This is a genomic window from Streptomyces sp. NPDC017520, from assembly GCF_044329855.1.
Lineage (GTDB): Bacteria > Actinomycetota > Actinomycetes > Streptomycetales > Streptomycetaceae > Streptomyces.
The window spans coordinates 344,311-400,318 of record NZ_JBIRKB010000006.1 but is presented as its reverse complement, the minus strand read 5'-3'; the positions used below and the strand labels follow the sequence as shown (position 1 = coordinate 400,318).

Below are 56,008 nucleotides of genomic sequence, written 5' to 3'. Positions count from 1 at the left end.
GACCGACGACGAAGCCCTGATCGCCTACGCCCGCCGGCACGGCTACGAGGTGACGCCGAAGCGGAAGCCCGCGGCGAAGACCGAGACGCCGAAGGAGTAAGCCGGTGCCCCGGATCTACGCGACGCCCGAGCAACTGGCCGCGTGGACCGGGGAACCGGCCCCGGCCGACGCCGAGCGTCTTCTCGCCCGCGCGTCGTCGGACATCGACGCCGCCCTGCTGTGCGCGCTCTACTGCACGAACGCCGCCGGTATGCCGACCGAGCCGCACGTCGTGCAGGCCCTCGTCGACGCGACGTGCGCTCAGGTCGAGTACCAGGTCGCCACGGGCGACGACGGGACCGGCGCCGCCGGCAGGTGGGGCAGCGTCTCAATCGGGTCCGTATCTCTCGGCGACCGCCGCGACAGCCCACGGGCACCGGGCGACGTCGACCTCGCCCCCCGCGCACACCGCGCCCTCATGCTGGCTGGCCTGCTTCCGGGGGTGATCTTCTGAGAGTCCCCCGGTACCTGCTCCGGCACCGCGTCACCGTCGAGCCGTACGACGGCGACAGCGCGTACGGCCCGACCTACCGGCCCCCGGTCGAGGTGCGCGCCCTGGTCGCCGAGGCAACCAAGCTCACCCGCAACCGCGAGGGCGTCGAGGTCACGTCGACCGCTCAGGTCATCACCGAGCCCGACCTCGACTGTCCGGCCGAGTCCCTCCTCACCCTCCCGTCGGGCCGGATCACGAAGGCGCTCAGCGTCGCCAACCACACCGCGCCCGGCCTACCGGTGCCGCAGTCCACGGAGGTGATGTGCGAGTGACGCAGCGAACCCGACTCCGCTTCAACGGGGCCGCCGTACTCCGCGGCACCAAGAGCGGCGCCGCCCGCGGCCTACGCCTCGCCGGCGAGCACGTGCTCGCCGAGTCCCGACGGATCGTCCCCATTGAAGAGGCCACCCTCGAACGGTCCGGCGTGGCGACCGTCGACGAGTCGTCCCTGACGGCCGCCGTCAGCTACGACACCCCGTACGCGATCAGGCAACACGAGGAGATGACCTATCGGCACGACGCCGGCAGATCGGCAAAGTACCTCGAAAAGCCCCTGACCACCGAGGCCCCCGTCGTCGCCGAGATCGTCGCCGCCGCCGTACGGAGGTCGCTTCGTGGCTGACGTCACCGACGGCGCCGCCCGGTACCTCGACGGCCTCGACCTGCTCGACTACGACCCCGCCGGGAAGACCGGCGACACGTTCGTTGAGCGCATGCCCGCGACCCCGGACGCCGCCGTATGCCTGTCGCTGTACGACGGCGGCACCCCCGACGCCCGCAACGCCTACGACACCGTACGGCTCCAGTTGCGCGTTCGCGGGGGCCCGGACCCCCGAACCTCACGCGACCGCGCGTGGGCGCTGTACAGCGCCCTGCACGGCCTTGCCGGGGTCGAACTCCCCGACGGGACGTGGCTCATCCTCGCCGCCGCCCGCGGCACCCCCGGACCGATGGGCGCAGATACCCAAGGCCGCCACGAGCACGTCGTGAATTTCGACCTCGACGTGTCGTCCCCCAGCACTCACCGCACCGAATAGGAGGCCCCCATGGGACGCCCCATTGACGCCCGCGGGTGGTGGTTCGAGGTCGAGGACATCACGACCCCGGCCACGCCCGTATGGCACCGCATAGGCAACGTCAACAGTTGGTCGTACAGCCCGTCGGAGAACGAGGAGACGGCCGACACCACGACCAACGACTCTGAGGGCGCGTACGAGCAGGACGTCATGCAGCGCGGCGCGACGCTGGAAGTCACCGGCCTGTGGTCGCAGACCGCCACCGTTCGCGACCCCGGACAGGAGTACATCGACGACGTCTGGACGTACCGCCTGGGCAGCGAGTCCCGCAACCGGGTGCGCTACCGCCACAAGTCGCAGACCCGATGGACCGTGTGGGAAGCCACCGTCACGCCCGGCGAGCAGGGCGGCGAGCACAACGCCAAGACGTCGTGGGGTGCGACCTTCACCCGGTGCGGACTCCCGACGACCGAGGACGTCACACCCCCGGCGGAGGGATGAGCATGATCGAGCAGCACGACCAGGACCTCGACGACGACCAGGCGCTCGACGCCGCCGACCTCGACGCCGCCGACTTCGACCAGTTCTTCGCCGAACAGGCGGCCCCGCCCCGCGGGTTGACGCTGCGCCTGTTCGGCCGCACGTACACCCTGCCGCCGACCCTGCCCACCCTGTACGTGCTCCAGCTCCACCGGGTCCAGCACAGTGCGAACCCGGACGATGTGGCGCGGATGCTCGCCGCCCTGTTCGGCCCCGACGCCGTCAACCACTGGACCGAGAACGGCATGGACGACCGCCAGCTCGGCATTGTCCTCATGTGGTCGACAGCCAATGTCGCCCGCGCGGGCGCCATGTCCATGGAGCAGGCCGCCGCCGAGTACGACCGTCGCGAGGCCAAGAAGGCGGGAAAAGCCCTACGGCCGGCGGAGACGGCGAGGCCGAAGGCCCGCCCGCAGGGCAAGGGAAAGGGGAAGGGGAAGGGGCAGCGTCCGAACTCTGGCCGGCGGTAGTCCGCCACTGGGCTGTGGTCGAGGCCGACCTACGCCGCGAGTACCAGCTGACCGCCGCCGACGTCGCACAGCTCAGCGTGCGCGAATTCCTGGTCTGTCTCGGTGGCCTATCTGCCGAGTCCCGGTTCGCCCGCGTGTGGCGAGCAACGCCGCGCGTTGTGTCGGACCCCGATGAAATCGCACGACTCACCAGCGGGTGAGCAGCACCACGACAACTGAATAGCGGGCGCCTGACCGGCGCCGGGCTGGGGGTGACTTATGGCCACCCTCACCATCGGCGAGCTGGTGGGCTACATCGACCTGGACGCGTCCGGGGCCGATGAGGGGGTCGCCCGCGCCGGGGCCGCGATGGAGGGTTTCCAGCGGGACGCCGACGGCCGGTTGCGCGACATGCGCGGCCGGTTCATCGCGGCCGGCGCGGAGATGGGCGGGGCGCTCGGCGACGGGATCGGCGGGGGCGCGGAGAAGGCCGAACGTAGTCTCTCCGGTGTCGGGGGGCTGCTCGGCGCGGCGAAGACGTCGACTCTCGCCCTGTCGGGGGCGTCGCTGATCGCGGCCGGTTCCCTGGCTGCGGTTCCGTTGGCCGTAATCGGTCTCGGTGCAAAGGTTCTTGCCGAAAACGCGCAGGTCAAGAGCGCTTTTTCCGACCTTGGCGATCACGTCAAGGGGGAAATGGCGGACCTCGCCGAGCCGTTGGTCGAGCCGTTCGTCGACGCGGCCGGACAGCTCAAGGGGATCTTTGACGACCTCGCCCCGCAGATAGGGCAGCTTTTCGAGGGCGTCGCTCCGCTGGTCGAGCCGCTGGTCGAGGGCATCGGGGACCTGGCCAAGGGTGCCCTGCCCGGGCTGGTGACCGCGGTCGAGGCCGCGGGCCCCGTGATCGACGCCCTGTCGGGCGGACTCGGTGCGCTCGGCGAAGGGCTGGGCGGCTTCTTCGAGGGCGTTTCGGGCGGGGCCGATGGTGCCGCTGAGGGGCTGGGCGCACTGTTCGGCGCGGTGGGCGAGATCCTGCCCGCGCTGGGTGAACTGATCGGAACGCTGGCCGAAGTCGGCGGGCCCGTCCTGGCCGCTGTCGCCAAGGCGCTGGTACCGGTCGTCAAGGGCCTGGCTGGTGCGCTGGGCCCCGCGCTCGCCGCGCTCGGTCCGCCGCTCCAGACGTTCATCGGAGCGCTGGGCAAGGCCCTGTTGCCGATCGTCGGCGAGCTGGGCCCGCTGCTGGCCATCGTTGCGGAAACGTTCGGCCTGGTCCTGGAGGGCGTTTCGCCCATACTGCCCATACTGGGGCAATTGATCGGGGCGGTTCTGCCCGTCCTGACCAAGCTGCTGGCCGCCGTTCAGCCGCTTCTCGTCACGCTCGGCGGCGCGTTCGCGCAGGTCGCGGAAGCGCTGGCCCCGCTGGTGCCAGTCATCGGCGAGCTGCTCATGTCCGCACTCGACGCGCTCATGCCGATCTTGATTCCCCTAATCGGGCTGCTCGGCAAGCTCTCTCAGGTCATGGCCGCTGGTCTCGCTCAGGTGATCACGTCCGTCGTCCTGCCGATCCTGCAAGCCCTGGTCGCCCTGTTGCAGGGTGACTTCGACAAGGCGTGGCAGCTCGCCAAAACAGCCGTGCAGAGCGCCGCGAAACTGATCGGCAAGGCCGCCGACATGATCGCCGAAATGGTCGGCCGGGGTATCCGCCTCGCCGTCGACTGGATCAAGCGCCTGCCCGGATTCGCGTACGCCGCCCTGGCGCCGCTCGCCGGACAGCTTGCCGCACGCGCACGCTCCGCCCTGGGGTCCTTCAAGGCCGCCGTGGTCAGCAAGGCGGGCGAGGCCATCGCGTGGATGCGCGGTCTGCCCGGGCGGATCTCCTCGGCGATCGGGTCTCTTGGCTCACTGCTCGTCGGCAAGGGCCGCGACGTCGTGCGCGGCCTGTGGAACGGCATCAAGGGCATGGGCGGCTGGCTCAAGTCGCAACTGATCAGTTTCGCCAAGAACAGCATCCCGGGCCCCATCGCCAAGGCGTTGGGGATCTCGTCGCCGTCCAAGTTGATGGCTCGTGCGGTCGGCCGGTGGATTCCCGCCGGCGTCGTCGAGGGCATCAAGGGCGGCGCGGGCGCGGTCGTCCGCACCATGCGCAACCTGGTTCCCACGCCGTCCGTCCCGTCCTTCGCGCCCGCCAACGCGGGCGCGGGCGCCGGCGGCTTCGGCTCGCCGTTCGCCCCGGCCTCCGCCGGGGGCGCGACGGTGCACGTCGAGCACTGGCACGCCGCCGAAAACGGCTCGCCGGATGACAACGCGCGGGCCCTCGACTGGCTGTCCAAGGGGAGGGGTTGACGTGAAGGGAGAGGCAGGCGACCGCCTGACGTCGGTCGGACAGATCCAGTACGGCGATCTCCTTATCGGCCTGGGCACCCCGTACACGTACAAGCGGCTGACCGGGTGGGGCGACCTGCCCGCGCTCGACTCCGGCACGGTCCCGCGCGCGGGATCGCACGGGGCCTACCCCGGGCAGCTCCTCGCGCAGTCCCGCACCATCGGCCTCGACGGGCTGATGGTGCGAGCGCCACGCGCTCATATCGGCGCGGTAGTCGAGGAGTTGGAGACCGCGACGGTACCCGTCGACGTCGAGCTGCCCCTCGCCGTGTGGACGGATGAGCGGGGCCCGCGCCTGGTCTGGGCACGGTGCCTGCGTCGCATGCTGCCGGTCGACGTCGGGTACCGCGTCGGAACGCTGCTGGGCGGCGCGGTCGAGTGGGAGGCCACCGACCCCCGCCGGTACGGCCTCCTGGAACGCACGGCGACGGCGTCCCTTCCCACACCCGAACCAGGGCTCGACTGGCAGACCGACCCCGGCCCCGAACGCGCCGACTGGCCGCTCGACTTCGGCGCGGTCGGTTCAGCCGGCGGCATGTCCGCCACCAACACCGGCAACGCGTCCACGCATCCTTTGGTCGAGTTCCGGGGGCCCGTGCTGCGCCCCTCGCTCACCAACCTGCGCACCGGGGACGTCCTCGAATACGACCTCCCCCTCGCGGCCGGTGACGTCCTGACCGTGGACACCCGCGCGGGCACGGTGACGCTCAACGGGACCGCGTCGCGCCTGTACACCGCGACCTCACGGTCGGTGCCCGAGGAAACGTTCGCGCTGGCCCCGGGCACTACCGATCTCACATTCCGGGCTGCCCCGGACTCCGACCCTGCTGGAACCGTCCTGGTGCGGTACCGGCCGGCCTACTGGTAAGGACCCTTCATGCCTGTGCGCTCTGCCTGGCTTCTCCCCGGTGGCCTTGAGCCCGGCCAGACCCGCGAGGACACCCGCCTCTCACCGGTCGGCACGATGACGCCGACCGGTGAACTCGCCACCCGCCCCGGCGTGATTCCCGGCGGCGACCCGTTCGCCGCGTCCGGGGCCGGAGCGATGGCACTACAGATCGGCATCGGGCGCGCGACGGTCCAGGGCACCACCGCACAGGGCGCGTACCCGATCGCCCTCGATGCCCCCGCCGTCGTGTCCTTCATCGACGGCGACGCCCTGCACGACCGGATCGACACCGTCGTCGTCCGCGTCCTGGACCAACTCTTCGACGTCCACGGGCAGAACGTCGCCCTGATCGAAGTTGTCCAGGGCGAACCGAACGCGACGCCCGTCCCGCCGACCCTGGAACCCGCCTGTACGCGCCTGTGGGATGTCACCGTGCCCGCCGGAACGTCTGCGGGGGTGGGCGGCATCGACTGGGGCAGTGCCCTGGTCGACCGCCGCCGCTACACGGTGGCGGTGGGTGGGATCGCGCCCGGCGTCGACCCGGAATCAGCCGGCGCCTACGTCGGGCAGTACCGGGACACCACGGGCGTTCTGGAGCGATGGAACGGCAGCACATGGGCCCCGTACCGGGCGCCGGAGCTGCCGGTCCAGACGACCACCGCCGGAGCGACGGCCCCCAGCGGATTTGCCCTGGTCTCCTTCCACGCCCGGCGCAGGCACGGGATGTGCTCCTGGACGCTGGAGGTCACCCGCACCGGAGCGAAGATCACCACCACCGCGGCGGGGAACATCGACGACACCCTTCTCGCGACGATCCCCGCCGGTTGGCGGCCCGCGCCGCCGGCCGACGTCGAGGGGTCCGCGTGCGACGGATACGGCGGCGGCGTGGTGCGCGTCAGCCCGTCCGGATCGGTCACCCTTCGCGTGTGGTCCGGCGGCGGTTCCGTCGAGTCCCCGCGCATCATCCGCGTGTCCGCCGCCTACGTGCTGTGACGGGGGAATCGTGGCCACCCCGTACCGCATCCTCCTGTGCGACCTCCGGTCGGACACCCTGCTCGACGCCCTGCCCGTCGACGGCGTCCAGATCGACGACTACATAGGCAAAACCGGCCGCCTCACCGGAACCGTGCCCATCCCGAACCGTCAGCTCGCCGAACGCGCACGCCGCGCACTCGTCCCCGGCCGAACCGGGGTGTGGGTGGAGCGGGGCCGCGAAATCTGGTGGGGCGGGATCCTGTGGACGATGACGCCCGCGTCCGACGCCCGCGGCTTCCTGACCGTTCAGATCCAGTGCGGCGGATGGGAGTCCTACCTCTACCGGCGCCGCCTGTTCGACACGCTCACCGCCACGCAGGTCGACCAGCTCGACATCGTGCGCGAGCTGGTCGACTACGTCCAGGCCACCCCCGGCGGGAACCTGAACATCAGCTACGACGACGACGTGTCCGGCGTGGTGCGCGACCGCGCCTTTCTGCGCTACGACCAGCCAACCATCGGCGACCTGATCGACCAGCTCGCCGCCGTCGAGCGCGGTTTCGAGTGGCGCATCGGCTCCTACCGCGACGGCGACGGCCGCCGCGTCAAGCGCCTGCACCTAGGACACCCGATCATCCGTGGCGCCGCGTCCGACATCGTCCTCACCCACCCCGGCCCGATCCTCGCCTACGCCCTGCCGACCGACGCCACGGTCAAGGCCAACGGATGGCAGTCCCGGGGCGCGAGCGTCAACACCAACCAGGCCGCCGACTCCTTCCCGCTCACCTCGCCCGTGCTGGTCGCCGACGACGACATCGCCGCCGGGTGGCCACGCCTCGACGGCACATCCGACTACACCACCGTGGAGCAACAGAGCACCCTCGACGCGCACGCCCGCGCCGACTGGTCGGCCGCCCGTGACCCCGTGCAGATCCCCGAAGTCACGGTCCGGCTCGACAACACCGTCACGCCCGCGCTCCTCGGCTCGACCGTGCGCCTACGCATCCGCGACCTATGGCACCCCGACGGCCTCGACGCCCGGTACCGCGTCGTCGGCATGTCCATCACCCCGCCCGCACGCGGACAGCCCGAGACGGCCCGCCTGTACCTGGAGGTACCCGAGTAATGGCCCACGTCCCGCAAGACCTCCTCGACCGCGTCGCCTCCCTCGAACGCGAGGTGCGACAGCTGAGGGGACGCGCGCAGATCCGCCCCGCGCTCAACCAGATTCTGAACGGCGACGTCACGGTCGGCGAGGGAGGCCGGCTGATCGCCGAAGCCCCGAACGGCAACCGCGTCTTCACGACCGGCCAGGACCCCGAGGGCGATTGGGCCGTCGGCATGGCCCGGTCGGTGTCAGGTACGGCCGCCTTGACCGTCGGCGACGAGTACAACGGCAGCGGAGCCGGTCAGATGATCCGCACGTGGTCGCGGTCCGGCGAGGTGATCGTCATGGATGACGCGTGGTGCGATTGGATGCTCGGCCGCCCGTGGGCGCCTTTCCCGATGTACCCGACGGCGCTCCAGGGTTATGAGGGCGACAGCACGGGGTGGTCCTACGCGTGGGTTGGCCGTGGCCCGGCACAGAACGCAGTCCTAGTCCTCAAGCTCTCGACGATCAGCTCGAACGGCGGACAGGTCCGCGTGAACTACGTGCAGGGCGACACCACGCGAACCCTAGGCACGTGGACAATCCCCAGCGGCGCAACGTGGGTCGACCGGACGATCGTGCAGCCGCTCGACGGCGCCGACTTCGGCGAGGAAGTCACGATCCAGATCGAGCACCGCAACAGCACCGCGGGCGCGATCGAGACGCGCGTGTTCGCCAGCTACACCCGCAACACCTTCAACGCCGACGAGGTCCCCGACCCGCCCGCCAGCCTCGCCGCCGCGGCGACCGCCGAGGACCGCGCCGTGCCCGGCGACCCCAACAAGCCCGATCAGGAGGCGTAGTGCTGCCCGAGGCAATCCCGACCGTCCGAGTCACCGGGCGATTCCTCACCCCCGAAGGAAAGCCCCTTGCTGGGCAAGTCATCTTCCGCGCCCCCGGCATGGTCACCTTCCCCGATTCCGACGTGATCCTCGGCGGACCCGTCGCCGCGCCGCTCGATTCGACCGGCGCTTTCGAGATCGTGCTACCGGCCACCGACGCGCCCGACATGAACCCGAGCGGCTGGTCGTACTCCGTCGCCGAACAGCTCGCTGGCGTGCCCATGAACCGCACGTATCAGGTGCTCTTGCCCGCCGAGACCCCGGCCGTCGACCTCGCCGACATCGCACCGACCGACCCCACCACCCCTACCTACGTCGCCGTACGCGGCGACAGCGCGTACGAAATCGCGGTCGAGAACGGGTACGCCGGCACCGTCGAGCAGTGGCTCGCCTCTCTCGTGGGCCCGGTCGGTCCAGCCGGATCGGTCGACACCGTCAACGGCCAGGCGGGCCCCGACGTCACGCTCACCGCCGTCGACGTCGGCGCAGCACCCACGGTCCACACGCACACGCCCGCCCAGGTCGGATCGATCGCCGTCGCGGAGAAGGGCGCCCCGTCCGGAGTGGCCACCCTCGACCCGACCGGGAAACTCACGGCCGCACAACGCCCGGCACGGTCCGCATCCCGGTCCGTGGTCATCACCGCCGCCACACCAGGCACCTGGACCGTATGGCAGGCGCCGCGCCCTGTCACGGTGACTGGGGTCCGCGCGTACCGCACGGGCGGTACCGCCGCCACCGTCAACGCCCGCCGCGGGAGCGTGGATCTCCTGACCGCCGACCTGTCGCTGACGACCGTCGACACGTGGCTGACCGGACCGTCCATGCAGAACACCGCCATCAGCGCGGGCGATTCGCTCGCCGTGTCCGTCCGGTCCGCGACCGGCGGGCCCACGGTTACGATCCAGCTCGACTACCAGGAGGCGTGACCCGGTGGCCCTGTATCTCGTCTCGGACGAGTCCACACAGCAGGACACAGCACTCCGCCCGCTCACCACCGCGCCCGTGCCTGGCACCCCCGCACGCCTACAGGTTCTCGACGCGCACGGAGTCCTCGCCACCCTCACCACGGGCGCAAGGACAGTGACCGTGCGCGGGCAGTCCCGCACGTTCACCGAGCAGAAGCGCCCGTTCGCCGACGAGTTCGACCGCATACTCACCGCCGGGTGGGGCACGTCGCCAGGCGGCGGGTCCTGGTCCAACGTCAACGGAACTGCGGCCAACTACTCAGTGAGCAACCGGGCCGGCCGTATCGCCGTCACCGCGACCGGCGTAGACCGCATCGTCAACCTGGTGGATGACCTGACGACCGCGAACATCACCGCGTCATTCACGTTCGATACCGCGCCGAGCGGTGACGCAGCGAGTTTCGCGCTCATGCTGGCCTACCAGAACACCAGCAACCAGTACCGCGCCCGCGTCTCCATCCTGAGCACAGGCACCGTATCCCTCATCCTCGAAAAGGAAGTCGCGGGCACAACAACAACGCTGGGCCCACTAACCGACGTTGGCACCGGATGGGTACCGGGCACCGTGTGGCACATCCGCGCCGAGCAGGCTGGCTCGACGCTACGCTGCCGTGCATGGCCGGACGGGTCGACCGAACCCGCAACGTGGCTGCACGAGGTCACCGACACGTCCCTGACCGTGGGCCGGGTAGGCGTGCGGGTCCTCGCCAACAACGGCAACACCGCGATCCCGTTCAACGTGCTGTGTGAGCGGTTCGAACTCACGTCGGGCACATGGCCGACCGCCCCGACGGTTACTCACGACACGTGGGTGCGTGTCCTGCCCGAGCCGTATGACGGAACGTGGACACCCGAACTCGCCGACCAGATCCGCGCATGGGCCGTCGACTCGACGCCGGACGTCCTCGCCTACGCCATGGGTTACATCACCGGAGCCCCCACGGTCACCGCACCAGCCCTCGCGGGCGCACGGATCATGGGACAGGCCCTCTACGGCCCACTCGACACCGACGGAACCTTGATCGAAGGCGCGGACTTTCACGACTACATGGGCCTCGCTTGGACATTCCCGAACGGCGAGACACGAACAGCAGGCGCAGACGAGGCCGGATGCCTGGACTGCTCGGGATTCGTCCGGATGATCTATGGCTACCACATGGGACTCCCCATGGTCCGGCAGCAGAACATCGACGGTGTCAATCTGCCGCGCATCACCCGCGACATCGGCCCGAACGGGCCCGGCGTCATCGTCGCCCAGGCCGCCGACGCGGCACCGCCCTTGAGCGACATGCAGATCGGCGACGTCCCCCATTTCGACGCAACCACGGACGCCGTCGCGGGCCAGCTCGACCACAACGGCATCTACCTCGGCCCCGACACTTCCGGGCACCCCCGCTTCATCAATTCCAGAAAAACGCCGCACGGCCCCACCTTCGGCGACCTCGGAGGGCCATCCACCCTCGACGGGACGGGGCTCTACGCCGCCACCCTGCGGATCATCCGCCGGTTCTGACGCTCGCCCACCCCGCACGCCCCGCGCACCGCGCCGGGCGTCTCTTCATGTCTGGAGACACCATGCCCCTGCCCATCATCAGCCGCGCCACGTGGGGCGCCCGGCCCTGGAACGGCACCCCGAACGCCGTCCCCCTGTCCAAGCGAACGTCCTTCTTCGTCCACTACGACGGCGCGAACCACGTCACCGCCACGGGCCACACCGTCCCCCGCGCCATCGACCGCCAGCACCAGGCGCAGGGCTGGTCCGGCATCGGGTACAACTTCGTCGTCGACCAGGCCGGCCACATCTACGAGGGCCGCGGATGGAACCGCCAGGGCGCGCACTGCCCCGGCCACAACGTCACGGGGCTCGGCGTGCAGATCGCCGTTGGCGGCGACCAGGAGCCGAGCGAGGCCGCCCTCGCCGCGTGCCGCGCCCTGTACGACGAGGCGTGCCGCCGCACCGGTCACGCCCTCGCCATGCGCGGCCATCGCGACGGCATCGCCACCCTGTGCCCCGGGCCCCGCCTGTACGCATGGGTCCAGGCCGGTATGCCCGCCAAGGGCCACAAGCCGCCCACCGGCAGCACCCCGGGCCCCGCCCGCCACCGGGTCACGATCAACGGCCTGTCGTACGGGTACGGAGCGCACGGCGCGCACGTGACCCGCGTCGGCGAGGCCCTGGTCGCCAAGGGCCACGGAACCCCGTACGCCGTCGGCCCCGGCCCCACGTGGACCGACGCCGACACCACGGCGTACGCCGCCTATCAGCGGTCCCTCGGATACACCGGGCCCGACGCCGACGGCGTGCCCGGAGAAACGTCCCTGCGCCGCCTGCTGGGCACCCTGCCCGGCAGGACCACCACCAGGCCGAAGCCGTCCCCGCCGGCCTTTCCCGGCCGCGACAAGTTCGGCCCCGGCAAGCGCAACCACCACGTGACGCGTCTCGGCGAGGCCCTGGTCGCCAAGGGCTACCGCCGCTTCTACAAGGTCGGCCCCGGCCCGGCCTGGTCCAACGCCGACCGCAACGCGACCCGAGCGTTCCAGCGCGCGCAGGGCTGGACCGGCAGCGATGCCGACGGATACCCCGGCCCGGAAACGTGGCGCCGCCTGGTCGCCTGATCTCCTGCCCGCCCGGCACCCCGCCGGGCGGGTCCCACCCCCTCCCGAGAGGCCCCCATGAACCCGAAGAACACCCGCGCCGTCCGTACTGCGCTCCAGACGTTCGCCGCGGTCGTCGCGGTCGTGCCCGTCCTCGCAGCGGTCGTCGCCGACTCCGCAGAACTCGCCGCCGCCGCCCCGTGGCTTGTCGGTGCCGCCGCCACCGCCGCCGCGGTCGCGGCCGTCGTCGCCCGCGCCATGGCACACCCCACCGTCGAGGCCCTGCTCGACCGCGTTGGTCTCGGCCTGGTCGACGACGGGGGGCCGGCCGCGCCGTGACGACTCAGCCCTCGCCGTCCGATCCGGCCGCGGTCGCGCTGGAGTTGGAGCGCATCCGGAGGACGATCGAGGTCGGGTTCACCCGCACCGACGGCGCCCTCGCCCTGCTCGTTCAGCGCCACGACCAGACCGACGAAGCGCTCAAGACGCACGACCGCCAGCTCGACGACCACGACACCCGCCTCGACACCGTCGAGCGGGGCGAGACAGAACGCCAGAAGCGCAACGACGCCCGCCTCGACGCCCTCGAACGCGGACGCTGGCCACTGCCCAGCCTCGCCGCCCTGGTCGCCCTGTGCGGCCTCGCACTGACCCTGTGGCAGTTCGCCACCCGTCCATGAATCACGCCCCCCGCACGGCCACACACGGCCGTCGCGGGGGGCGTTCTGTCGTTCGTAGGCGGGACTCCGTCACTGGCCCTCGCTACGATCCCGCTATGCCTACTCTCCGAATCACGTACCAGGTACTCCCCGCCGGCACAGACCCGGACAGCTGTGAACCCAGCGACCTCGAAACACGGTCGGAACTCTTCACCTTCTCCCCCGAGGAACCGGTGACCGACGTCCGCGGCCACGTTCACGAGGTAGGCCCAACGATCGGCGCCATGAACGCCGCGATCCGCACGCGCCTGGGGAACGGCGACGAAGGCATCATCTTGAAGGCGCGTCGCCCGGACGACGACGACTAGGCCCGCCGCACCGCATCCGCCAGACGCGCCGTGTAGTGGGCATGGTCCCGGGGGTACCCCTCCAAGGCCGGAAGCGCCGCACGGAACCCCGCCACCGCATCCGCCCAGCGGCGGCACGCGTATGCCGTAGCCGCGTGCTGAAGTAGCGCCCGGTTCTCGTCGAGGAAGTACAGCCATCCAGGCCGGTCCTGCTCGTCTGGCACCAGGCGAGCCAGATTCAGCGCTTCATCGGCGAGCCGTTGCGCCCGGTCCCGCTCGCCGACGGCCGCCGCCGACATGGCCGTCTGATGCGTCGCCGCGGCCCTTGCCGCCGGGGACAAGTCGGCGCCTATGCGGGCCCCCTCAGCCGTACGCAATGCCCTAACCGGGTCGCCGCCCTGGAGCATGTAGTACGACCGGAGACGCAGAACCCAGGACGCCATATCGTCGTGTCCGCCCTCAACGGCCCAACCGTGCGCCGTGTCGGCCCAGGCGAGGGCCGCACCAACCGTTCCCCCGCCTTCCTGCCACGCCACCCACGACAGCCAGTGCGCGTGTTCGGCCGCCAACAACAGCAGCGTGTCCGCAGCCCCGCCCGACGATTCCGGAATGAGCCGGGTAACCGCGTCGAGTTGGGACCGTACGACGGGCCAGAGAACGCGCCCGCCGACCTCATCCTCGGTACGTCGGTGCTCTGTGAGAACGCGTTGCAACCGCTCCGCGGTCCGAAGATCCGTACGCCCCAACATCTGTGCGCGGGCGACACGGTCACGCAATTCGGGGTCAGGGCCCCACTCGGAAAGCGTTGGGTCGTGCACTGCCTGTCCTACCTCCGTCGGTACGTCAATTCCACGCATGATGCGCGCGACGACCTCAAGACTTGTGACTTTCCGCAACCCACGTTCGATATTCGAAACGTGCCCCTGAGTCAGCCCAACAAGCTCGCCTAAGCCTTGCTGCGACAGCCCCGACAGTTGCCGATACCGGCGAAAGACAGCAGCCCAATTCTGCGACGCAGCCGCCGCGCGCAGCTTGCCGTCTGTCCAGAGTTCCCGACGACCCATGCCCCGACCATACGGCCGCACATATCAAGGCGGTATGGGATTGGCCGGATTCCACCCCGACGATGTCGTCGTCTCCGCAGACGAGGGACGGAGCGCCCCCCTAGGCTCCCGCCCGCGAAAGAGGTTGCGATGAAGTCTCAGACGACCCACTGTTGCGCACCGCCCGGCGGCCCCCCGGCGCACGCACTTTTCCCCAGAGGCCCGCACGCACCGGCTGACGCTCGCCGATACGTGCGTGACGTCCTGGTGCACGACGACGACCCCCTCGGCGAGAACCAGCTCAACGACATCCTGTTGATCGTTTCCGAGCTGGTGACCAATGCGTATCTCCACGGCACCGGCCCCGGCGGCTCCGTGCTCGTCACCGTGATGACGACGCGCGACACTGTGCGCATCGAGGTCGACGACTCCGGCCGACAACGGCCGCACGTGCGCGACGCCTCAGAAGACAGGGACGACGGGCGCGGCCTACACATCGTTGACGCCCTCGCCGCGCGCTGGGACGTCGCCGACCGCCCGCCCGGCAAGAAGGTATGGGCGGAGGTAGCACGGTGACGACAGCCCCTATGTTCCGTGCCGTCCCCGGCCCCGGCTTCGTAGCTGGCTGCACGGTGTCAACGTGGCTGGACCCTGGCAACTCCCTCGCTCCCGCCGTCGCGTACATCCTGATCGGCCACGCACCGCCGCGGCGCCTGAACGAAACGGTTGAGACGGTCGAGGACGGCCTGATGGGCATGGTTGACGCCATGCGTCTACGGCCGGCCGCCGAACGGGTACCGAGCATCGGGGCCCGAATCATCCTGCGGGGGCGGTTCGCCCTCCTCGACTACGGCCACCCTGCCTTCACTCTGCGCCTACCGCCGACCGGCGCTGAGTGGCGGGCGCACGTGGTCGCTGGTGGGCCGGTATGCCTGACGGTGGGGCTCGACCCGATCCCGCCCGGCCTGGGCCCGGACGCGGTAGACGCGTACCTTGCGCGCGTGTGCGTCACCACCGGCCGGGCGTACATGGGCGCAACCACGTTCCGTAGCCGATGATGTGGCCCGGCCCTGTATAGACCACCTGCGACGTGCGCGCGCGAGGGCGTGCGCCACGTTCCCCCCGCTACCGGACCCGGTGAGACGGTAGCGGGGAGGCCCCCGTCGCCGCTTCCCCCGGGCGGCGCGGTGGGCCGGAACGGGAACGGCCCCGGTACCTGTCGCGAGGTATCGGGGCCGTTCTCTGTGCTGGTGTCCGTACTTCCGGTGGCCGTGCCCCTTTAGAACAACAGTCGTGGAACTGGGGTACGACGACGAGCGTGGTGTCCTTGTCGGTCAGCCCCATCGACTCGGTCATGTTGACCTGCATCGAGTGCAGGTAGATCGAACGGTGCGAGTAGACGACGCCCTTGGGGTCGCCCGTGGTGCCGGAGGTGTAGCACATGGCCGCGGCCTGGCGTTCGTCCAGCTCCGGCCAGTCGTACGTGGTGGGGCGGCCCGCGATCAGTTCCTCGTACTCGTGCACGCGCGGCGTGACGCCGGCGAGGGCGGAGCGGTCGCCGGGGCCGGACACGACCACGTGCTCGATGCTCGGCAGGTGCGGCAGCAGCGGCACGAGGAGCGGCAGCAGCGAGCCGTTGACGATCACCACCTTGTCGTCCGCGTGGTTGACGATCCAGGCGAGCTGTTCGGGCGGCAGCCGGAGGTTGAGGGTGTGGAGCACGGCACCCATGGAGGGGATGGCGAGGTACGCCTCGACATGCTCCGCGTTGTTCCACATGAGCGTCGCGACTCTCTGGTCGCCGTCGACGCCCAGCTCGTCGCGGAGCGCGTTGGCCAGCCGGGTGGCGCGTGCGCCGATCTCGGCGAAGGTGACGCGGTGCGGCTCGGGTTCGCCGGTCCAGGTCGTGACCTGCGACTTTCCATGGATCGTCATCCCGTGGTGCAGGATGCGGGTGACAGTCAGCGGTACGTCCTGCATGGTGCTCAGCACGGCGTCCTCCCGGTAGGCGCTACGCGGCAGTAAGGTTCCGCTGATTCTGCGCACATACCAAGCGGTATGTCACTACTCGCGGGAAAATTCCTGCCGGGAGCCGGCACCGGGCCCCTGTCGCGGAGCGTGCTCGATGATCCCGATCAGCGGACCGGCGTCAGCTCCGGGTCCTCGCGGAGCTTGCCGAGGGCACGGGAGACCGCGCTCTTGACCGTACCGATCGACACGCCGAGCACCTCCGCCGTCTGGGCCTCGCTCAGGTCCTCGTAATAGCGCAGGACGACCATCGCGCGCTGGCGGTCCGGGAGCTTGAGCACCGCTCGCCACATCGCGTCGTGCAACGACTGATGCTCGGCCGGGTCCGGCGCCGGAAAGGCCTCCCGCTCGGGCAGTTCCTCGCACGCGAACTCGTCGACCTTGCGCTTGCGCCACTGCGAGGTGCGGGTGTTGAGCAGCGCCCGCCGGACGTAGCCGTCCAGCGCCCGGTGGTCCTCGATCCGCTCCCACGCGACGTACGTCTTGGCCAGCGCGGTCTGCAGCAGGTCCTCCGCGTCGCACGGGTTCGCGGTGAGCGAGCGCGCGGTCCGCAGCAGGACCGGTCCACGGGCCCGTACGTACGAGGAGAAGGACGCGTAGGGCGCGTGGGGGTGGCCGGCGGCGGTGGCGGAGGCCGCCCTGGAGGCGCCCGTGCAGACTGGCGTGGTCATGTACTCAACGCTAGGAGCGGCCACCGCCGAGGGGATCGCCCCCAGGTCCCGAAGGCTCGTCCGCCTCAGGTTGTAGGGGGTGTGCACCCTGCACCTCCTGAAGGTGGACGGGCCTCCGCCCGGCCGTAAGGGTCCACCCCCGAGAGCCCCCGGGGGCCGGGCCGTCGCCGCTCAGCCGTCCGCACCGATGACCAGGCCCGACGTCGGAACCCCCGTACCCGCCGTGACCAGCGACCTCGCCGCCCCCGCCACCTGGTTCACCGAGGTCCCCCGGATCTGCCGGACGGCCTCCGCGATGCCGTTCATCCCGTGGAGGTACGCCTCCCCCAGCTGCCCCCCGTGGGTGTTCAGGGGCAGCGCGTCCGCGGCGACGAACGCCCCGGCCTCCCCGGGTCCGCAGAAACCGAACTCCTCCAGCTGCATCAGGACGAACGGGGTGAAGTGGTCGTAGAGGATGCCCACGTCGATGTCGGCCGGCGACAGTCCGGAGGTGCGCCAGAGCTGCCGGGCGACCACGGCGGTCTCCGGCAGGCCGGTCAGCCCGTCCCGGTAGAAGCTCGTCATCTGTTCCTGCGACCGGCCCGCGCCCTGGGCCGCCGCCACGACGACGGCGGGCGGTCGGGGCAGGTCGCGGGCGCGCTCCAGGCTCGTGACGACGAGGGCCTGCCCGCCGTCCGTCTCCTGACAGCAGTCCAGCAGCCGCAGCGGCTCCACGATCCAGCGGGACGCGGCGTGGTCGGCGAGCGTGATCGGCTTCCCGTGGAAGTACGCCGCCGGGTTCCGCGCCGCGTGGAGCCGGTCGACCACCGCCACGTGCCCGAAGACCTCCGGGTCGAGGCCGTACGCGTGGAGGTAGCGCCGGGCCGCCATCGCCACCCAGGAGGCCGGGGTCAGCAGCCCGTACGGCAGGTTCCAGCCGAGCGCCGCGCCCTCGGCGGTGGGCTCGCGCCGCTGGACGCCGGAGCCGAAGCGGCGGCCGGAGCGCTCGTTGAAGGCCCGGTAGCAGACGACGACGTCCGCGATCCCGCTCGCCACCGCGAGGGCGGCCTGCTGCACGGTGGCGCAGGCCGCGCCACCGCCGTAGTGAATGCGGGAGAAGAACGACAGCTCGCCGATTCCGGCCGCCTGGGCGACGGTGATCTCGGGGCTGGTGTCCATGGTGAAGGTGACGAGCCCGTCCACGTCGGCGGGGGTGAGGCCCGCGTCGTCGAGGGCGGCGCGGACGGCCTCGACGGCCAGCTTCAGCTCGCTGCGGCCGGAGTCCTTGGAGAACTCGGTGGCCCCGATGCCGACGATCGCGGCCTTCCCGCCCAGCGAGTCGGCCCTGCGGATGCTCATGCTCCGGCCCTTTCGTCGCTCGGGCCCGGCAGGGTCACGATGACCGTGCCGGTGACGTGGCGGCCGATGCCGTTGTCGCCGGTGACGGTGACGGAGATCGTCGCGCGTACGGGCTCTTCGCCGGCCAGCTCCGTGACGCGTCCGGTCAACCGCAACGTGTCTCCCGGGTAGTTGGGAACGCCGAGGCGGATCGCGACCTTGCGCAGGACGGCGTACGGGCCGAAGTGGTCGGTGACGTAGCGGCCGACGAGCCCATTGGTGGTGAGGATGTTCATGAAGATGTCGGGGGAGCCCTTCTCCCGGGCCAGGTCCGCGTCGTGGTGCACGTCCTGGTAGTCGCGCGAGGCGATGGCCCCGGCGACGATCAGGGTCCGGGTCAGCGGGATCTCCAGGGGCGGCAGCTCGTCGCCGACGCCGTACGTATGCGTCACGACACGTCCTGCCGACCGCTGTTCGCGAGCAAGAGGCCCAGTTCCTCCAGGACTTCGCTGCCGCAGCCGAGATACGCGTCGAGCTGACGGCCCCAGAGGAAGTGCCGGTGGACCGGGTGGTCGAGGTCGGCCCCGGTGCCGCCGTGCAGATGCTGGCCCGCGTGGACGACCCGCTTGCCCGCCTCCGAGGCCCACCAGGCGGCTGTCAGCGCCGCTGCCCCGTACTCCCGCCCGGCGTCCCGCCGCCAGGCCGCCTCGTACGCGGTCACCCGGATCGCCTCGGTGTCCATGTGGGCGTCGGCGGCGCGGAGCAGGACGCCCTGGTTGGTGGAGAGCGGGCGCCCGAACTGCTCGCGGGTGACGGTGTGGTGGACCGCGCGGGTGAGTGAGCCCGCGCACACCCCGGCCTGGAGTCCGGCGAACGCCGTGCGGGCCATGGCGAGGACGGTCGCGTACGCCTCCGGCCCACTCCCCAGACGCTCCCCGCGTACGCCGTCGAGAACCAGCCGCCCCGCCGCCCAGGGCGCGGTCGTCTCCACCGGCGCCACGGCCACGCCCGGCGTGCCCGCCTCGACGATCCACAGGGCCCGGTCGGCGTCCGCCACCAGCACCTGGGTGGCGTCCCGCAGCCAGGGCACCCAGGGCACGGCCCCGTACAGCGCACCGTCCGACGCGTGTACGCCGCCCCGCGCCGGGAAGGCGCCCGTCGCCACCGCCGTACCGTCGCACAGACCGGGGAGCAGGCGCTCGCGCTGCTCGGGCGCCCCGTGCTCGGCGATCGCCAGCAGCCCGTACACGCAGGTGGCCGCGAACGGGACCTGCGCGGTGGTCCGGCCCTGTTCCTCCAGGAGCAGGACGAGGCCGAGCAGCCCGATGTCCTCGACCGCGCCGGGCAGTCCGGCCGCGCACAGCTCCTTCCACAGTTCCGCGTCGGTGCCCGTGCCTGCCGCCGTCAGCCGCTCGTGGGTGGACAGGTCGCCGAAGACGCGTGCGGCCAGCCCTTGTGCGGCGGCCTGCTCCTCGCTGGGGGTGAAGTCCATCTCAACCGCCTTCGCTCGCCCGGAAGACGGGCAGTTCCAGGTCGGGGTCCGTGACGAGGAACTCCAGGTGCACGGGCATGCCGACGCGGACCTTGTCGTACGGCACACCGATCACGTTGCTGACGATGCGGACGCCCTCGGCCAGCTCGATGAGCGCGACGGCGTACGGTCCGCCCTCGCCGGACGGGCTGAAGGCGGGGAACGGCGGGTGATGCATCACGACATGGCTGAAGACCGTGCCCCGACCGCCCGCCTCGACCGTGTCCCACTCCGCGCCGCCGCAGGCGTTGCAGCCGGGCAGCCAGGGGAGACGCAGGGTCGCGCAGTCGGTGCAGCGCTGGATGAGGAGCCGGTGGCCGGCGACTCCGGCCCAGAAGCCGGCGTTGTCGCGGTTGATCACCGGCCGGGGGCGCGGAGGAGGGCCGACGTGCTTGTCCCTCTGTGCGGGGCGGTACTTGAGGATGCGGAAGCGGTGCGTCCCGGCGGGCTCGCCGTCGGCGCGGACGTCCGTACGGGTGGTGACGAAGTAGCCGGTGCCGAGCTTGGTCGTCTTGCGCCGGGAGACGGACTCGATGACCGTGTCGAAGGTGATCCGGTCGCCGGGGCGCAGCGGGCGCGCGTACTCCTGCTCGCAGTCGGTCGCGACGACGGAGGTGTAGCCGCCGCCGTCGAGCAGGGCGAACATCTCGTCGTACGCCGCGGAGCGCCCCGTTCCGCCCGTGTGCCCGGAGAGCCCGCCCATCGTCCACGCCTGGAGCATCGTGGGCGGGGCGACCGCGTCCGGGCCCCGGTAGGCGGCCGAGGTGTCGCCCATCGCCTCGCACCAGTGCCGGATCATGGGCTCATTGACCGGGTCCTTGCCCCTGCCCCCGGTGGCGGCGGCGCGGCCCTCGTAGGCGGCGAGCCGCTCGTACAGCTGGTCCCGGTCGCCAGGCGCCTGACACACCTGGCCGTCGGGCTCCTTGTCGTCAGGCTCCCGGCCGACAGGCTCCCGGCCGACAGGCTCCCGGCCGTCAGGCTCCCGGCCGACGGGCTCCCGGCCAGCGTGCTCCCGGCCGTCAGGCTGGTGGCCGCGGTCGCCCTTCCGCTCGCTCATCGCTTGCTCCGGGTCATCCCGAGCCGGGCCGTGGCGACGATCTCGCGCTGGACCTCGCCGACACCGCCGCCGAAGGTGTTGATCTGCGCCGCGCGGTTCATCCGCTCCAGCTCACCGCCGGGCCCGAAGCAGCCGGGAGAACCGCCCCGCAGCAGGGCTACGTCCCCGACGGCCTCCTGGCACATCCGGTAGACCTCGACCGCGCTCTCGGTGCCCGCGAACTTCACCCCGCTGGCCTCTCCGGGGGCGGGGGCTCCGGCGCCGACGGCGTCGACCAGCCGCCAGTTCAGCAGGCGCGTCGCCGTGAGCCGGGCGTACGCCTCCGCGAGCCGGGCGCGCACCCACGGCTCGTCGATCCGGCGCCGCCCGGTCACGGGATCGGGGGTACGGGCGTGGGCGAGGGCCTCCTCGTAGAAGTCCTCGGCCTGCATGCCGATCGCGGCCAGGGCGACCAGTTCGTGGTTGAGCTGGCTGGTGATGAGCTTCCAGCCGCCGTTCTCCTCGCCGACGAGGTTCGTGGCCGGGACGCGTACGCCGTCGTAGTAGGTCGCGGTGGTGGTGACCCCGCCCACCGTACGGATCGGCGTCCAGGAGAAGCCGGGGCAGTCCGTGGGCACCAGGATGATCGAGATGCCGCGGTGCTTGGGGGCCCCGGGGTCCGTACGGCAGGCGAGCCAGATCCAGTCCGCCTGCTGGGCGTTGCTGGTGAAGATCTTCTGGCCGTCGATGACCCAGTCGTCACCGTCCCGCACGGCACGGGTCCGCAGCGCCGCCAGATCCGTACCGGCATCGGGCTCGCTGTAACCGATCGCGAAGACGAGGTCGCCGCCGAGAATGCGGGGCCGGAAGTACGCCTTCTGCTCCTCGGTCCCGTACGCCATCAGGGTCGGGCCGACGGTGTTGAGCGTGACCATGGAGACCGGGGCGCCGGCCCGGTACGCCTCGTCGAAGAAGACGAACTGCTCGTCGGGGCCCCGGCCCCGGCCGCCGTACTCCTCGGGCCAGCCGAGACCGAGCAGGCCGTCGGCGCCGATCCGGCGGAGCAGCCGCCGCCGTTCGTCCGCGTCCGGCACACCGCCCCCGCTCTCCCCCTTCGTGTTGCCTTCCCCCGTCCCCCCGCCCGCCGTATCAGGCATCAGCGCGCGGAAGTAGGAGCGGAGTTCGGCACGGAGCCGCTGCTGGCGTTCCGTCGGAGCGAGATGCACGGAGGAGCCTCCAGAGCTGCGGATACGGAAAAGCCGGAGCGCTCCCGTCCGGCCACCGGCGTACCCGGCGACCGGCGTCCGCGTTCCGACCTTTCTGACTGTCCGTCAGGTACGGCCCCCTGTCAAGACGGCGGCAGCCCGCGCGAGGACACCTGGGTGCCTTCGCGCGGGCTGCCGTTCGGTCTGCCGGAACCCACCCCCCGGGAGGTCCCGACGACCGTGTCACCGTGTCGCCAGCGCCGCCTGCGTCACCTGCGTCACCTGCGTCATCCGCGTCATCCGCGTCATCCGAGGAGGATCACCAGAAGAAGGGCGTGAAGTTCACCGCGACACTGTGGTCGGACTGGTCGATCGGCACGAAGGCCGAGTCGTTCACCTGGGCGGACGTGTTCTGGTTCGACGCACCGGTCCCGACCGCCTGCTGCTGGGTGGTGGACGAGTTGCCGGTATTGATGCCGCCGACACCGCTGCCGCCGACCGTCGCCACAGCCGCGTTCGATCCGTCGTTCGCGAAGGAGCCGTTGTCCGCCATGGCGACTCCGCCACAGAGCGCGACCGTCAGGGGCAGAGCAGCGACAGCGGCGAGGGCACGAGCGGTACGGATACTTGCCATGTCATTTCCTCCAGGAAACGGAATTGCGGCTTCATATTCGGCTGGTCCCGGGAAAGTTGGCCGACCACCCCGGTGCTGTTCACAACGTCGCGAGACCAGAGTTGCCCAGCGCGACCTCGGCGAACCCCACCCCACCCCCGGGTTCCCCCTCACGTATGACGAAGAGCGGATAAACCTCCCAAGCCGCGCGAAAGTCCAGGTCAGCGAGGCAACCTCGGCGACCCGTTGGCACGCCCGGGAAGAAGCGTTCCGCCACCCGCCCCTCCCGAACACCTTCGCCCCGCTCCACACCGCCCCCTCTTTCTTTATTCGAACACATATACGAAACTGTTTCCATGGCCACCATCGACCGGCAGACCCCCACCCTGGCCCTCGCCCACGCCCTCGCCGCCGCCGGGCGCGGTCTCCCCGTCTTCCCGCTCTCCGCCACCAAGCTCCCCGCGCTGCGCTCGCCACACCGGGGGAAGCAGCCGCCGACGCACTGCCGGGGAGAGTGCGGGCTGCCGGGACACGGGGTGCACGACGCCACGACCGACCCGGCGGCCGTCCGCGCCCTCTTCGCCGCCGCGCCCCGGGCCACCGGCTACGGAATCGCCTGCGGACGGGCCCCGCACCGCCTCATCGGCATCGATCTGGACGTCGACCCCGCGTACGGCAGCGACGCGGCGGGCGCGCTGCGGCAGCTTGCCCTCCAGCACCTGTTCACCATCCCGCCGACGGTCACGGTGCTCACCCCGAGCGGCGGCCGCCACCTCTGGCTGACCGGCCCCGCCGACGCCACGGTCCCCAACTCCGCCGGCCGCCTCGCCCCGGGCATCGACATCCGCGGCAGCGGCGGCTACCTGGTCGGCCCCGGCTCGGTCACCGCCCACGGCCGCTACCGCCTGGCCCCCGGCACCGCCCACCTCACCCCGGCCCCCTGCCCCCGCGCCCTGCTCCGCCTCCTGACCCCACCGCCCGGCCGCGCCCCGCGCACGGGTACGGGTACGAGCTCGGCCTCCGGCACGGGCCCCGGCGCCCAGGCGACCGCGGCCCGTCGCGGAGAGGGCCTGATCCAGTTCGTGCTGGCCGCCCACGAGGGCCAGCGCAACACCCGCCTGTTCTGGGCGGCCTGCCGCGCCTACGAGCACGGCTTCGGCGACGCCCTGGCCGACGGGCTCACCGCCGCCGCCGTCCGCACCGGACTACCGGAACACGAGGCCCGCGCCGCGATCGCCTCGGCGGCACGGCTGACCGCAGGGCGGGGCGATGAGCACGACAGCGCGGCCTGACGGGGTTCTCGCCGAGGGAGGGGCCGGCGGCTCCCCGCCGCCGGGGCCAGCGACTCCCGCCCACTGCCGCATACCGGCAGGAAGCAGCCTCAGAACATGCGGACATCACGCATATCGCTTCCGCTCCCACCGCCACAGAATGCGAAGGTGACCCCGACACCAAACCATGAGGCAGCACCCGCCCCCCGTGGGCCCTTACTCGCCCAACTGGCAGCGGGCATCCTGTTCGCCCTGGTGGGGGCCTGGCTGCTGCTCCTCACCACGCCGGACGCCCGCGACGACGAGCGTGCCTTCACCACCGCGCCCGCGTGCGCGGCCCCCGGTGGGGGCGGTTCCGACTGCCTGCGGACGGTCACCGCGGTGCTCGACCGCACCGAGGAGGAGGAGATGGGCAAGACCCCGTCGACCTGGCTGTACCTCACCGAGGCCGACGGAACGTCCACCCGCACCCGGATCGAGAGCAACCTGGAACGGCTTCCGGCCGCCCGTCCGGGAGCGAGCATCGAAGTCACGTACTGGCAGGGCCAGATCCGGTACGTCGAGTTCGGCACGGACCGCCACTACACGAACGCGGACCCGCGCGGGTCCTACCGGCTGCCCCTCGCCATCGGTCTGCTCCTCGGCATCTGCGGGGCGACGTTCCTGACGGCCGCGGCCGCGACAGCCTGGAGCAGCAGGCGCTCACCCCGGGCGTTCCCCTGGCAGGTCGGCCTGACGGTCACCGGCGGCACGTTCCTGACCCTGTTCGGCGCGATGGCTGCCTGGAACAGCGACAACATCGGTGACGCTCTGCAACTGACCGGCGTGGCCTGCATGGTGGTCCTGGCGCTCTGCGCCCTGGCCGCCCCGTTCCTGCACCGGCGCCATCGCGGCGACGACACGATCGCCCTGAAGCCGTCCGTACTGACCGAGGAGGCGTGCTTCCCCGGCCTGATCATGGGCGAGGTCCCGTACGCGGGCCACGCGGGCTACTTGATCGCGGGCCCCGGCGTCCTGGCCACGACTCCCGACCCCACGGGCGCCTTCCACCGCAAGGCCGCCCCGCGCACCCTGACGCCGATCCGCGTCCGCCCGCCCTACCTGACGGACCCCACGGGCCGCCCCGACTACGACGGCCGGGCGGTGGTCGTGGAGTGCGAGGACAACGGCGTACCGGTCCTCGTCGTCACACGGAAAAAGGACGCACCCGCCGTCCTCGGCGCGCTCGGACCGGCCCCGGACGGAGTGACACCACCCGGGCCGATCCCGGCGGAGTGACACCGCTCGGACCAGCCCCGGACGGAGTGACATCGCTCGGACCGATCCCGGCGGAGTGACCCGGTCCGCCGCCCGGCCGCTCCGCCTCTGCGCGTCACCGGGCCGCCCCGACCTCACCTTCCATACGGCGCAGCTCCGCGTCGTACTGCTCCGCGTCGAAGTGGAACTCCAGCGGGGCGTCCTCCTTGTACGGGACCTCCCAGTCGGACCACTGCACGATGCCCCCGAGGCGTTGAACGACCACGGTCAGATACCCGCAGCACCCTCCCGAACACTCCGGCTCCCCCAGCTCCACCCGCCGAGCCTCGCCGGTCGCCCACAGCAGACCGGGGCCGCCGGCCGGCAGCGCATCGGCGACGAGCGGCCCCCGGCCTCCGTCACCCACCGCACCCGCCACCACGTCCTCGCCATTGACCAGGATCCGCAGACTGGGCGGGAACCGGCTCCCTCGCGGCAGCACACCGATCTCCAAAGAATCGAACATCCGGCCACGCTACGGCGAACTGCCCCGGGGAAGCACCCCCTTCGACGCCCCGACGGACGACGTGCACACGTAAGGCCCCCGACCGTCTGGTCACGGGCAGGAAACCGTGCCGCCGCAGACTCCGCCGCACTTGCCGTACCCCTACACGCCCCTGGGAGGCTTCACCCCCCGGTCACTGTCACACATGCCCCTCGGCCTGTCCTGGCCGGTGAGGCAGAATCGCGGACAACTGGGCGGGCGATGACAGGGGTGGACGTGGTGCGTTTCGGCTGGCGCGACCAACGTAAGGGCATACCGAAGGAACCAGCGCTACTGGCTGAGGCTGCTGAGAACCCCGGTGGCAGCGTCGCCGAGATCGACCCGGCGTATATCGACGACCCGAACGGCTACGTGCCTCCAGAGGCGATCCGCGGCGCTTGGCTGGTGGACAGCAGCGGGAAACTGACAGGTGAGTACCAGGAGAATCCCCGCCACGGGGCGCCGCAAGACGACTTCAGCAAGCTCACGGAGCCTGATCACTGGCTTGGCTGGCTGGGCGACAACCCCGCGGCCGCCGTCCGGGAGGGCATCGAAGAGTCCTTGCGGGCCCAGGTGGCTGACGCAGTGGTCGAGTGGGTCAAGATCCTTGAAACGCCCCGGTTCCTGACGGCCGGGCGTCAGTCTTCCAAGAACGACGAGGTCATGTTGGTCACCCGCGCGGCACTCGCCGCGCCGTTCGCGTTGTCCGTGCGTACGACGCGGCACGGCCGTTCCGTCCTGCTGGGAGTGTTCTCCTGGGCGGCGGTCAACCTCTCACCACCCGGAGTTCGCAAGGACCGGCACTGGTTCGACCTGGGCGTCGAGCTGGACTGGGCTGGTGAACAGCTTCAGGGGCGGATTTACGAGATTGGCAGCGAGAACCGCGCCACCGAGCAGTAGAGCGACATCCGGATGCCGTACAGCTCGTCGCCCCTGGTCATGTTCTCGGCCAGGGGCGACAGGAGGTACAGGGCGGCCTCACAGTGGCTTGTGCACCTTGTTCGGCCCATCCTCTTCCTGCCCTCGGAGCCACGTGTCAGCCGCTTCAGCAACCTGATCGTCTCGACCGACGACCGGCCGGGCGTAGGGCCGGGTAGTGACGCTCGCGTCCGAGGTCCGCCCACCCCCACATTGGCTTTGTTCACGAGTGTCGGAAGCGATTGTTCAGCCCTTCGCTTCGGGAGGCACCGACACCGCGCTGTGTTCGATGGTCAAGCGGGATGACAGCCCCTGGTCCGTGGCGCTTCAGTCCTTCCGGCGGGTGGCGACGGCGTCATCACCGAAGGACGCGGTGAGTGCCCGTGCGATCAAGTCGGGCAGTTTGGTGCGTCCGTCGTCTTCGACCCAGCGCGTCAGCGCCGTGTGCATCGCGGCGATGCAGGCGCTGGTCGCCGCCTGGGCGCGGAACGCGGCGTCGGGACCGGCCGCGTCATCCCCGAGGGCATCGACGATGGCCTGTTGCAGTGCGTACTGGCTGTCCAGGTGCCGGGCCCGTAGCGCAGGCGTCGAGACCATGAGCCGGAGGCAGTCCAGCAGGAACCGTTCGTTCGCCTGTTCGTCTCCGTTGCCGCCGGTCCAGTTCGTGGCCGCGTCGATGAGCGCGCTGCCGACGCGGCGCACCAGGGGTTGCGCTGCGGACGACGCTGCAACGTGCTCGGCGATGAGCTGGGCGGGCTGATCGATGAGGACGAGGTCCTCCTTGGTAGGGAAGTGCCGATACAGGGTCATTGCGGAGACGCCGGCGGCCTCGGCGACGTCGGCCACCGTTACGGCGTCGTAGCCGTGGTCGGTGAACAGTCGCACCGCGTGCGCCTGGACCAGGTGACGCGTCTCGGAACGCCGTCGTTCCCGCAGGCTTGGTTGTCGCTCACTCATGTGCTAGACACTACCATCATGTTAGTAACTACCACTCAGATGGGTGAAGGCATGGGCGATCTGATGGGCAGAACGGCTCTGGTGACGGGCGCGTCGCGCGGCATCGGACAGGCAGTCGCGACTCGGCTGGCGGCCGAAGGAGCCACGGTCATCGTGCACTTCGGCACGGACGAGGGCGGGGCCGCGGCAACGCTCGAGGCGATGGACCACGCCGGCGGGACCGGCTTTGCCGTCCGAGCCGAACTGGGCGTCGACGGCGACGTCGAGACACTCTTCGCCGGCGTGGAGGCCGGCTTGGGCGGACGGCCGCTCGACATCGTCGTCAACAACGCGGCGGCCGCACCAGCCGGCGCGCTCGGCGTCACGACGCGGGCGGAGTTCGACCACTTGTTCGCGGTGAACGTGCGGGCGCCGTACTTCATCATCGAGCGTGCACTGCCTCTGTTGCGCGAGGGTGCCCGGATCATCTCGATCTCGTCGGTGGCAACCCGGATGGCCAACTCGTCCCAGACATCCTTCGCCATGACGAAGGGCGCGATCGAGACGATGACCAAAACCCTCGCCGCCCAACTCGGTCCTCGGGGGATCACGGTGAACGCGGTCGCTCCTGGGGCCACCAGGACAGCGAGCAACGGAGCTGTCTTCGACGTGCCGGGCCTCACCGAACAGATCTCCGGCATGACGGCGCTCAGCAGGCTGGGCGCGCCCGACGACGTAGCCGATGTGGTCGTCTTCCTCGCCTCCGATGCCGCCCGCTGGGTCACTGGGCAGATCCTCGACGCGAGCGGCGGCCTGTTCCTCGGTCCACGCATCTGACCACCGAAGGCTTGGCGAGCGCCGCGCATCGCGTAACTCCACACAGCGTTCCGGCTCCGCGGCATCCGGCCACGGAGCCCGCACAGGAACGCGTACGGCGGTCCGCCTCGGCCGGAACCCGCGCTGCCCGAAGCCGTGGATTGTTCAAGCTCTGCGGCGCTTCGAGTGCCGCCCGATCGCGTGGACAGGTGCTGTCGGTTCTCGGGTTCTGGCTCACACTCCGTGTAGTTGCTACGGAGAGTCAGATCTCCGGAGCCATGCGATGGCGGTTCGGATGGGCACGAAGCCGCGGTGAGGTGAGTTCCAGGGCCCGGTTGTCACGGCCGGCGCTCATGTGGTTGAGCCAGCGCTCGTACCAGTCGAGGAAGTCGGTGGCGGAGGAGACGTTGGGGCCCCAAAAGCCGTCGCTGTTACCGATGAGGACGCGGCCGGTGAGGGGACCGGTCGCCGCGATGACGCATACGTCGGTGCAGCCCATCTCGATAATGTGGAGGAAGAGATCACGTCCGTGGGCCCTGGGGTCTGCGCCGTCGAAGCCGCGGGGTGTCCCCGGTTCTCCGCGCGGTTTCATGACCAGCAGGGAACACTGCTCCAGCGGCATGAGGCCGTAGAACGGTGCCGCGCCAGAGCCGCCGACGTGCGTGAGGAACTGCCGATAGGCGTCGGGCAGGACGATGTCGTGCTCGGCCTCGAACGCAACGACGCGTGCTTCCGCCACCTTCGGACCGAGGCAGAACTTGTGTTGTTCTTCCCCGAAGGAGTGACTGCGCAGGGGTTGAAAAGGGATCGCGGCCAGCTTGCGACGCAGGCGGGGTACACGGGGATCCATCGTGCTCTTCTCTCGTCCCCGTCACCCTATGGGGTGGCTGTGGTCAGCTGGCCAGAAGAGCCCTCTTCCGCAGGAGAGCGAAGCCGGCCCGTCCGTTGCCAGCGATCACTTTCAGTAAAGCTGACAGAGCAGGAAACCAGGGGGAACAACGGTGCCCGGCGGTGGGCCGGCATGGCAGAGGCCCCCGACCATACGTACTGGTCGGGGGCCTCTCGCCTGCGGTGGGTGTGGGATTTGAACCCACGGTGACATCGCTGCCACGACGGTTTTCAAGACCGTTCCCTTAGGCCGCTCGGGCAACCCACCTCGCGTCGGCGGTCCGGTCGCTGGGCAAGCCGATGGGCCGTCAGGCCCGCGTGGGGCCGGTTCAACGCGTGGGACAGCCTAGCCGGTCAGCTGTCGCCCTCGCGCTGGCCCAGGGTGACTTCGGCCGTGGCCGTCTTGCCGTCGCGCTCGTACGTCAGGGTCACCTTCTCGCCCGGCTTGCGGGTCCAGATCTCACCGATCAGGGTCGGGCCGCTGTCGATCACGGTGTCGTTGAACTTCGTGATCACGTCGCCCGCCTTGAGACCCGCCTTGGCCGCCGGGCCGTTCGGGGTGACCGCGGGGGTGCCGCCCGCGCCCTCGGCGGAGATGGCCGCGCCGCCCGTCTTCTCCTCCATCGTGACTGTCGCGCCGATCACCGGATAGACCGGCTTGCCGGTCTTGATCAGCTGCTCGGCGACGTTCTTGGCCTGGTTGATCGGGATCGCGAAGCCGAGACCGATGGAGCCGGCCTGGGACTGGCCGAGGCCGCCGCCGGTCGACTGGATCGCGGAGTTGATGCCGATGACCGCGCCCGTCGCGTCCAGCAGCGGGCCGCCGGAGTTGCCCGGGTTGATCGAGGCGTCGGTCTGCAGGGCGCTCATGTACGAGTTCTTGTTGCTGGAGCCGTCCCCGGACGCCACCGGGCGGTTCTTCGCGCTGATGATGCCCGTGGTGACCGTGTTGGAGAGGCCGAAGGGCGCGCCGATCGCGATCGTCGAGTCGCCGACCGCGACACCTTCCGAGTTGCCCAGCGGCAGCGGGGCGAGGCCCGCGGGCGGGTTCTTGAGCTTCAGTACGGCCACGTCGTAGCCCTGGGCCCGGCCGACCACCTCGGCGGCGTACTTCTTGCCGTCGGAGAAGGTCGCCGACAGTTCGCCCGACTCGGCGGCGGACGCCACCACGTGGTTGTTGGTGAGGATGTGGCCTTCCTTGTCGTACACGAAGCCCGTGCCCGTGCCGCCCTCGCCCTCGCCGCCCTGCGCGTCGATGGTGACCACGCTGGGAAGCGCCTTCGCCGCGACCCCGGCCACCGTGCCCGCCGGGCGCTTCAGGTCCCTCGGGGTGTCCGACGCCGAGATGGTGGTCGAGCCCCCACCGTTGCCGTCGTTCCGGTCGGCCGCCCAGAAGCCGAGGGCTCCGCCGACGCCGCCCGCGACGAGGGCCGCGACGGCCACGGCCGCCACCAGACCGCTCCCGCGGCCCTTGCCGCTCTTCCTGCCCGGGGATTCGGAGCCGGACGGGACCGGAGCGCCCCAGACCGGGCCGTGGCCGTTCCCGTTGCCGATACCGCCGGACGCGTGACCGGCGCCCCCGTCGGCGTACGACGGGACGGCGGGCGGAGGCGGCGGCCAGGACGCGGCGCCCGGGGGGAGCCCGGGCTCCGCTCCGTATCCGGGCGTCGCTCCGTACGGGGAGTGCTGCGGCGGCTGCGGCGGCTGGGACGGCGTCGGGTGGGAGCCCTGGGCGTACGCGGGCGTGGCCGGAGCGCCCGGGGCGCCCTGGTGCGTGGGGTCGTGGCGCGGCGCCTCGGCGTGCGCCGGTGCCCCCGGTGCCGGGGTCTGCGGGCCGGGTGCGTAGGGGGCCGCCTCCGCTGCTCCGGTGTCGTGCACGGGGAGGCGCGCGGTGTCCTGCGCCGTCTTGTGCGCGATGTCCTGCGCCGGGTCCTGGGCCGGGTCCTGGGCCGGCGGCGGCGTGGCTCCGTCGGTCGCCGGTTCGGGAGTGGCGGCCGGCCCGGGAGGTGCGGACGGAACGGACGGCACGGCCGGTACCGCGTTGCCCTCGTTGCCCTCGTTCTCGGTGCTCACAGCTCTTTACTCCTCGGTTCCACTCGGCATCCAGTCGGCGTTCGGCAAGAAATCCGCTGTGCACGTGTCTGCGGTCAGCTTTTCCCACGGCACGTCGGGCCACTGTAAGCAGGACCTGTGCATCCGCACACCAATCTTTACATCCGACAAAACAGACCTCCAGGGTGACATGTGCTCAGCCTTCCCCGCGGCGGTGACACCATGGCGCGGGTGACCCACGCACGGCAGCACAGCGCGCACACCTCCATCCAGGTCATCGCCCACCGCGGGGCGTCCGACGACGCCCCCGAGCACACCCTCGCCGCGTACCGCAAGGCGATCGAGGACGGTGCCGACGCCTTGGAATGCGATGTCCGGCTCACCGCGGACGGCCACCTCGTCTGCGTCCACGACCGGCGGGTGAACCGTACGTCCAACGGGCGCGGCGCCGTGTCGGCGCTAGAGCTCGCCGACCTCGCCGCCCTCGACTTCGGCTCCTGGAAGGATCGCGAGGAGTCGCCCGACTGGGATCCGGTGCCGGGCGAGCTCACCTCCGTACTCACCCTGGAACGGCTCCTGGAGCTCTTCACCGAGGTCCGGGCCACCGGGCGGCCGCTGCAGCTGGCCATCGAGACGAAGCACCCCACCCGCTGGGCCGGGCAGGTCGAGGAGCGGCTGCTGCATCTCCTGAAGCGCTTCGGACTGGCCGACCCGCCCGCGGACGGGCCCTCGCCCATCCGCGTCATGAGCTTCTCCGCCCGCTCCCTCCACCGTGTCCAGGCTGCGGCGCCCACGCTGCCGACGGTCTACCTGATGCAGTTCGTCTCACCCCGGATGCGCGACGGGCGGCTGCCCGCCGGGGCCCGGATCGCGGGGCCGGGCATGCGGATCGTGCGCAGCCACCCCGGATACATCGAACGGCTGCACCGTGCGGGGCACCGGGTGCACGTGTGGACCGTGAACGAACCGGCCGACGTCGACCTGTGCGCCGAACTCGGCGTCGAGGCGATCATCACCAACCGCCCCAGGCAGGTTCTGTCCCAACTGGGCCGCATTTAGTACGGATGAGGACCCGCCAGGGCCCCGACCTCGGCCCTTACGGGGTGTGCACCGGCGCACTCGCTGCGCGTTCGATCGTTACGAGTGCGTCACCGGGAGTGCATTGGCCGGTTTCCGGTGCAGCTCAGTGGGGCATCCAACCCGTGGCGTGGGGCAAAGGAGGTCTCGGGGGTGGCGTTGGTGGTGGCACAAGAAGTGCCCGCGTCGTCGAGCATGGCCATTCCTCATGGCCCTGCCGGCGTGGGGCAGGCACGACACCGGATGCGTGAACAGTTGCGCGGCAACGGGGTGTCGGACGCGGTCGTCGACGACGCAGTTCTGATCCTTTCCGAACTCCTCAGCAACGCCTGCCGGCACGGCAGGCCCCTGGGACGGCACACCGACGTCGGCGACGGGGACATCCGCGCCGCCTGGCGGGTGGACACGGCCGGCGCGCTCACCGTGGAGGTCACGGACGGTGGTGGCCCGACCCGCCCGCTTCCGGCCACCCCTTCGGTGACGGCACGCGGCGGCCGGGGTCTCAACATCATCAGCGCCCTGGCCCAGGAATGGGGCGTACGGGACGGATCGTCCGGCGAAGTCACTGTCTGGGCCCTGGTCTCCTCGAAGAAACCGCCCGGAATCGGCGGCCACGGCTCCACCCCGAACGGAACCGGCGCCAACGGCTCGGAAGCCCATGGCATCGACGCCGCCGGCATCGGCGGGCTCACCGGGTTCGAGGGGCTGGACCTCTCCGAGGCCTTCGACGACGTGGGCTGAGCGCGCGGACGAGCGCACGGACGAGTGCAGGGACGAGCGCACGAACGACATGGCCCTGGCGCGCGGATGACGTGGACCGAGCCAGTACGGCGGACGAGCGGGGCTCCCTGGGCGGCTAGGCTCGCGCCGAGTCCGCACTGTCGCAATCGGGAGAATGCCCACCATGGCCAAGAAGCGCCCTCAGTCCAAGGCCGGGAAGCAGCAGCTCAAGGACGGTGAGATCCCGGTCGTCGGGGCCCGTGAGCCCTGCCCGTGCGGATCGGGCCGCCGTTACAAGGCGTGTCACGGACGCGCCGCCGCCCAGGCCGTGACCGAGCTCGTGCACCGCCCCTTCGAGGGACTCGCGGGCGAGTGCGACTGGGTCGCGTTGCGCGAGCTGGTGCCCGCCGCCACGGTCGAACTGACCCTCAAGGACGGGCTGCCCGAGGGAGTTCCGTCGGTGACGCTGGCGACGGTCCTGCCGATGGCCTGGCCGGCCCTGCGCCGGGACGACGGTTCCGTCCTGCTCGCCCTGCAGAACGACACCTCCTCCGGCGACCTCAGCCGCGACCTCGCGGACACCCTCCAGCGCGCCCTGGAGGCCGAGCCCGGCTCCCCGGTCACCGCACGCCGCGTGCCGGCCGAGGGCCCGCGCCTCCAGGACCTCCTCGCCCCGGACGCCGTGTTCGAACCGAACGTGCACTCCGGGTTCGAGTTCTGGGTTCCGGACGCGGAGAACGCCACGCCGGAGGTGTCCGCCTCGCTGGAGCGCGCGAACGCCGCCGCGATCCCGACGACGCTGCTGTCCGGCGTCGACGCCGCGTACTGGTGCGAGACCCCGGAGAAGAACCACCTGCGCTGGGTCATGCCGCACCCCGAGGAGAAGCTCCTCGACGCGCTCGCCCGGCTGCACGCCGCCGGCACCTCCTCGCTCGGCGACGACACCCGCCTGGTCGGGTCGTTCCGGGCGCACGGACTCGTGGTCCCCGTCTGGGACCTGCCCAGCTCGATGGGGGCCGAGGCGTGCGAGAAGCCCGCCGTCGAGTTCGCCGAGCGACTGGCGGCGGCGCTCGCGTCCGACGCCCCGCTCACCGCCGAGGAACGCCGCGCCCGTGGCGGTCTCACCAACCGCCAGGTGACCCTCAGCTGACAGTGACGACAGGGCGCCGCAGACGGTGACCCGCGTCACAACTCGCCGTACTCATAAGTAAATCGGCGTCCCTACAGGCGAGATCGAATTTGCGAACGGCAGATCTCTTGTTACGGTTCTAGAAGCCCGGTCGCTGGTGCATCCCCCGTCGCCAGCGACCGGGCGTCTTCGTTTCCGGCTGCGGACCGCCCTGTGACACTCCCGGGCGCGGAGGGTCGCGCCACCTCTGAACCCTCCCGGCGCGCTGGGGCCCTTCGCCTCGGAACCCTCACAACGGAGCCTGTTCCGCCACAGGCCGTCCACCGGCCCGGGCCGGGCCCCACGAACTCCGCTCCGCCACCGCCGTCGCGGCCCGGGGCGCACTCGGGGGCGGGGCGTGTGGCGTCTCGCAGATACCCGGCTGGTCCCGACGCCCTCCGGTGCCACCGGCCGCCCCCGCCGCCCCTGCACTCCGCGCTGTCCCAGTGATCGTCACCGCCGAAAGAGGCCGAACGATCAAACTCGGGCAGAGATCCTGCTTCCGCGCTCATTCTCGATGGCGATTTCAGCAACAACGGAGAGGGGCGAATGGTTTCTCTCCGGATAGGAGATCAGAAGCCCTGGCGTGCACGCTTTCTGGCGAGGCACCAGGCGATTTCGCAGCGGATGAGGCCGGAGCACCGATATGTCATCCGGAGCAACGGCGGGATCCGCGGAAGCGCCCAGCGGCAGCAGCCAGGCGCGAACACGGCGGCAGCCGCGAGACCGATCGTGCGGAGATTCACGGTGGCTCCGCCGGGCGACTGCGCGGAATTCCTGGCGCCGGGGCGCCGGTATCGACGCAATGCGCACCGCCGGGTCGCCCGCCACACCCGTTTGCCGGTGATGCGGCCGGCCCGGCTCACTCCCGTTCGAGTGAGCCGGGCACGGGGAGCCAGACACCGTAAGCCAGACACCGTGAGCCGGGCACCGTAAGCCAGACACCTCCCGGGCGCCGCGCTCTCCGCCCGCCCCGGTCAGTGGGCGAGCCGGCTACCGCCGCCCGGGGCGCCGGTGCTCGCCTCGACCAGGGCGTCCAGGACCGCTTCCACATCCGGGAGCCAGGGCGCCGCGACCGAGGGAGCCCCGCCCTTCGCCGGCCCGTGGGACACCGGGGCGGCGGTGGAGGTCGCCACCGGCGCGGGGGGACGCTCCCAACGGACCTGACCCGTGCCGGTCCGGGACGGTGGCAGGACGAGATAGCCTCCCTCACCGTGGAACCGGAGCGAACTGGGCACCCAGTCCTTCGCGTACAGCAGTTCGCCGAGCCGTTCCAGGCCGTACGGAGCCACGAGCAGCGACCACCGGGTGGGCGTCGCCACGACGGGGCCGAGCCGCAGGCCGAGGACATCGAGGGCGCTGAGTGCTCTGGCGCCGGCCACGGCGGGCAGGCTCACCGCGCAGGGGGCACGGCCGCCGGTCGCCAGCAGCACGGGGGCGGTGGGGCGGTGGGTCCACCACCAGCGCACCATGCGCTCATCCGTGGTGGCCGCCAGCAGGCCGGGATCGAAGGGGTGTGCGCCCGGTACGGCGCAGTCGGGTTCGGGGCAGGCGCAGCCGAGGCCGCCGCTCTCGCCGCGCGGGCCAGCCTGCGCCGTCCCCACTCCGGGGAGCACGGGCCACTGCCATACGGTGGCGCAGGCCAGGGCCGCGTCGAGTCGGGCGGCCCCCTCCTTGCGCCGGAGCCGGAGCCTGCGTCGCCTTCCGAGGATCTCGCGCATGAGCGCTCGTTCCTTTCCGTTGAACGCCGAGTCCACATGACACACGCGTGTGTGACACCACGTGCGTATCTCTTCGCTGTGCGTGCGTGCTCATCACTTCTGCGGTACGGGCGTGCCGCCGCTACCGAGCGTGAGCCGAGCCGAGCCGAGTGGAACCGATCCGAGTAGAACCGATCTGGGGTGGAGCAGAGCCGAACCGAGCCGAACCGAGCAGAGTCGAGCGGAGGCGAACCGAACGGCGCCGAACCGACCGAACGGGTCGGACCGGCCGAGCGGAGTCGTGCTGCCCTGACAGAGTCGTGCGGGTCGAACCGAGCGGGTCGAGCCGGGCCGACGATCGCTCAGGCGAGGGCGGCACGCACCTCGCCTGCCGTCCCTGGTGCGAACCCCGCCGTCCGGGGCGGGTGCGTCACCTTCACGGGTAAGGACGCCTGAACCCGCTGCCGGGTTCCTGGGCGATCACAACCGCACCCGCGCATCACCGTTTACGTACCCAGCATGCCCGGGATGACGCTCCTCCGGCGACTTGTACCCCGGAGGTGCCCCTGTTGAGCAGCCCCAGTCGATCGCGAATAGCGTCCATGGGGTGCATTTTTTGGCCAAGTTAACCGACACTGGGAGAGCAGGAATCACCCGGTCCTCGAAGGGACAATGCTGGACATCGGGTTACTTGTGCGTGTACATGTGGATGCATTGATAGTGGCGCAGAATCACATGGGGGTTTGCGATGCTATTCGACGAATCACACCGGTCGGAAAGCTGGCTGCCATGAGCGCCCCACACCTGCCGAAAGTGGCTGGAATCGATCCAGAAGTTTCGGTTTCAACGCACACTCACGCTCCCCTGACGGAGGTCCCGGGACCGCCCGGAGTCTTCATCCAGGACCGGCTCGCGGGCTGGGTATCGGACCTCACGACCCTGCACGAACTCACCGAGCGGCTGGCCGGGACGAGCACCCTCGACGACGCCCTGAACGAGCTGCTGCACGCCGGAGCCGCCCTCGTCGGCGCCCGCCGCGGACTTCTCGTTCTGGAACCGGCGAACGGCGAAGGCCCCTCGGCCACCCTCGGCCTCGGGCTTGACCACGCCGAGCTCGGCCACATCGAGACCGTGCCGCGCGCGGCCACCGCGCTCGGCCGGGTCCTCGACGGGCTGCCGGACACCGCCGACGGGGTCACCAGCCCCGACCTGCTCGGCGAGGAGGGCCTGGATCCCCGGCACCGCGAGGTCGCCACCCGGCTCGGCTACGCCGCCAGCTATGCCCTCCCGCTCGCTTCCGGGGCGGCCGGCCGCCTCGGCGCGGCCGTCTGGCTCTACGACGAACCGGCCGAGCCCGCACAGAAGCAGCGCCACCTCGCCGGCCTCTACGCGCGCTACGCCACCGAGCACCTGGCCCGCCTGATCGAGCTGGAGCGCGCCCGCGCGGACGTCGCCGCCGTCGCCGAGGAGCTGCTCCCCAGCCGGCTGCCCCGGATCCCCGGCGTCCAGCTCGCCGCCCGGCACCGCACCGGCCCCCGGGGCGGCGGCGACTGGTACGACGCGCTGCCGCTGCCCGACCGCGCTCTCGGGCTCGCCGTCGGCTCCGTCGGCGGGTCCGGGCCGAGCGCCATGGCGGCCATGGGCCGGCTGCGCGCCAGCCTGCGGGCGTACGCCGTGATGGAGGGCGAGGACCCCGTCGCCGTCCTCTCCGACCTGGAGCTGCTGCTGCGGCTCACCGAACCCGCGCGGACCGCCACCGCCCTCTTCGCCTACTGCGAGCCCGCCGCCCGCAAGGTCGTGCTGGCCGGGGCCGGGCACACCCCGCCTCTGGTCCTGGGCGAGCGGCGCTGCGAGTTCGTCGAGACCACGCTCTCCGCCCCGTTGGGGATGCTCGCCTGCTGGGAAGCGCCGAGCGTGGAGTTCAGCCCGGCGCCCGGTGAAACGGTGCTGCTCTACACGGACGGGCTGCTGCGCCGCACCGGGGACCCCATGGACCGCGCCTTCGCCCGGCTGCACTCCGCAGCCGCCTCCGTACCGAGACCGGACCGGCGCGATCCGGCGGCCGCCGCCGACCACGTCCTGCGCACGATGCTCCCCGACGGCCTCGACCGGAGCGACTCCGCCGAGGACGTCGTGATCCTCGCCGCCCACTTCGACTGACCGCCCCCACGTCAGCCGACCGCCCACCCCGCCTGGCCGCCCACGCCGGCCGACCGCCCCCGCAGTCCGACCGCCCGCGCCGGCCCCGCCGACAGGCCCCTTCGACCGATCCGGCGGCGGTCTCCGGTAACGGGTCCTTCGGCCCTGGGCCCCCTTCCGTACGCCCGTACGATGGGTGATGGTCCAGTGTCGTACTCAAGGAGAAACACATCGTGTCTGAGGAGCTCATCCCGGAGAACCCGGAGCAGGAGACCGAGGAGAACGAAGCAGGAGCGGTCAAGCAGCGGAAGAACGGCCTGTACCCGGGCGTCTCCGACGAGCTCGCCGAGAACATGAAGTCCGGCTGGGCCGACACGGAGCTGCACGGCCTCCGGCCGATCGCCCAGGCCGAGCACACCGCCGCCCGGCGCGCCGCGCTCTCCGCCCGCTTCCCCGGCGAGCGCCTGGTCATCCCCGCGGGCAACCTGAAGACCCGCTCCAACGACACCGAGTACGCCTTCCGCGCCTCCACCGAGTACGCGTACCTCACCGGCGACCAGACCCAGGACGGCGTGCTCGTCCTGGAGCCGACCGGCAGCGGGCACGAGGCGACCCTCTACCTGCTGCCGCGCTCCGACCGGGAGAACGGCGAGTTCTGGCTCGACGGCCAGGGCGAGCTGTGGGTCGGCCGACGGAACTCCCTCTCCGAGGCCGAGCAGCTGCTGAACATCCCCGCCAAGGACGTCCGCGAGCTGACCGCCGTGCTGACCGAGGCCACCGGCCCGGTCCGCAACGTGCGCGGCCACGACGCGTCCGTCGAGGCCGCCCTCACCGACAAGGTCACCGCGGAGCGCGACGAGGAGCTGCGCGTCTACCTCTCCGAGGCCCGCCTGGTGAAGGACGCCTTCGAGATCGCCGAGCTGCAGAAGGCGTGCGACGCCACCGCGCGCGGCTTCGAGGACGTCGTGAAGAGCCTGGACAAGGCCGAGGCGACCAGCGAGCGCTTCATCGAGGGCACCTTCTTCCTGCGCGCCCGCATCGAGGGCAACGACATCGGCTACGCCTCGATCTGCGCCGCCGGTCCGCACGCCACCACCCTGCACTGGGTCCGCAACGACGGCGACGTCCGCGCCGGCGAGCTGCTGCTCCTGGACGCCGGCGTGGAGACCAACGACCTCTACACCGCCGACGTGACGCGCACCCTGCCGATCAACGGCACGTTCTCGCCGCTCCAGCGCAAGATCTACGACGCGGTGTACGAGGCCCAGGAGGCGGGCATCGCCGCCGTGAAGCCCGGCGCCACCTTCCGCGACTTCCATGACGCCTCGCAGCGCGTCCTCGCCGAGAATCTCGTCGCGTGGGGCCTGCTCGGCGACCTGGACGTGGACAAGGTCCTGGAGCTCGGCCTCCAGCGCCGCTGGACCCTGCACGGCACGGGCCACATGCTCGGCATGGACGTCCACGACTGCGCCGTCGCGCGCACCGAGGCGTACGTCGACGGCGTCCTGGAGCCGGGTGTCTGCCTGACCGTGGAGCCGGGTCTTTACTTCCAGGCCGACGACCTGACCGTGCCCGAGGAGTACCGGGGCATCGGCGTCCGGATCGAGGACGACATCCTCGTCACCGAGGACGGCAACCGGAACCTCTCCGACACGCTGCCCCGCCAGGCGGACGAGGTCGAGGCCTGGATGGCGCGGCTGAAGGGCTGACGCACCGCCGTACCTCTCGCGCGGGCGCGCCGCTCACTACACCGTGAGCAGCGCGCCCTCGCGCCATTTCAGGACCTTGTCGAAGCGCACCACCGCGCCGTGGCCCGGCCGGTTGCCGAACTGGACGTGGTCCGAGAGCTGCTGGATGAGGTCGAGCCCTCTGCCGCTCTCGGCTTCGGCGTCCCCCGGGGGGACCGGGTGCTGCGGATGCTGCGGGCGTTGTTCGGAATGCGCGGCTGGGCGAAGCGCGCGCCGGGCGGGAAAGCCCGGCCCCGAGTCGCTGACCTCGATACGGCATTTCTCGCCGTCGAGATAGGCCGTGACCCGGTACTGCCCGGAGTCCGCGGCGGGGCGTCCGTACCCGGAATCCCCCGGCTCCCCGAGAGCCGTGCGGTCGCCGCCGTGTTCGACGGCGTTCGCACAGGCCTCGCTGAGCGCGAGCGACAGGTCGAACGAGATGTCCGGATCCACCCCTGCGGTTTCCATGGTGCCGAGCAGAAAACGACGGGCGAGCGGGACGCTCGCAGCTTCGCGCCGCAAATGGAGAGACCACCAGATGCTCATCTTTCAGCCTCCTGGCTGCGGCTCGACGTATCGATACGTATTGCCGCACTCGACACCTCGTAAGCACGGATCGGGTGAAGGAGCCCTCATTCGGCGGATGTGGATATTCGGCCGCCCGGTGTATGTACCCGCCCGGCACCAGGTCACGGCCGTCCGTCCGGTGGCCTGAAGCCCGCTCCCCCGATCCGTACATCCCCCACGAACGGGCGTAACAAGCACGGTTGCGGACGGAGCCTGATCTTCCGGACCTGCCGTACCGCACAGGGGGGTGCAGTGCGATGATGGCCCGGCCATGTCCACGCCTCTCGCACACGCAGGAGCCGGTCTGCGGCTCATGAGGGCCGCGGTGTTCACCGCGGCCTGCGTCGTGCTGTCCGCGGCCGGACACGCGCTCGCCGCCGGAGCGCCCGTCCCCGCGTGGACACTGCTCGCCGGATTCCTCGGCGTCCTCGCCGTCGCCACGGTCCTCGCCGGACGGGAACGTTCCCTTCCGTCGATCGTCGGCGCGCTGGCCGGCGGCCAGTTCCTCCTGCACGTGCTCTTCGCGTACGGCAGCCACGCCGGCGCCCCTGCCGCCGCGGCGCCCACGGGCGGCGACAACCCGGTCATACGGTTCGCCGCCGGTCTCGTCTGCGGCGCCGGCCCGGAGCAGCTGACCGCGACCGACGCCCACCGCATCGTCTCCTCCGCCGGCATCGACCCGGCGACGCTCACGGGGGCCCACGGCCATCTCCCGGACGGCGGTGCCGCCGGGGCGGTCGGGACGGCCGCGTCGGCGGCGCCGGACGGCGTCTGGGGCATCGCGCAGGTCTGCGCCGCGGTCTCCGCGCTGCTGCCGAGCCTGTCGATGTTCCTGGCCCACGTCCTCGTCGCGCTCGCCACCGGCTGGCTGCTGCGGCGCGGCGAGATCGCCCTCTTCCAACTGGCCCGGCTCTCCGCCCACAGCGCCCAGGCACTGGCGGCCGGGGCCCGGCTGCGGTCCCTGCGGGCCGCGCTCGCCCTCGTCCGCGCCCTGCGGGCCGGGGCGCGCGAGCAGCTCATGGCCGGACCGCGCGTCCCGCGTCACTCCGACGACGTGCCGGTACCGGCCGCCGGGGATCCTCTGCAACACCTGGTGATCAGGCGCGGGCCTCCGGCCCCGTACGCCCTCGCAGCCTGACGCGACGCCTCCGCCGACCCCGTGGGACCCGTCCGTGCACGTCCCTGTGCACGCACGCCCGCGGAACCGGGACCCCGAGGTGTCGCGATGCCGCCGCGCACCCCGCGCGCCGGACCACCGTGTTCCGTTTCCCCCGTGGAGATTCCTGCCATGAAGCTTTCCCGTATCGCCCTCGCCGGCGGCGTCGCCGCGTCCACCGTCCTGCTGATCGCCGGCCCGGCCGCCGCCCACGTCAGCGTCCAGCCGGTCGGCGAGGCCGCCAAGGGCGGATACGCCACGCTCAACTTCAAGGTCCCCAACGAGCGCGACCAGGCCTCGACGGTGAAGCTCGAAGTCAACTTCCCGGCCGACCACCCGCTGTCGTCCGTCACCCCGCAGGCCGTCCCGGGCTGGAAGATCGACATCTCCAGGAGCAAGCTCGACAAGCCTCTTGAGGTGCACGGCAAGAAGATCACCGAGGCCGTCTCCAAGGTGACCTGGACCGCGGACGAGGGCGAGATCGCCCCCGGCTACTTCCAGCAGTTCCCGGTCTCCGTCGGCGCGCTTCCCGAGGACGCCGACCAGCTCGTCTTCAAGGCGATCCAGACGTACGACAACAAGGAAGTCGTCCGCTGGATCGAGGAGCCCACCGCGGGCGGCGAGGAGCCCGACAGCCCGGCCCCCGTCCTGAAGCTGACCGCCGCCGCCGAGGGCGGCCACGGCGGCGCGGCCGACGGCGCCGAGAAGACCGACGACCACAAAGCCGCCGACACCGACACGTCGGCCAAGGAGAGCAGCACCGCCGCGTCCTCCTCCTCCAGCGACACCACCGCCCGCACGCTGGGCATCATCGGCATCGTCATCGGCATCGGTGGCATCGCGTTCGGCGTGCTCGCCGGACGTCGCCGCACGGCCTGACCGGCCGGTTCCCTCACCCGCACCACGTTCAGGACACCTCATCCCATGCGCAACAAAAAAGCAGTGACGGCCGTGGCGTTCGCCGCCGCGGCCGCACTGGCCCTCTCCGCCTGCGGCACCGCTGACGACAAGGCGGAGCCCTCTGCCATCGCCGACGTCAACGCCGCGCCGAAGGACCAGGCCGCGACCGTACTCGACCAGCCGTTCACCAAGCCGAACCTCGTCCTCACCGACACCCACGGCAAGAAGTACGACCTCCGCGAGGCGACCAAGGGCAAGCCGACGCTCATCTACTTCGGCTACACCAACTGCCCCGACGTCTGTCCGCTGACCATGAGCAACATCTCCCTCGCCAAGCGGGAGCTGCCCAAGGCCGACCAGGAGAAGCTCCAGGTCGTCTTCGTCACCACCGACCCCGAGCGCGACACCCCCGCCTCGCTCGGCAAGTGGCTCTCCGCCCAGGACCCCTCCTTCACCGGCCTCACCGGCGACTTCCCGACCATCCAGGCCGGGGCGCGGCAGATCGGCATCGGCATCGACGCGCCGAAGAAGGAGAAGGACGGGACCGTCGTCTCGATGCACGGCGCCCAGGTCATCGCCTTCTCCCCGAAGACGGACAAGGGGTACGTGCTCTACGGCGAGGACACCACCGCCGAGGAGTACACGAAGGACCTCCCCAAGCTGCTCAAGGGGGAGGCCCCGTGAACCGCCGGGCGGCCGTCGCCGGCGTCCTGGCCCTCACCACGGGGCTGACGCTGGCCGGCTGCTCGTCGGACGGCGCGCCCGACCTGGAGGTCGTCGGCGCGTACCTCCCGCAGCCCGTCAGCGACATGGCCGCCGGGTTCCTCGTCGTCCAGAACAACGGCGATGCCGGGGACCGGCTCACCTCGGTGACCAGTCCGCTCTCCGACGACGTCACGATCCACGAGACGAAGAACCAGAAGATGCGCGAGGTCTCCTCGTTCGAGGTGCCCGCGGGCGGCGAGCTCGACCTCGAACGCGGTGGCAACCACATCATGTTCATGAAGCTCAAGCAGAAGCCCAAGCAGGGCGAGAAGGTCTCCGTCGAGCTGCACTTCGAGAAGGCCGGCCTCATCACGGTCGACCTGCCGGTGAAGGAAACCACCCACAACCCGAAGAAGCAGTGAGGGACTGAATCGATGTCTGCCACCGCCCCGTACGCCGGACCCTCCCCGATACGACGGCCCGTCGCCGCCGCCGCGTCCCTCGCCGCGCTGCTCAGCCTGGTGTTCGGGCTGCTGCTGGCCGGCGCGGGCCCGGCGTCCGCGCACGCCGCCCTCACCGGGAGCGACCCGCAGGACGGGGCGGTGGTGGCCACCGCGCCCAAGGAGGTCACCCTCAGCTTCTCCGAGGCCATCGCCGTGGGCGATGACTCCATCCGCGTCCTCGACCCCAGCGGCAAGCGCGCCGACACCGAGGCCGAACCGCGCGACCTCTCCGAGGGCTCCACCGTCCGCTACGGCGTCGCACTCCACACCGGTCTGCCGGACGGCACCTACACGGTGGCCTGGCAGGCGATCTCCGCCGACAGCCACCCCATCTCCGGCGCGTTCACGTTCTCCATCGGCGCCCCGTCCGAGACCACGGTGGCCCTGTCAGCCCAGGAGGTGGGCGGCGGCCCGGTCGGCGTCCTCTACGACATCGCGCGCTACGCCGCCTACGGCGGATTCGTGCTGCTCGTCGGCGGCAGCGCCTTCGTCCTGGTCTGCTGGCGGCGGGGCACGTCCGCCCCGCCGATGCAGCGGCTCGTGGTCCGCGGCTGGCTCACGCTGACCGTGGCGACCCTGGTCATGCTGCTGCTGCGCAACCCGTACACGGGCAGCGGGAAGTTCGCCGACGCCTTCGACCTCGCCGGGCTCCAGTCCGTCCTGGACACCAAGCCCGGCGCCGCCCTCGTCTCCCGGCTGCTGCTGCTCGGGGCCGCCGCCCTGTTCATCGCCGTGCTCTTCGGCACGTACGCCCGGCGCGAGGACGAGCGGGAGAAGAAGGACCTCACCTTCGGCCTCGCCGTCGGGGGCGGGGTCGTCGCGGCGGGCATCGCCGCCACCTGGGCGATGTCCGAGCACGCCTCGACCGGCATCCAGGCGTCCATCGCCATGCCCGTGGACGTCCTGCACCTGCTGGCCGTCGCCGCGTGGCTCGGTGGGCTCGCCTCGCTCCTGGTGGCGCTCTACCGGACGCCGGACATCGGGAGCGCCGCGGTCCGGCGCTTCTCCGCGGTCGCGTTCGGCAGCGTCATGGTCCTGGCGGCGACCGGGATCTACCAGTCCTGGCGCCAGGTCGGCTCCTGGTCGGCGCTGACCGGGACGCGCTACGGACAGCTGCTGATCCTCAAGGTGGCGCTGATCGCCGTCCTGCTCGCCGTCGCCTGGTTCTCCCGGCGCTGGACGGGGCGGCTGACGGACACCGCCGTCGCCTCCTCCTCCGGAGCCGAGGAAGAGGACGCCGCGACGGAGCCGGGGAACACCGCCCCGGCCACGTCGGCGGATGTCTCCGAGACCTCCAAGACCGCCAAGACCTCCGAAACCTCCAAGACCTCCGACTACATCGCCCCCGAGCGCGCCGCACAACTGGCCCGGCAGCGGGCCGTTCTGACCGCGACGAAGAAGAAGCGGGTACGGGACGCCGACCCGGAGCGCTCCGGGCTGCGCCGCTCGGTGCTGGCCGAAGCCGCCGTCGCCGTCGTCCTGCTGGCCGTCACCACCATGCTGACGTCCACCGAACCCGGCCGTACGGAGGAGGAGGCCGCGGCCGGCGCCACCGCGGCCACCGCCCCCGCCGCCGGCGGCCCGGTCAACCTGAGCATGCCGTTCGACACCGGCGGCGAGAACGGCAAGGGCACCGTCCGCATCGACATCGACCCCGGCCGCACCGGATCCAACGATCTGCATGTGTGGATCGACGGCAGCGACGGCGAGCCGATGGACGTTCCCGAGCTGAAGGTGGCCCTGACTCTGGAGGCGAAGGACATCGGCCCGTTGCCGGTCGTCCCGGACCGGCTGGCCGAGGGGCACTGGACGGCGAGCGGCGTACAGATCCCGATGGCCGGGGACTGGAAGGTCGACGTGACGGTAAGGACCTCCGACATCGACCAGGTCACCATCGACAAGAACGCGAAGATCGGCTGAGCACGGTGAGCAAGACCAAGAAGCAGACTCCGGACGCGACCGCCGCCGCCGGCTCCCCGGGCAGCCCCGCCCCCGGCTCCCCGGGCGCCGACAACGCCGGCGGTACCGGCGTATCGCGGCGGCGGCTGCTCGGCACGGCGGGCGCGGCGGGCGCCACGGGGCTGGTGCTCGGGGCCGGGGCCGGAGCCGCCGGGTACGCCGCCACCCGCCCCGAGGAGACGGCCGCGCTGACGAGCGTCGGGGCGGCCGAGGCGATGTTTCACGGGAAACATCAACCGGGGATCACCACTCCGCTTCAGGCCCGGGGCCATCTCGTCGCCTTCGACCTGGCCGCGGGCGCCCGGCGCAAGGAGGCGGCGACCCTGCTGCGGCGCTGGTCCGCGGTGGCGAAGGAGCTGATGGCGGGCCGCCCCACGGCGGGCGGGCCGGACGGCCCCGGGCACGACACCGGGATCGCCCTGGACGCGGGGCCGTCGTCCCTGACCGTCACCTTCGGCTTCGGCCGTACGTTCTTCGCGCGCACCGGCCTGACCGCCCGCCTGCCCGCCGCGCTCGACCCGCTGCCCGCGTTCTCCGCCGACGCCCTCGACGCCGAGCGGTCGAACGGCGACCTGTGGGTGCAGATCGGCGCCGACGACGCGTTGGTCGCCTTCCACGCCCTGCGGGCCCTCCAGAAGGAAGCCGCGGGCACGGCACGGGTGCGGTGGCAGATGAACGGTTTCAACCGCACCCCCGGCGCGACCGCCCGCCCGATGACCGCCCGCAATCTGATGGGCCAGATCGACGGGACCGGCAACCCGAAGCCGACCGACGAGGACTTCGACCGGCGCGTGTTCGTCCCGGCCTCCCCCGGGAAGCCGCAGGAGTGGATGGAGGGCGGTTCCTACGCCGTCGTCCGCCGGATCAGGATGCTCCTGGACGACTGGGAGAAGCTTCCGGTGGAGCGCCAGGAACGGGTCATCGGGCGGCGCAAGGCGGACGGGGCGCCCCTGAGCGGGGGGACCGAGACCACGGAGATGGACCTCGACAAGGCCGGCCCGGACGGCAGGCTCGTGATCCCCGACAACGCCCACGCCCGGATCTCCTCGCCCGAGAAGAACGGCGGGGCCGCCATGCTGCGCCGCCCGTTCTCGTACCACGACGGCATCGCGGAGGACGGCGCTCCGGACGCCGGGCTCCTCTTCGTCTGCTGGCAGGCGGACCCGTTCCGCGGCTTCGTGCCGGTGCAGCGCAAGCTCGATCGGGGCGACGCGCTGTCGCCGTTCCTCCGGCACGAGGCGAGCGGGGTGTTCGCGGTCCCGGGCGGTGCGGCGGAGGGCGAGTACGTGGGACAGCGGCTGCTGGAGTCGTAGGGGCGCCCGGGCCGTCTTCGCCCCGTCCTCGCTCCGGCCGGGAAGCGCACTCCGGCGACCGGGAAGCGCGCGGGCCCCGCGACCGGGAAGCGCGCGGGCCCCGGCGACCGGGAGCGCGCGGGCTCCGGCCGGAAAGCACGGGTGGCGTGGTCATCCCGTGCCCTTTCGACCGCATTCTGAGACTGCTCGGCGGGCCTCGCGGGGCGCATTAGGGTGACCGTATGTCAGCCACGCGCTACGCCTATCTCGGTCCCGAAGGCACCTTCACCGAGGTCGCCCTCCGTACGCTCCCGGAAGCCGCCACCCGGGAACTCGCCCCGATGGTTTCCGTGCCGGCCGCCCTGGACGCCGTGCGCAGCGGCGAGGCGGCGGCGGCGCTCGTGCCGATCGAGAACTCCGTCGAGGGTGGCATCACCGCGACGCTGGACGAGCTGGCCGGCGGGGAACCGCTGATGATCTACCGCGAGGTGCTGCTCTCCATCACCTTCGCGCTGCTGGTACGGCCCGGGACCAAGCTGTCGGACGTCAAGACGGTCACCGCCCACCCGGCCGCCCAGCCGCAGGTGCGCAACTGGATGGCGGCCCACCTCCCGGAGGCCCTGTGGGAGTCGGCCGCGTCCAACGCGGACGGGGCCCGGCTGGTCCAGGAGGGACGGTACGACGCCGCGTTCGCCGGGGAGTTCGCCGCTGCTACCTACGGCCTGGAGCCGCTGGTGACGGAGATCCACGACGCGGAGAACGCCCAGACGCGCTTCGTCCTGGTGGGCCGGCCCGCCCGGCCCTCCGCTCCGACCGGCGCGGACAAGACCTCCGTGGTCATCTGGCTGGGCGACGACCACCCCGGCGCCCTCCTTGAGCTGCTCCAGGAGTTCGCGGTGCGCGGCGTCAACCTGATGCTGATCCAGTCGCGCCCGACCGGCGAGGGCATCGGCAACTACTGCTTCGCCGTGGACGCCGAGGGGCACATCGCGGACCGGCGGGTCGGGGAGGCCCTGATGGGGCTGAAGCGGATCAGCCCGAAGGTGCGGTTCCTCGGCTCGTACCCGCGGGCGGGCGTCTCCCCGGACGAGGTGGGGCCGCCGCGGGCGGGCACGTCGGACACGGCGTTCACGGAAGCATCCGACTGGCTGGCGCGCAGCCAGGACGGCCGGATCTGACGGGCGGGCACGAGAAGCTCCGAGGGGAAGGCTCCCGGGGCGGTCTCCTTGCGCGCTCCGCAGCGGTGCGATCTACAGATAGTCACGCACTCCGGAGAGTTATCCACAGGAGGACTCTCAGCCTGGGGACAAGTCGACACGGCAATGCGACATCATCGACAAATCAACCCAGTCGACCCGGAGTCGTCCACAGAGGCGCCAGGCGGCACGAGGCGTCCACGTCGCCCCAATTCTCTTGATCAACTCTTCAGGGCGACCAATTCCCACCCGAACGAGCACGTGGAGCACGTTTGAGTGGGGATTAAGCAGGGATTCATCCGCGTTCCGAAGCAAATACCCTTCAGCATCCACAGAACTCCCACACAGCCTGTGGATAACTATTCCGACGCGGGGCCTCCTGTGGACAACGGCCAGCAGCACGACGAACAGCACGCCCTCAACTCCCGCCCCGCCCAAGGTAGGTGCGTCAAGGCGGACCACACCTTCTGCCCCGTTCGGGGGAGTTAACCACCGTTATCGCTACCGATACGGGGGCCGACATCGGCGTCGACGTCCGCGCCGCAGGCGATTCCCCCTCAGAAATATCAATTCCGGCAATTCGGTCAAAGTGACACGCTCGGCAATATCGGTTCGAGTGCGAGATCCGCGCACCGGTAGCCTGGAGGGGTGATTGACCTTCGCCTGCTCCGTGAGGACCCCGACCGTGTTCGCGCCTCCCAGCGCGCCCGTGGAGAGGACGTCGACCTCGTCGACGCCCTGCTCTCCGCCGACGAGCTGCGCAGGTCGTCCGGCGTCCGATTCGACGAACTCCGTGCTGAACAGAAGGCCCTCGGCAAGCTGATCCCCAAGGCCACCCCCGAGGAGCGCACCGAGCTTCTCAAGAAGGCCGAACAGCTCAAGGCCGGCGTCAAGGCGGCCGACGCCGCCCAGGACGAGGCCGACGCGGACGCCAAGCGGCTGCTGCTCCAGCTCGGCAACATCGTCCACGAGGACGTGCCGGTCGGCGGCGAGGAGGACTTCGTCGTCCTGGAGACCCACGGCACCATCCGGGACTTCGGCGCCGAGGGCTTCGAGCCCAAGGACCACCTGGAGATCGGCGAGGCGCTCGGCGCCATCGACATGGAGCGCGGGGCCAAGGTCTCCGGCTCGCGGTTCTACTACCTCACGGGCATCGGCGCGCTGCTGGAGCTCGCCCTCGTGAACGCGGCGATCGCACAGGCCACCGAGGCCGGCTTCATCCCGATGCTGACCCCGGCGCTGGTCCGCCCCCGCGCCATGGAGGGCACCGGCTTCCTCGGCCAGGCCTCGGAGAACGTGTACCACCTGGAGAAGGACGACTACTACCTGGTCGGCACCTCCGAGGTCCCCCTCGCCGCGTACCACATGGACGAGATCATCGACGCCGACAAGCTGCCCCTGCGGTACGCCGGGTTCTCCCCGTGCTTCCGCCGCGAGGCCGGCACGTACGGCAAGGACACCCGCGGCATCTTCCGCGTCCACCAGTTCGACAAGGTGGAGATGTTCTCGTACGTCGACCCCGCGGACGCGGAGGCCGAGCACCGCAGGCTCCTGGAGTGGGAGAAGCAGTGGCTCACCGCCCTCGAACTGCCCTTCCAGGTGATCGACGTCGCCACCGGCGACCTCGGCTCCTCCGCCTCGCGGAAGTTCGACTGCGAGGCGTGGATCCCGACCCAGGGCAAGTACCGCGAGCTCACCTCCGCGTCGAACTGCGACGGCTTCCAGGCCCGCCGCCTGTCCGTCCGGATGCGCGAGGGCAAGAAGGTCCAGCCGCTGGCCACGCTGAACGGCACGCTCTGCGCCGTACCGCGCACGATCGTGGCGATCCTGGAGAACCACCAGCTTCCCGACGGGTCGGTCCGGGTGCCCGAGATGCTCCGCCCGTACCTGGGCGGGCGCGAGGTCCTGGAACCGGTCGCCAAGTGACCTTCCCCTACAAGCTCGTCGCGACCGACCTCGACGGCACACTGCTGCGCGGGGACGACACGGTCTCCGGACGCACCCGCGAGGCCCTGGCCGCCGCCACGGCGGCCGGCGCCGCGCACATCATCGTCACCGGACGTGCGGTCCCCTGGACCCGGCACATCCTGGACGACCTCGGTTACGAGGGGCTCGCGGTCTGCGGTCAGGGCGCGCAGGTCTACCACGCGGGCGAGCACAAGCTGCTGACCTCGCTGACCCTGGACCGCCAGCTCGCCGGTCTCGCGCTGTCCAAGATCGAGGCGGAGGTCGGCCCGCTGCACCTGGCGGCCAGCCGCGACGGACTGGACGGCGAGGTGCTGGTGGGCCCCGGCTACCGAGTGCAGGAGGGGCCGCTTCCGTACCTCTTCGTGGACGACGCCACCGAGATGTGGACGGCCCCCATCAACAAGGTCTACATACAGCACCCGGAGCTGGACGACGACGCGCTGGCCTTCGCCGCGCGGGCGGCGGTCGGCAGCCTGGTCGACGTGGTCATGGCCGGGGCCGGCGTGGTCGAGATCCTGCCGCTGGGCCTGAGCAAGGCGACCGGCCTCTCGCTGGCCGCCCGCCGGCTCGGCGTGAAGGCCGCCGACACGATCGCCTTCGGCGACATGCCGAACGACATCCCGATGTTCGGCTGGGCCCACCACGGCGTGGCCATGGCCAACGCCCACGACGACCTGAAGGCCGTCGCCCACGAGATCACGGCGTCCAACGATGACGACGGCATCGCGGTGGTGCTGGAGGAGCTGCTCCGCTCGGCGCCCGTGCAGCCCGCCCGGTAGCACACCCATCCGCACACCGGACAGCGCGACAGCGGCCCGGCACCGTTTCCCACGGTGCCGGGCCGCCGTTCTCGGTTCAGCGCGCGCTAGCCGCGCTGCCCGCTACGGCGTCGCAGATCCTTCAGCTGCCGGGCGAAGGAGTCCAGCCGCCCGTCCAGGCGGACGACGTCCTGTTGCACGTCCGTCAGCCGCAGGCTCATCGCCCCGACCACCTGGTGCGTCACCTCCACCTTGCGGTCCAGACTGTCGAGCCGCTCCGACATCCGCACGAGCACCGGCCCGAGCTCCTGGAGCGCGCTGCCGACTCCGGTGAGGCAGCTCTCGATGCGCGTGACGCGCTGGTCCAGGGAGGCGTACTGCGTGCGCAACGACTCCTCGGCGTCGAGGAGGTACGTACGCACGCAGCGGGCGATGTCGCTGTCGCGAAGAAGCATGGCGATGTTGAGGACGGTGCGGCGGGTGTACAACCGCAGTTGCGTGGCCGCCTGTGGATAACTTTCCACCCCGCCACGGGCCCATAGCGACATCATGTCGCTATGGAAGGACCGCAGGTCAGAGCCACGCAGCACCCGCATGCCGTTCTCGGCGAACTCTTCCTGATGCCGGTCGGTCAGCCTCCTGACCGCCCCTGTGGATACTTCGAAGTAGCGAGCCACGTCCTCTGTGCGAACGTGAATTCCGTCCGGGAGCATGACAAGGCCTTTCACCTTGTCGAGGACGTCGACGCGCCCCATCTGCTCCACGCGCAGCGCGCGTGATTCGAGCAGGGCGACTTCCGTGGGCATGGGTGTGCCTTTCGTACGAGGGAATGACGAGGACGGCCCACACCCCGGGCTTCAGGGGTGGAGGACGCTCACGGTTGCCACTCACTCGATGACCGGTCCGGTGGGCTGAGCCTCACCCGGTGCCGGTATTCCCCGATTTCACGATCGCTACGACGCCACGGATTCCAGTTGCCTCCACGCACCCTGCCCAACGACCCGATAAACGTACGGTTACGCGCACATCTGTCCGCTCATAGGACGACCCCCGCCCATGTTCACAAGGGCGGGGGTCGTCGGGGCTCAGGCCGCAGGCCTCACTCCTCGCCCGCCAGCTTCAGTGCCCGCAGCTTCTGGCCCGCGTACCAGGTGGCGGCGACCGTGACCGCGACCAGCAGGACCGTGGCGAGCGGCAGGCCGACATCCGAGGTCACCGCGCCGTCGCCCGCGACCTTCTGGGCGACCGCCAAGGACCACTGCTGGACGCTGAGCGTCCGCGCGCCGGCCACCAGGCTGCCGAACAGGGCCTCCCAGACCAGCGCGTAGACCAGGCCGAGGACGACCGCGTGCCGGCTGACCGTGCCGAGCAGCAGGAACAGGGCGCTGTACGCGATCGAGGCGACCAGCGCCGCGATCGTGTAGGCGACGGCGATCTGCTGGCCGTTGCCGTTGAGGATCAGGCCCGCGAGAAGCGTCGGCAGGGCGGAGAACACCATGGTCACCGCGATGGCCACGATCAGCTTGGTGAAGATGATCGTGGGCCGCTTCACGGGCTTGGCGAGCAGGTAGACGATCGAGCCGTCGTCGATCTCGGGGCCGATCGCGCCGGTGCCCGCGATCACGCCGATCAGCGGCACCATCGTGGCGATGGCGAAACCGCCGAGGACATCCGAGGCGATCTGGTCATCGGCTCCGGCGAACATGCGCACGGCCGCGGCGATGAGCAGCAGCAGTGCGGGCAGGACGAACAGGATGGCGGCCCGGCGCCGGCCGAGCAGGGCCCGGTAGGTGAGCCGGGCGACTGTGGGGTCGTACATGACGGTGCACAGCTCCTTTCAGGCCACTACTCAGGCCGCTACGAGGTAGGAAAAGACCGATTCGAGGGACTCGTCGGACGGCGAGACGGTCAGCAGCCGGATGGACTGCTCACGAGCCACCCTCGGCAGCAGTTCGGTGAACCGCCCGAAGTCGACGGCCTGGATGCGCAGTGCCTTCTCGGTCACGTCGACCTCGATGCCCGCCGTGGACGGGTCGGCGATGAGCGCGGCCGCGAGGGCCCGGTCGTCGCTGGAGCGCACCAGATAGCGGTGCGGACGGTCCGTCATCAGCCGGCGGATCTTCCGGAAGTCGCCGGACGCGGCGTGACGTCCGGCCACGATCACCTCGATGTGCGAGGCCAACTGCTCGACCTCTTCGAGGATGTGGGAGGAGAACAGGACCGTGCGCCCCTCGTCCCCCATCCGCCGCAGCAGTTCCATCAGCTGCATCCGCTGGCGCGGGTCCATCCCGTTGAACGGCTCGTCCAGGAGCAGCACCGAGGGCTCGTGGACCAGCGCGGACGCCATCTTCACGCGCTGGCGCATGCCCTTGCTGTACGTGGAGATCTTGCGGTCCTGCGCGTACTCCATCTGGACCGTGGCGAGCGCCTTCTGCGCCTCGGCTCCGCCCAGACCCTGGAGTTCGGCGTTGGCTACGACGAATTCCTTGCCGGTGAGGAAGTCGTACATCCCCTCCCGCTCCGGGACGATGCCGATCTTCTTGTAAACGGCCTCGTTGCGCCAGATCGGCCGCCCGTCGAGCGTGACCTTCCCCGTCGAGGGGGCGAGGAATCCGCCCATCATGTTGATGAGGGTGGACTTTCCGGCGCCGTTCGGGCCGAGAAGTCCGGTGACACCGGGCCCCACGGTCATGGAGACGTCGTTGACGGCGACCACGTTGCCGAACCAGCGCGAGGTGTGGTCGATCTCGATGGTGGTCACAGCCCGACCCTCCGGTAGCGGCGCATCAGAACGGCGTACGAGCCGGCGACGAGCGCGAGAACAACGAACAGATAGACCACACCCGCACCGGCGCCCGGGCCTTCCCCTCCGGGGAAGGCGGAGGTCGCGCCGAGGAACGCGGTCTGGACGCCGTCGATCAGCGTGATCGGCGAGAAGAGGCCCAGCCACTGCACGGCCCCCTCCGACCCGGTCTCCCAGGCGATGGCCTGAATCGTGGAGACGGCGCCGTAGGTGATGGTCAGGAGAGCGATGACCGCCGCGACGCCGAAGCCGCGCCGCGGGGTCAGGGCGGCCATCACGAGGCCGAGACCGGCGAACAGCACGGACAGCAGCGCCACCGACACCAGTCCCTGGCCGAACCACTTGGTCTGATCGGTGAAGTCGAACTTCGCGAGCAGCGAGCCCACATAGAGGACGAGCAGCGGCGCGCCGGTGAGGATGAGGAGCGCGGCGGCGGTGGCGGCGAACTTCGCCCCCACGTAGTCGGCGCGTTCGATCGGCCGCGAGAAGTACAGGGGGACGCTCTTGAACCGGAGGTCCCTGGACACCGCCTGCGGCGCCTGGGCGGCGATGAACAGGCCGATGACGGCCTGGAGGTAGATCGCGTACGAGGTGTACTCGACCACCAGCTTGCTGGCGTCCGGGGCGGCCATGGAGACCGCCACCAGGATCGCCGCGACCAGCGTCATCACGCCGAACAGCAGCATGGGGAGCACTTTGGACTTGGCGGAGCGGCCCAGTCCGAAGGAGCCCCGCAGCGTCTGCGAGAACAGGGAGCGGCGGGCGTAGGCCCGGCCGAGCCGCGGTCCGTCGTAGGAGCGGTAGCCGATGTTGTGGATCCGGGAGGCGTCGCGCCCGGCCGCGGTCCCGGTCTCAGTGCTCATCGCGACCGCTTCCCTTCTGCTGTACGGCCCCGGCGGTGGCGGCCGCGGCCGGGGCGGCGGTGCTGTGCGCCCCGCCCTGTTCGGTACGGAAGACCTCGGCGATGTGGTGGCGGCGCTGTTCCATGCGGACCAGGCCGAGCCCGAGCCCGGCGACGCTGTCGCGGACCAGGTCGTACGTGTCCTCGCCGGCCGCCTCGATCAGCAGGATGTGGCCCGCGCCCGGCAGTCCCTCCGTGTCGATCCCGTCGTGGCCGATGAGGGTGACCCCGGCGTCGGTGAGGATCCTGCGCAGCGCGCCGGTGCCGTCGGGGTGGGTGTCGCTGTCGGTCACCTCGACCGCGAGGGTCGCGGTGGTCTGCGTGAAGTCGCTGGTGGAGCTGGAGCGCAGGAGCGTGCCGCCGTCGATGACGACGACGTGGTCGCAAGTGCGTTCCAGTTCGCCCAGGAGGTGCGAGGTCACCAGCACGGAGATGCCGAAGTCGGTGTGGATCCGGCGGATCAGGCCGAGCATCTCGTCACGGCCGACCGGGTCCAGACCGTTGGTCGGCTCGTCGAGGAGGACCAGCTGGGGGTCGTGCACGAGGGCCTGGGCCAGCTTGACCCGCTGCTTCATGCCGGTCGAGTAGCCACCGATGGGTCGGTAGCGCTCCTCGTAGAGGCCGACGTGGCGCAGCGTGTCGGCCGTGCGCTCGCGGGCCGCCGTGGGCGGCAGCCCCGACATGCGGGCCATGTGCACGACGAACTCGGTCGCCGAGACGTCGGGCGGCAGGCAGTCGTGCTCGGGCATGTACCCCACCCGTTCCCGGATGGCGGCGCCGCTGGTCGCGACATCGAGCCCGAGCACTGCGGCCCGCCCCTCGGTGGCGGGGGAGAGACCCAGCAGGATCTTGATCAGTGTGGACTTGCCGGCTCCGTTGGAACCCACCAGACCGGTCACACCCGGTCCGATGTCCAACGTGAGCCGGTCAAGCGCGGTCACCCGGGGGAACCGCATGCTCAGGGCTTCGGTAGCGATAACGGCTGTCACGTCAACGACGTTAGTGGCGCGGGCCACAGGGGTCGTCAGCCCTGATGGCTGGATCCACGTCCGACTCCAGGCGTACGCGCCCGTAGGGGGGACCCCGCGAAGGACGAGGCCCGGTCTCCGGGAAGGGCTGCGCGACCGGGGTGTACCAGAGGGGCCGACGATCCCGGATCCCCTCGGCGGGGGTGATCACGGTACCCACCGGCGGGGGTGATCAGGGTGCCCACCGGCGGGGGTGATCAGGGTGCCCACCGGCGGGGGTGATCAGGGTGCCCACCGGCGGGGGTGATCAGGGTGCCCACCGGCGGGGCGGAGTTTTCCACAGCCGGGGTGCCC

General features: G+C 71.1%; 57 protein-coding genes, 1 tRNA gene and 1 pseudogene (1 of these 59 cut by a window edge). 38 read left to right on the top strand and 21 right to left on the bottom strand.

Annotated elements, in window-relative coordinates:
* The 18 genes from ACH4KB_RS17610 to ACH4KB_RS17525 all read left to right on the top strand — a co-directional run.
* A protein-coding gene (locus ACH4KB_RS17610; RefSeq protein ID WP_398066827.1) for a hypothetical protein crosses the window boundary here: on the top strand, positions 1-100 show its 3' portion. It extends 80 nt beyond the left edge of the window; only the last 100 of its 180 coding nucleotides appear in the window; the start codon falls outside the window, past its left edge; its stop codon occupies positions 98-100.
* 4 nt (positions 101-104) lie between these two features.
* Positions 105-494, top strand: coding sequence for a hypothetical protein (locus ACH4KB_RS17605; protein WP_398066826.1), 390 nt, complete (start codon positions 105-107; stop codon positions 492-494).
* A gap of 92 nt (positions 495-586) precedes the next feature.
* Positions 587-805: a hypothetical protein gene (locus tag ACH4KB_RS17600; protein ID WP_398066825.1), complete on the top strand. Its 219-nt coding sequence runs from the start codon at positions 587-589 to the stop codon at positions 803-805.
* Positions 802-1,155, top strand: coding sequence for a hypothetical protein (locus tag ACH4KB_RS17595; RefSeq protein ID WP_398066824.1), 354 nt, complete (start codon positions 802-804; stop codon positions 1,153-1,155). Before ACH4KB_RS17600 ends, ACH4KB_RS17595 begins: the two co-directional genes overlap by 4 nt.
* Complete coding sequence (locus tag ACH4KB_RS17590) at positions 1,148-1,570, top strand: minor capsid protein (RefSeq protein WP_398066823.1); 423 nt, start codon at positions 1,148-1,150, stop codon at positions 1,568-1,570. The genes ACH4KB_RS17595 and ACH4KB_RS17590 overlap by 8 nt, the downstream gene beginning before the upstream one ends.
* Before the next feature lie 9 nt (positions 1,571-1,579).
* Entirely contained in the window at positions 1,580-2,050 is a 471-nt protein-coding gene (locus tag ACH4KB_RS17585; protein WP_398066822.1) for a phage tail tube protein, read from the top strand.
* A 2-nt stretch (positions 2,051-2,052) separates the two neighbouring features.
* Positions 2,053-2,559, top strand: coding sequence for a hypothetical protein (locus ACH4KB_RS17580; RefSeq protein ID WP_398066821.1), 507 nt, complete (start codon positions 2,053-2,055; stop codon positions 2,557-2,559).
* Positions 2,560-2,817: 258 nt separating this feature from the next.
* The gene (locus tag ACH4KB_RS17575; protein ID WP_398066820.1) at positions 2,818-4,878 is read left to right on the top strand and encodes a hypothetical protein; all 2,061 of its coding nucleotides are present in this window, start codon (positions 2,818-2,820) and stop codon (positions 4,876-4,878) included.
* 1 nt (position 4,879) lies between these two features.
* Positions 4,880-5,785: a phage distal tail protein gene (locus tag ACH4KB_RS17570; protein ID WP_398066819.1), complete on the top strand. Its 906-nt coding sequence runs from the start codon at positions 4,880-4,882 to the stop codon at positions 5,783-5,785.
* A 9-nt stretch (positions 5,786-5,794) separates the two neighbouring features.
* A complete protein-coding gene (locus tag ACH4KB_RS17565) occupies positions 5,795-6,799 on the top strand; it encodes a hypothetical protein (protein ID WP_398066818.1) in 1,005 nt (334 codons plus the stop codon).
* A 7-nt stretch (positions 6,800-6,806) separates the two neighbouring features.
* Entirely contained in the window at positions 6,807-7,907 is a 1,101-nt protein-coding gene (locus ACH4KB_RS17560) for a hypothetical protein (protein ID WP_398066896.1), read from the top strand.
* Positions 7,907-8,734, top strand: coding sequence for a hypothetical protein (locus ACH4KB_RS17555; RefSeq protein ID WP_398066817.1), 828 nt, complete (start codon positions 7,907-7,909; stop codon positions 8,732-8,734). Before ACH4KB_RS17560 ends, ACH4KB_RS17555 begins: the two co-directional genes overlap by 1 nt.
* The gene (locus tag ACH4KB_RS17550) at positions 8,734-9,702 is read left to right on the top strand and encodes a hypothetical protein (RefSeq protein WP_398066816.1); all 969 of its coding nucleotides are present in this window, start codon (positions 8,734-8,736) and stop codon (positions 9,700-9,702) included. Before ACH4KB_RS17555 ends, ACH4KB_RS17550 begins: the two co-directional genes overlap by 1 nt.
* A gap of 4 nt (positions 9,703-9,706) precedes the next feature.
* The gene (locus ACH4KB_RS17545; protein WP_398066815.1) at positions 9,707-11,254 is read left to right on the top strand and encodes a hypothetical protein; all 1,548 of its coding nucleotides are present in this window, start codon (positions 9,707-9,709) and stop codon (positions 11,252-11,254) included.
* A gap of 62 nt (positions 11,255-11,316) precedes the next feature.
* Positions 11,317-12,357: a peptidoglycan-binding protein gene (locus ACH4KB_RS17540; RefSeq protein WP_398066814.1), complete on the top strand. Its 1,041-nt coding sequence runs from the start codon at positions 11,317-11,319 to the stop codon at positions 12,355-12,357.
* Between the two features lie 57 nt (positions 12,358-12,414).
* Positions 12,415-12,675: a hypothetical protein gene (locus ACH4KB_RS17535; protein ID WP_398066813.1), complete on the top strand. Its 261-nt coding sequence runs from the start codon at positions 12,415-12,417 to the stop codon at positions 12,673-12,675.
* Positions 12,672-13,016 (top strand): hypothetical protein, encoded by a 345-nt coding sequence (locus ACH4KB_RS17530; protein WP_398066812.1) that lies wholly within the window; start codon positions 12,672-12,674, stop codon positions 13,014-13,016. The genes ACH4KB_RS17535 and ACH4KB_RS17530 overlap by 4 nt, the downstream gene beginning before the upstream one ends.
* Positions 13,017-13,111: 95 nt before the next feature.
* Positions 13,112-13,363: a hypothetical protein gene (locus ACH4KB_RS17525; RefSeq protein ID WP_398066811.1), complete on the top strand. Its 252-nt coding sequence runs from the start codon at positions 13,112-13,114 to the stop codon at positions 13,361-13,363.
* On the opposite strand, the gene ACH4KB_RS17520 is transcribed toward ACH4KB_RS17525, so the two are convergent.
* On the bottom strand, positions 13,360-14,406 hold the full coding sequence (locus tag ACH4KB_RS17520) for a helix-turn-helix domain-containing protein (protein WP_398066810.1): 1,047 nt from the start codon (positions 14,404-14,406) through the stop codon (positions 13,360-13,362). The two genes, ACH4KB_RS17525 and ACH4KB_RS17520, sit on opposite strands and share 4 nt — an antisense overlap.
* A 129-nt stretch (positions 14,407-14,535) precedes the next feature.
* On the opposite strand from ACH4KB_RS17520, the gene ACH4KB_RS17515 reads away from it, so the two are divergent.
* Both ACH4KB_RS17515 and ACH4KB_RS17510 read left to right on the top strand, forming a co-directional pair.
* The gene (locus ACH4KB_RS17515) at positions 14,536-14,961 is read left to right on the top strand and encodes an ATP-binding protein (protein ID WP_398066809.1); all 426 of its coding nucleotides are present in this window, start codon (positions 14,536-14,538) and stop codon (positions 14,959-14,961) included.
* A gap of 11 nt (positions 14,962-14,972) precedes the next feature.
* The gene (locus tag ACH4KB_RS17510; RefSeq protein WP_398066808.1) at positions 14,973-15,443 is read left to right on the top strand and encodes a hypothetical protein; all 471 of its coding nucleotides are present in this window, start codon (positions 14,973-14,975) and stop codon (positions 15,441-15,443) included.
* Between the two features lie 235 nt (positions 15,444-15,678).
* Here the strand turns inward: ACH4KB_RS17510 and ACH4KB_RS17505 are convergent.
* The 8 genes and pseudogenes from ACH4KB_RS17505 to ACH4KB_RS17470 form a co-directional block, all read right to left on the bottom strand.
* Positions 15,679-16,377: pseudogene (locus ACH4KB_RS17505) on the bottom strand (AMP-binding protein); the annotation flags it as partial.
* A gap of 143 nt (positions 16,378-16,520) precedes the next feature.
* Complete coding sequence (locus ACH4KB_RS17500) at positions 16,521-17,084, bottom strand: SigE family RNA polymerase sigma factor (RefSeq protein ID WP_398066807.1); 564 nt, start codon at positions 17,082-17,084, stop codon at positions 16,521-16,523.
* Between the two features lie 171 nt (positions 17,085-17,255).
* On the bottom strand, positions 17,256-18,422 hold the full coding sequence (locus ACH4KB_RS17495; protein WP_398066806.1) for a lipid-transfer protein: 1,167 nt from the start codon (positions 18,420-18,422) through the stop codon (positions 17,256-17,258).
* On the bottom strand, positions 18,419-18,853 hold the full coding sequence (locus ACH4KB_RS17490; RefSeq protein ID WP_398066805.1) for a MaoC family dehydratase: 435 nt from the start codon (positions 18,851-18,853) through the stop codon (positions 18,419-18,421). Before ACH4KB_RS17490 ends, ACH4KB_RS17495 begins: the two co-directional genes overlap by 4 nt.
* Positions 18,850-19,893 carry an acyl-CoA dehydrogenase family protein gene (locus ACH4KB_RS17485; protein ID WP_398066804.1) on the bottom strand — a complete coding sequence of 348 codons (1,044 nt, stop codon included), beginning with the start codon at positions 19,891-19,893 and terminating at the stop codon, positions 18,850-18,852. The genes ACH4KB_RS17490 and ACH4KB_RS17485 overlap by 4 nt, the downstream gene beginning before the upstream one ends.
* Position 19,894: 1 nt before the next feature.
* Complete coding sequence (locus tag ACH4KB_RS17480; protein ID WP_398066803.1) at positions 19,895-20,989, bottom strand: bifunctional MaoC family dehydratase N-terminal/OB-fold nucleic acid binding domain-containing protein; 1,095 nt, start codon at positions 20,987-20,989, stop codon at positions 19,895-19,897.
* A complete protein-coding gene (locus ACH4KB_RS17475; protein WP_398066802.1) occupies positions 20,986-22,194 on the bottom strand; it encodes an acyl-CoA dehydrogenase family protein in 1,209 nt (402 codons plus the stop codon). Before ACH4KB_RS17475 ends, ACH4KB_RS17480 begins: the two co-directional genes overlap by 4 nt.
* Before the next feature lie 298 nt (positions 22,195-22,492).
* Complete coding sequence (locus ACH4KB_RS17470; RefSeq protein ID WP_398066801.1) at positions 22,493-22,807, bottom strand: hypothetical protein; 315 nt, start codon at positions 22,805-22,807, stop codon at positions 22,493-22,495.
* A gap of 335 nt (positions 22,808-23,142) precedes the next feature.
* On the opposite strand from ACH4KB_RS17470, the gene ACH4KB_RS17465 reads away from it, so the two are divergent.
* Positions 23,143-24,078 carry a bifunctional DNA primase/polymerase gene (locus ACH4KB_RS17465; protein ID WP_398066800.1) on the top strand — a complete coding sequence of 312 codons (936 nt, stop codon included), beginning with the start codon at positions 23,143-23,145 and terminating at the stop codon, positions 24,076-24,078.
* Between the two features lie 147 nt (positions 24,079-24,225).
* Positions 24,226-25,335: a hypothetical protein gene (locus ACH4KB_RS17460; protein ID WP_398066799.1), complete on the top strand. Its 1,110-nt coding sequence runs from the start codon at positions 24,226-24,228 to the stop codon at positions 25,333-25,335.
* A gap of 94 nt (positions 25,336-25,429) precedes the next feature.
* Here ACH4KB_RS17460 and ACH4KB_RS17455 read toward each other — a convergent pair whose 3' ends face one another.
* On the bottom strand, positions 25,430-25,819 hold the full coding sequence (locus ACH4KB_RS17455; RefSeq protein ID WP_398066798.1) for a hypothetical protein: 390 nt from the start codon (positions 25,817-25,819) through the stop codon (positions 25,430-25,432).
* Between the two features lie 249 nt (positions 25,820-26,068).
* Between ACH4KB_RS17455 and ACH4KB_RS17450 the strand changes: the two genes are divergently transcribed.
* Positions 26,069-26,737, top strand: coding sequence for a hypothetical protein (locus tag ACH4KB_RS17450; RefSeq protein WP_398066797.1), 669 nt, complete (start codon positions 26,069-26,071; stop codon positions 26,735-26,737).
* A gap of 345 nt (positions 26,738-27,082) precedes the next feature.
* Here the strand turns inward: ACH4KB_RS17450 and ACH4KB_RS17445 are convergent, their stop codons facing one another.
* On the bottom strand, positions 27,083-27,712 hold the full coding sequence (locus tag ACH4KB_RS17445; RefSeq protein ID WP_398066796.1) for a TetR/AcrR family transcriptional regulator: 630 nt from the start codon (positions 27,710-27,712) through the stop codon (positions 27,083-27,085).
* A 51-nt stretch (positions 27,713-27,763) separates the two neighbouring features.
* Between ACH4KB_RS17445 and ACH4KB_RS17440 the strand changes: the two genes are divergently transcribed.
* The gene (locus ACH4KB_RS17440) at positions 27,764-28,528 is read left to right on the top strand and encodes an SDR family NAD(P)-dependent oxidoreductase (protein WP_398066795.1); all 765 of its coding nucleotides are present in this window, start codon (positions 27,764-27,766) and stop codon (positions 28,526-28,528) included.
* 241 nt (positions 28,529-28,769) lie between these two features.
* On the opposite strand, the gene ACH4KB_RS17435 is transcribed toward ACH4KB_RS17440, so the two are convergent.
* The 3 genes from ACH4KB_RS17435 to ACH4KB_RS17425 form a co-directional block, all read right to left on the bottom strand.
* Positions 28,770-29,357, bottom strand: a complete 588-nt coding sequence (locus tag ACH4KB_RS17435) for an SMI1/KNR4 family protein (protein WP_398066794.1) — start codon at positions 29,355-29,357, stop codon at positions 28,770-28,772.
* 219 nt (positions 29,358-29,576) lie between these two features.
* Positions 29,577-29,663: transfer RNA gene (locus ACH4KB_RS17430), tRNA-Ser, on the bottom strand.
* An 86-nt stretch (positions 29,664-29,749) separates the two neighbouring features.
* The gene (locus ACH4KB_RS17425) at positions 29,750-31,468 is read right to left on the bottom strand and encodes a trypsin-like peptidase domain-containing protein (RefSeq protein ID WP_398066793.1); all 1,719 of its coding nucleotides are present in this window, start codon (positions 31,466-31,468) and stop codon (positions 29,750-29,752) included.
* 201 nt (positions 31,469-31,669) lie between these two features.
* On the opposite strand from ACH4KB_RS17425, the gene ACH4KB_RS17420 reads away from it, so the two are divergent.
* The 3 genes from ACH4KB_RS17420 to ACH4KB_RS17410 all read left to right on the top strand — a co-directional run bounded on the left by ACH4KB_RS17420 (position 31,670) and on the right by ACH4KB_RS17410 (position 34,394).
* Entirely contained in the window at positions 31,670-32,506 is an 837-nt protein-coding gene (locus ACH4KB_RS17420) for a glycerophosphodiester phosphodiesterase (RefSeq protein WP_398066895.1), read from the top strand.
* A gap of 84 nt (positions 32,507-32,590) precedes the next feature.
* Entirely contained in the window at positions 32,591-33,265 is a 675-nt protein-coding gene (locus tag ACH4KB_RS17415; RefSeq protein WP_398066792.1) for an ATP-binding protein, read from the top strand.
* A gap of 163 nt (positions 33,266-33,428) precedes the next feature.
* Entirely contained in the window at positions 33,429-34,394 is a 966-nt protein-coding gene (locus tag ACH4KB_RS17410; RefSeq protein WP_398066791.1) for a DUF5926 family protein, read from the top strand.
* 995 nt (positions 34,395-35,389) lie between these two features.
* Here the strand turns inward: ACH4KB_RS17410 and ACH4KB_RS17405 are convergent.
* The gene (locus ACH4KB_RS17405; RefSeq protein ID WP_398066790.1) at positions 35,390-36,133 is read right to left on the bottom strand and encodes a bifunctional DNA primase/polymerase; all 744 of its coding nucleotides are present in this window, start codon (positions 36,131-36,133) and stop codon (positions 35,390-35,392) included.
* Positions 36,134-36,784: 651 nt separating this feature from the next.
* Between ACH4KB_RS17405 and ACH4KB_RS17400 the strand changes: the two genes are divergently transcribed.
* Both ACH4KB_RS17400 and ACH4KB_RS17395 read left to right on the top strand, forming a co-directional pair.
* Positions 36,785-38,272, top strand: coding sequence for a PP2C family protein-serine/threonine phosphatase (locus ACH4KB_RS17400; protein ID WP_398066789.1), 1,488 nt, complete (start codon positions 36,785-36,787; stop codon positions 38,270-38,272).
* 212 nt (positions 38,273-38,484) lie between these two features.
* Positions 38,485-39,960: an aminopeptidase P family protein gene (locus ACH4KB_RS17395; protein WP_398066788.1), complete on the top strand. Its 1,476-nt coding sequence runs from the start codon at positions 38,485-38,487 to the stop codon at positions 39,958-39,960.
* A gap of 36 nt (positions 39,961-39,996) precedes the next feature.
* On the opposite strand, the gene ACH4KB_RS17390 is transcribed toward ACH4KB_RS17395, so the two are convergent.
* Positions 39,997-40,524: an ATP-binding protein gene (locus ACH4KB_RS17390; protein WP_398066787.1), complete on the bottom strand. Its 528-nt coding sequence runs from the start codon at positions 40,522-40,524 to the stop codon at positions 39,997-39,999.
* Positions 40,525-40,816: 292 nt separating this feature from the next.
* Here ACH4KB_RS17390 and ACH4KB_RS17385 point away from each other — a divergent pair, with 292 nt between their 5' ends.
* The 9 genes from ACH4KB_RS17385 (at position 40,817) to ACH4KB_RS17345 (ending at position 51,003) form a co-directional block, all read left to right on the top strand.
* A complete protein-coding gene (locus ACH4KB_RS17385; protein WP_398066786.1) occupies positions 40,817-41,683 on the top strand; it encodes a hypothetical protein in 867 nt (288 codons plus the stop codon).
* A 150-nt stretch (positions 41,684-41,833) separates the two neighbouring features.
* Complete coding sequence (locus tag ACH4KB_RS17380; protein WP_398066785.1) at positions 41,834-42,580, top strand: YcnI family protein; 747 nt, start codon at positions 41,834-41,836, stop codon at positions 42,578-42,580.
* 45 nt (positions 42,581-42,625) lie between these two features.
* Complete coding sequence (locus ACH4KB_RS17375) at positions 42,626-43,285, top strand: SCO family protein (RefSeq protein WP_398066784.1); 660 nt, start codon at positions 42,626-42,628, stop codon at positions 43,283-43,285.
* Positions 43,282-43,728, top strand: a complete 447-nt coding sequence (locus tag ACH4KB_RS17370) for a copper chaperone PCu(A)C (protein WP_398066783.1) — start codon at positions 43,282-43,284, stop codon at positions 43,726-43,728. The genes ACH4KB_RS17375 and ACH4KB_RS17370 overlap by 4 nt, the downstream gene beginning before the upstream one ends.
* A 12-nt stretch (positions 43,729-43,740) precedes the next feature.
* Positions 43,741-45,729: a copper resistance CopC/CopD family protein gene (locus tag ACH4KB_RS17365; RefSeq protein ID WP_398066782.1), complete on the top strand. Its 1,989-nt coding sequence runs from the start codon at positions 43,741-43,743 to the stop codon at positions 45,727-45,729.
* Between the two features lie 5 nt (positions 45,730-45,734).
* The gene (gene efeB / locus ACH4KB_RS17360; protein WP_398066781.1) at positions 45,735-47,081 is read left to right on the top strand and encodes an iron uptake transporter deferrochelatase/peroxidase subunit; all 1,347 of its coding nucleotides are present in this window, start codon (positions 45,735-45,737) and stop codon (positions 47,079-47,081) included.
* 221 nt (positions 47,082-47,302) lie between these two features.
* Positions 47,303-48,238, top strand: a complete 936-nt coding sequence (pheA, locus tag ACH4KB_RS17355) for a prephenate dehydratase (RefSeq protein ID WP_398066780.1) — start codon at positions 47,303-47,305, stop codon at positions 48,236-48,238.
* A gap of 666 nt (positions 48,239-48,904) precedes the next feature.
* Positions 48,905-50,182, top strand: a complete 1,278-nt coding sequence (serS, locus tag ACH4KB_RS17350; RefSeq protein WP_398066779.1) for a serine--tRNA ligase — start codon at positions 48,905-48,907, stop codon at positions 50,180-50,182.
* Positions 50,179-51,003 carry an HAD family hydrolase gene (locus ACH4KB_RS17345; RefSeq protein ID WP_398066778.1) on the top strand — a complete coding sequence of 275 codons (825 nt, stop codon included), beginning with the start codon at positions 50,179-50,181 and terminating at the stop codon, positions 51,001-51,003. The genes serS and ACH4KB_RS17345 overlap by 4 nt, the downstream gene beginning before the upstream one ends.
* Before the next feature lie 86 nt (positions 51,004-51,089).
* Here ACH4KB_RS17345 and ACH4KB_RS17340 read toward each other — a convergent pair whose 3' ends face one another.
* The 5 genes from ACH4KB_RS17340 to ACH4KB_RS17320 all read right to left on the bottom strand — a co-directional run bounded on the left by ACH4KB_RS17340 (position 51,090) and on the right by ACH4KB_RS17320 (position 55,642).
* Positions 51,090-51,788: a hypothetical protein gene (locus ACH4KB_RS17340; RefSeq protein WP_398066777.1), complete on the bottom strand. Its 699-nt coding sequence runs from the start codon at positions 51,786-51,788 to the stop codon at positions 51,090-51,092.
* Between the two features lie 293 nt (positions 51,789-52,081).
* On the bottom strand, positions 52,082-52,801 hold the full coding sequence (locus tag ACH4KB_RS17335; protein WP_398066776.1) for an ABC transporter permease subunit: 720 nt from the start codon (positions 52,799-52,801) through the stop codon (positions 52,082-52,084).
* Positions 52,802-52,831: 30 nt separating this feature from the next.
* On the bottom strand, positions 52,832-53,743 hold the full coding sequence (locus ACH4KB_RS17330) for an ABC transporter ATP-binding protein (RefSeq protein WP_361872827.1): 912 nt from the start codon (positions 53,741-53,743) through the stop codon (positions 52,832-52,834).
* A complete protein-coding gene (locus ACH4KB_RS17325) occupies positions 53,740-54,648 on the bottom strand; it encodes an ABC transporter permease (RefSeq protein ID WP_398066775.1) in 909 nt (302 codons plus the stop codon). The genes ACH4KB_RS17330 and ACH4KB_RS17325 overlap by 4 nt, the downstream gene beginning before the upstream one ends.
* A complete protein-coding gene (locus tag ACH4KB_RS17320; RefSeq protein WP_398066894.1) occupies positions 54,638-55,642 on the bottom strand; it encodes an ABC transporter ATP-binding protein in 1,005 nt (334 codons plus the stop codon). Before ACH4KB_RS17320 ends, ACH4KB_RS17325 begins: the two co-directional genes overlap by 11 nt.
* Positions 55,643-56,008 lie beyond the last annotated feature (366 nt).

What these genes read in the sequence shown, in the direction of transcription:
- ACH4KB_RS17465 (WP_398066800.1), top strand. Translation starts at nt 23,143, where the DNA reads ATGGCCACCATCGACCGGCAGACCCCCACCCTGGCCCTCGCCCACGCC.
- ACH4KB_RS17580 (WP_398066821.1), top strand. Translation starts at nt 2,053, where the DNA reads ATGATCGAGCAGCACGACCAGGACCTCGACGACGACCAGGCGCTCGAC.
- ACH4KB_RS17510 (WP_398066808.1), top strand. Translation starts at nt 14,973, where the DNA reads ATGTTCCGTGCCGTCCCCGGCCCCGGCTTCGTAGCTGGCTGCACGGTG.
- ACH4KB_RS17525 (WP_398066811.1), top strand. Translation starts at nt 13,112, where the DNA reads ATGCCTACTCTCCGAATCACGTACCAGGTACTCCCCGCCGGCACAGAC.
- ACH4KB_RS17585 (WP_398066822.1), top strand. Translation starts at nt 1,580, where the DNA reads ATGGGACGCCCCATTGACGCCCGCGGGTGGTGGTTCGAGGTCGAGGAC.
- ACH4KB_RS17385 (WP_398066786.1), top strand. Translation starts at nt 40,817, where the DNA reads ATGTCCACGCCTCTCGCACACGCAGGAGCCGGTCTGCGGCTCATGAGG.
- ACH4KB_RS17485 (WP_398066804.1), bottom strand. Translation starts at nt 19,893, where the DNA reads ATGGACTTCACCCCCAGCGAGGAGCAGGCCGCCGCACAAGGGCTGGCC.
- ACH4KB_RS17435 (WP_398066794.1), bottom strand. Translation starts at nt 29,357, where the DNA reads ATGGATCCCCGTGTACCCCGCCTGCGTCGCAAGCTGGCCGCGATCCCT.
- ACH4KB_RS17500 (WP_398066807.1), bottom strand. Translation starts at nt 17,084, where the DNA reads ATGACCACGCCAGTCTGCACGGGCGCCTCCAGGGCGGCCTCCGCCACC.
- ACH4KB_RS17540 (WP_398066814.1), top strand. Translation starts at nt 11,317, where the DNA reads ATGCCCCTGCCCATCATCAGCCGCGCCACGTGGGGCGCCCGGCCCTGG.
- ACH4KB_RS17520 (WP_398066810.1), bottom strand. Translation starts at nt 14,406, where the DNA reads ATGGGTCGTCGGGAACTCTGGACAGACGGCAAGCTGCGCGCGGCGGCT.
- ACH4KB_RS17390 (WP_398066787.1), bottom strand. Translation starts at nt 40,524, where the DNA reads ATGAGCATCTGGTGGTCTCTCCATTTGCGGCGCGAAGCTGCGAGCGTC.
- ACH4KB_RS17515 (WP_398066809.1), top strand. Translation starts at nt 14,536, where the DNA reads ATGAAGTCTCAGACGACCCACTGTTGCGCACCGCCCGGCGGCCCCCCG.
- ACH4KB_RS17320 (WP_398066894.1), bottom strand. Translation starts at nt 55,642, where the DNA reads ATGCGGTTCCCCCGGGTGACCGCGCTTGACCGGCTCACGTTGGACATC.
- ACH4KB_RS17410 (WP_398066791.1), top strand. Translation starts at nt 33,429, where the DNA reads ATGGCCAAGAAGCGCCCTCAGTCCAAGGCCGGGAAGCAGCAGCTCAAG.
- ACH4KB_RS17455 (WP_398066798.1), bottom strand. Translation starts at nt 25,819, where the DNA reads ATGTTCGATTCTTTGGAGATCGGTGTGCTGCCGCGAGGGAGCCGGTTC.
- ACH4KB_RS17325 (WP_398066775.1), bottom strand. Translation starts at nt 54,648, where the DNA reads ATGAGCACTGAGACCGGGACCGCGGCCGGGCGCGACGCCTCCCGGATC.
- ACH4KB_RS17420 (WP_398066895.1), top strand. Translation starts at nt 31,670, where the DNA reads ATGGCGCGGGTGACCCACGCACGGCAGCACAGCGCGCACACCTCCATC.
- ACH4KB_RS17405 (WP_398066790.1), bottom strand. Translation starts at nt 36,133, where the DNA reads ATGCGCGAGATCCTCGGAAGGCGACGCAGGCTCCGGCTCCGGCGCAAG.
- ACH4KB_RS17400 (WP_398066789.1), top strand. Translation starts at nt 36,785, where the DNA reads ATGCTGGACATCGGGTTACTTGTGCGTGTACATGTGGATGCATTGATA.
- ACH4KB_RS17445 (WP_398066796.1), bottom strand. Translation starts at nt 27,712, where the DNA reads ATGAGTGAGCGACAACCAAGCCTGCGGGAACGACGGCGTTCCGAGACG.
- ACH4KB_RS17575 (WP_398066820.1), top strand. Translation starts at nt 2,818, where the DNA reads ATGGCCACCCTCACCATCGGCGAGCTGGTGGGCTACATCGACCTGGAC.
- ACH4KB_RS17480 (WP_398066803.1), bottom strand. Translation starts at nt 20,989, where the DNA reads ATGAGCGAGCGGAAGGGCGACCGCGGCCACCAGCCTGACGGCCGGGAG.
- ACH4KB_RS17340 (WP_398066777.1), bottom strand. Translation starts at nt 51,788, where the DNA reads ATGCCCACGGAAGTCGCCCTGCTCGAATCACGCGCGCTGCGCGTGGAG.
- ACH4KB_RS17380 (WP_398066785.1), top strand. Translation starts at nt 41,834, where the DNA reads ATGAAGCTTTCCCGTATCGCCCTCGCCGGCGGCGTCGCCGCGTCCACC.
- ACH4KB_RS17365 (WP_398066782.1), top strand. Translation starts at nt 43,741, where the DNA reads ATGTCTGCCACCGCCCCGTACGCCGGACCCTCCCCGATACGACGGCCC.
- ACH4KB_RS17335 (WP_398066776.1), bottom strand. Translation starts at nt 52,801, where the DNA reads ATGTACGACCCCACAGTCGCCCGGCTCACCTACCGGGCCCTGCTCGGC.
- ACH4KB_RS17375 (WP_398066784.1), top strand. Translation starts at nt 42,626, where the DNA reads ATGCGCAACAAAAAAGCAGTGACGGCCGTGGCGTTCGCCGCCGCGGCC.
- pheA (WP_398066780.1), top strand. Translation starts at nt 47,303, where the DNA reads ATGTCAGCCACGCGCTACGCCTATCTCGGTCCCGAAGGCACCTTCACC.
- ACH4KB_RS17555 (WP_398066817.1), top strand. Translation starts at nt 7,907, where the DNA reads ATGGCCCACGTCCCGCAAGACCTCCTCGACCGCGTCGCCTCCCTCGAA.
- ACH4KB_RS17495 (WP_398066806.1), bottom strand. Translation starts at nt 18,422, where the DNA reads ATGAGCATCCGCAGGGCCGACTCGCTGGGCGGGAAGGCCGCGATCGTC.
- ACH4KB_RS17535 (WP_398066813.1), top strand. Translation starts at nt 12,415, where the DNA reads ATGAACCCGAAGAACACCCGCGCCGTCCGTACTGCGCTCCAGACGTTC.
- ACH4KB_RS17470 (WP_398066801.1), bottom strand. Translation starts at nt 22,807, where the DNA reads ATGGCAAGTATCCGTACCGCTCGTGCCCTCGCCGCTGTCGCTGCTCTG.
- ACH4KB_RS17440 (WP_398066795.1), top strand. Translation starts at nt 27,764, where the DNA reads ATGGGCGATCTGATGGGCAGAACGGCTCTGGTGACGGGCGCGTCGCGC.
- ACH4KB_RS17565 (WP_398066818.1), top strand. Translation starts at nt 5,795, where the DNA reads ATGCCTGTGCGCTCTGCCTGGCTTCTCCCCGGTGGCCTTGAGCCCGGC.